General features: G+C 57.6%; 48 protein-coding genes and 2 pseudogenes (2 of these 50 only partly in view). 23 read left to right on the forward strand and 27 right to left on the reverse strand.

Translation table 11 applies throughout. From position 1 onward, the window contains the following. From crcB to nhaA, 4 genes are all read left to right on the forward strand, one after another. A protein-coding gene (crcB, locus tag FXO12_RS20405; RefSeq protein WP_096143183.1) for a fluoride efflux transporter CrcB crosses the window boundary here: on the forward strand, positions 1-139 show its final stretch. The gene continues 245 nt to the left of window position 1, outside the view; 139 of the gene's 384 nt are visible here — the last part of the coding sequence; its start codon lies beyond the left edge, outside the window; its stop codon occupies positions 137-139. A gap of 10 nt (positions 140-149) precedes the next feature. Continuing rightward, complete coding sequence (locus tag FXO12_RS20410) at positions 150-503, forward strand: DUF190 domain-containing protein (protein WP_096143184.1); 354 nt, start codon at positions 150-152, stop codon at positions 501-503. Between the two features lie 2 nt (positions 504-505). Beyond that, entirely contained in the window at positions 506-1,036 is a 531-nt protein-coding gene (ppa, locus tag FXO12_RS20415) for an inorganic diphosphatase (RefSeq protein WP_096143185.1), read from the forward strand. A 310-nt stretch (positions 1,037-1,346) separates the two neighbouring features. Then, complete coding sequence (gene nhaA, locus FXO12_RS20420) at positions 1,347-2,549, forward strand: Na+/H+ antiporter NhaA (RefSeq protein WP_106115699.1); 1,203 nt, start codon at positions 1,347-1,349, stop codon at positions 2,547-2,549. A gap of 112 nt (positions 2,550-2,661) precedes the next feature. On the opposite strand, the gene FXO12_RS20425 is transcribed toward nhaA, so the two are convergent. From FXO12_RS20425 to FXO12_RS20435, 3 genes are all read right to left on the reverse strand, one after another. Next, entirely contained in the window at positions 2,662-3,195 is a 534-nt protein-coding gene (locus FXO12_RS20425; protein ID WP_125970789.1) for an NUDIX hydrolase, read from the reverse strand. Between the two features lie 92 nt (positions 3,196-3,287). After that, positions 3,288-4,139, reverse strand: coding sequence for a universal stress protein (locus FXO12_RS20430; RefSeq protein WP_160049730.1), 852 nt, complete (start codon positions 4,137-4,139; stop codon positions 3,288-3,290). A gap of 11 nt (positions 4,140-4,150) precedes the next feature. Continuing rightward, positions 4,151-5,638, reverse strand: a complete 1,488-nt coding sequence (locus FXO12_RS20435) for a SulP family inorganic anion transporter (RefSeq protein ID WP_125970787.1) — start codon at positions 5,636-5,638, stop codon at positions 4,151-4,153. A 939-nt stretch (positions 5,639-6,577) separates the two neighbouring features. Here FXO12_RS20435 and FXO12_RS20440 point away from each other — a divergent pair. Then, positions 6,578-8,458, forward strand: a complete 1,881-nt coding sequence (locus FXO12_RS20440; protein WP_160049731.1) for a DUF294 nucleotidyltransferase-like domain-containing protein — start codon at positions 6,578-6,580, stop codon at positions 8,456-8,458. Beyond that, entirely contained in the window at positions 8,455-9,174 is a 720-nt protein-coding gene (locus FXO12_RS20445) for a 3'-5' exonuclease (protein ID WP_372241954.1), read from the forward strand. Before FXO12_RS20440 ends, FXO12_RS20445 begins: the two co-directional genes overlap by 4 nt. A 116-nt stretch (positions 9,175-9,290) precedes the next feature. Here the strand turns inward: FXO12_RS20445 and FXO12_RS20450 are convergent, their stop codons facing one another. After that, positions 9,291-10,958 carry a BCCT family transporter gene (locus tag FXO12_RS20450; protein WP_096143190.1) on the reverse strand — a complete coding sequence of 556 codons (1,668 nt, stop codon included), beginning with the start codon at positions 10,956-10,958 and terminating at the stop codon, positions 9,291-9,293. 339 nt (positions 10,959-11,297) lie between these two features. On the opposite strand from FXO12_RS20450, the gene FXO12_RS20455 reads away from it, so the two are divergent. Next, positions 11,298-12,752 (forward strand): TrkH family potassium uptake protein, encoded by a 1,455-nt coding sequence (locus FXO12_RS20455; protein WP_160049732.1) that lies wholly within the window; start codon positions 11,298-11,300, stop codon positions 12,750-12,752. A gap of 135 nt (positions 12,753-12,887) precedes the next feature. Beyond that, the gene (locus tag FXO12_RS20460; RefSeq protein WP_160049733.1) at positions 12,888-14,210 is read left to right on the forward strand and encodes a chloride channel protein; all 1,323 of its coding nucleotides are present in this window, start codon (positions 12,888-12,890) and stop codon (positions 14,208-14,210) included. 2 nt (positions 14,211-14,212) lie between these two features. On the opposite strand, the gene FXO12_RS20465 is transcribed toward FXO12_RS20460, so the two are convergent. The 3 genes and pseudogenes from FXO12_RS20465 to FXO12_RS29450 all read right to left on the reverse strand — a co-directional run. After that, the gene (locus FXO12_RS20465; protein ID WP_160049734.1) at positions 14,213-15,490 is read right to left on the reverse strand and encodes a DUF2254 domain-containing protein; all 1,278 of its coding nucleotides are present in this window, start codon (positions 15,488-15,490) and stop codon (positions 14,213-14,215) included. Positions 15,491-15,770: 280 nt separating this feature from the next. Next, the gene (locus FXO12_RS29445) at positions 15,771-16,634 is read right to left on the reverse strand and encodes a methyl-accepting chemotaxis protein (RefSeq protein WP_372241998.1); all 864 of its coding nucleotides are present in this window, start codon (positions 16,632-16,634) and stop codon (positions 15,771-15,773) included. 42 nt (positions 16,635-16,676) lie between these two features. Next, positions 16,677-17,462, reverse strand: a pseudogene (locus FXO12_RS29450) (MCP four helix bundle domain-containing protein); the annotation flags it as partial. A gap of 738 nt (positions 17,463-18,200) precedes the next feature. On the opposite strand from FXO12_RS29450, the gene FXO12_RS29095 reads away from it, so the two are divergent. Both FXO12_RS29095 and FXO12_RS20475 read left to right on the forward strand, forming a co-directional pair. Beyond that, positions 18,201-18,329, forward strand: coding sequence for a hypothetical protein (locus FXO12_RS29095; RefSeq protein WP_256214295.1), 129 nt, complete (start codon positions 18,201-18,203; stop codon positions 18,327-18,329). 173 nt (positions 18,330-18,502) lie between these two features. Continuing rightward, complete coding sequence (locus tag FXO12_RS20475) at positions 18,503-19,036, forward strand: hypothetical protein (RefSeq protein ID WP_160049736.1); 534 nt, start codon at positions 18,503-18,505, stop codon at positions 19,034-19,036. A gap of 264 nt (positions 19,037-19,300) precedes the next feature. Here the strand turns inward: FXO12_RS20475 and FXO12_RS20480 are convergent, their stop codons facing one another. From FXO12_RS20480 to FXO12_RS20490, 3 genes and pseudogenes are all read right to left on the reverse strand, one after another. Then, complete coding sequence (locus FXO12_RS20480) at positions 19,301-20,743, reverse strand: hypothetical protein (protein ID WP_047338026.1); 1,443 nt, start codon at positions 20,741-20,743, stop codon at positions 19,301-19,303. Beyond that, the gene (locus FXO12_RS20485; RefSeq protein WP_032894897.1) at positions 20,740-21,726 is read right to left on the reverse strand and encodes a nucleoid-associated protein; all 987 of its coding nucleotides are present in this window, start codon (positions 21,724-21,726) and stop codon (positions 20,740-20,742) included. Before FXO12_RS20485 ends, FXO12_RS20480 begins: the two co-directional genes overlap by 4 nt. A 380-nt stretch (positions 21,727-22,106) precedes the next feature. After that, a pseudogene (locus tag FXO12_RS20490) lies at positions 22,107-22,967 on the reverse strand (cation:proton antiporter); the annotation flags it as partial. Between the two features lie 103 nt (positions 22,968-23,070). Between FXO12_RS20490 and FXO12_RS20495 the strand changes: the two are divergent. Together FXO12_RS20495 and FXO12_RS20500 are read left to right on the forward strand one after the other, a co-directional pair. Beyond that, positions 23,071-23,904, forward strand: a complete 834-nt coding sequence (locus FXO12_RS20495) for an EamA family transporter (protein WP_054899037.1) — start codon at positions 23,071-23,073, stop codon at positions 23,902-23,904. Positions 23,905-23,933: 29 nt separating this feature from the next. After that, positions 23,934-24,320 carry an MAPEG family protein gene (locus FXO12_RS20500; RefSeq protein WP_034128911.1) on the forward strand — a complete coding sequence of 129 codons (387 nt, stop codon included), beginning with the start codon at positions 23,934-23,936 and terminating at the stop codon, positions 24,318-24,320. A 124-nt stretch (positions 24,321-24,444) separates the two neighbouring features. Here FXO12_RS20500 and FXO12_RS20505 read toward each other — a convergent pair whose 3' ends face one another. Continuing rightward, positions 24,445-25,638 (reverse strand): murein transglycosylase A, encoded by a 1,194-nt coding sequence (locus tag FXO12_RS20505; protein ID WP_057976500.1) that lies wholly within the window; start codon positions 25,636-25,638, stop codon positions 24,445-24,447. Between the two features lie 128 nt (positions 25,639-25,766). Between FXO12_RS20505 and FXO12_RS20510 the strand changes: the two genes are divergently transcribed. Next, positions 25,767-26,216 carry a cytochrome c gene (locus FXO12_RS20510; protein WP_034128909.1) on the forward strand — a complete coding sequence of 150 codons (450 nt, stop codon included), beginning with the start codon at positions 25,767-25,769 and terminating at the stop codon, positions 26,214-26,216. Between the two features lie 6 nt (positions 26,217-26,222). Here FXO12_RS20510 and FXO12_RS20515 read toward each other — a convergent pair whose 3' ends face one another. From FXO12_RS20515 to FXO12_RS20535, 5 genes are all read right to left on the reverse strand, one after another. Beyond that, positions 26,223-26,618, reverse strand: coding sequence for a DUF1090 domain-containing protein (locus FXO12_RS20515; protein WP_034129072.1), 396 nt, complete (start codon positions 26,616-26,618; stop codon positions 26,223-26,225). 37 nt (positions 26,619-26,655) lie between these two features. Then, complete coding sequence (gene ligB, locus FXO12_RS20520) at positions 26,656-28,320, reverse strand: NAD-dependent DNA ligase LigB (protein WP_057976502.1); 1,665 nt, start codon at positions 28,318-28,320, stop codon at positions 26,656-26,658. Positions 28,321-28,415: 95 nt separating this feature from the next. Next, complete coding sequence (locus FXO12_RS20525) at positions 28,416-28,766, reverse strand: DUF1090 family protein (RefSeq protein ID WP_160049737.1); 351 nt, start codon at positions 28,764-28,766, stop codon at positions 28,416-28,418. Between the two features lie 212 nt (positions 28,767-28,978). After that, entirely contained in the window at positions 28,979-30,169 is a 1,191-nt protein-coding gene (gene metK, locus FXO12_RS20530; protein WP_003194964.1) for a methionine adenosyltransferase, read from the reverse strand. A 19-nt stretch (positions 30,170-30,188) separates the two neighbouring features. Then, positions 30,189-31,184 (reverse strand): metalloregulator ArsR/SmtB family transcription factor, encoded by a 996-nt coding sequence (locus FXO12_RS20535; RefSeq protein ID WP_054899040.1) that lies wholly within the window; start codon positions 31,182-31,184, stop codon positions 30,189-30,191. A 259-nt stretch (positions 31,185-31,443) separates the two neighbouring features. On the opposite strand from FXO12_RS20535, the gene tkt reads away from it, so the two are divergent. The 6 genes from tkt (at position 31,444) to fba (ending at position 37,657) form a co-directional block, all read left to right on the forward strand. Beyond that, positions 31,444-33,441, forward strand: a complete 1,998-nt coding sequence (tkt, locus tag FXO12_RS20540) for a transketolase (RefSeq protein WP_057976506.1) — start codon at positions 31,444-31,446, stop codon at positions 33,439-33,441. Between the two features lie 138 nt (positions 33,442-33,579). Further along, positions 33,580-34,635: an erythrose-4-phosphate dehydrogenase gene (epd, locus tag FXO12_RS20545; protein WP_003194958.1), complete on the forward strand. Its 1,056-nt coding sequence runs from the start codon at positions 33,580-33,582 to the stop codon at positions 34,633-34,635. 17 nt (positions 34,636-34,652) lie between these two features. Next, entirely contained in the window at positions 34,653-35,816 is a 1,164-nt protein-coding gene (locus FXO12_RS20550; protein WP_054898179.1) for a phosphoglycerate kinase, read from the forward strand. 31 nt (positions 35,817-35,847) lie between these two features. Further along, complete coding sequence (locus tag FXO12_RS20555; protein WP_003194953.1) at positions 35,848-36,075, forward strand: hypothetical protein; 228 nt, start codon at positions 35,848-35,850, stop codon at positions 36,073-36,075. Positions 36,076-36,135: 60 nt separating this feature from the next. Then, positions 36,136-36,468, forward strand: a complete 333-nt coding sequence (locus tag FXO12_RS20560; RefSeq protein ID WP_054898180.1) for an MliC family protein — start codon at positions 36,136-36,138, stop codon at positions 36,466-36,468. Positions 36,469-36,592: 124 nt separating this feature from the next. Then, positions 36,593-37,657 carry a class II fructose-bisphosphate aldolase gene (gene fba, locus FXO12_RS20565; RefSeq protein ID WP_003177554.1) on the forward strand — a complete coding sequence of 355 codons (1,065 nt, stop codon included), beginning with the start codon at positions 36,593-36,595 and terminating at the stop codon, positions 37,655-37,657. A 312-nt stretch (positions 37,658-37,969) separates the two neighbouring features. On the opposite strand, the gene FXO12_RS20570 is transcribed toward fba, so the two are convergent. Continuing rightward, positions 37,970-38,635: a polysaccharide lyase family 7 protein gene (locus tag FXO12_RS20570; protein ID WP_003194947.1), complete on the reverse strand. Its 666-nt coding sequence runs from the start codon at positions 38,633-38,635 to the stop codon at positions 37,970-37,972. Between the two features lie 312 nt (positions 38,636-38,947). Between FXO12_RS20570 and FXO12_RS20575 the strand changes: the two genes are divergently transcribed. The 3 genes from FXO12_RS20575 to FXO12_RS20585 are packed head-to-tail and all read left to right on the forward strand — an operon-like array spanning position 38,948 to position 41,910. Then, complete coding sequence (locus FXO12_RS20575) at positions 38,948-41,053, forward strand: bifunctional diguanylate cyclase/phosphodiesterase (protein ID WP_054898181.1); 2,106 nt, start codon at positions 38,948-38,950, stop codon at positions 41,051-41,053. A 42-nt stretch (positions 41,054-41,095) separates the two neighbouring features. Continuing rightward, positions 41,096-41,596, forward strand: a complete 501-nt coding sequence (locus tag FXO12_RS20580) for a M48 family metallopeptidase (protein WP_034128904.1) — start codon at positions 41,096-41,098, stop codon at positions 41,594-41,596. Positions 41,597-41,613: 17 nt separating this feature from the next. Continuing rightward, positions 41,614-41,910, forward strand: a complete 297-nt coding sequence (locus FXO12_RS20585) for a helix-turn-helix domain-containing protein (RefSeq protein ID WP_014720272.1) — start codon at positions 41,614-41,616, stop codon at positions 41,908-41,910. An 88-nt stretch (positions 41,911-41,998) separates the two neighbouring features. On the opposite strand, the gene FXO12_RS20590 is transcribed toward FXO12_RS20585, so the two are convergent. Beyond that, positions 41,999-42,451 carry a GNAT family N-acetyltransferase gene (locus FXO12_RS20590; RefSeq protein WP_054898182.1) on the reverse strand — a complete coding sequence of 151 codons (453 nt, stop codon included), beginning with the start codon at positions 42,449-42,451 and terminating at the stop codon, positions 41,999-42,001. Positions 42,452-42,648: 197 nt separating this feature from the next. On the opposite strand from FXO12_RS20590, the gene FXO12_RS20595 reads away from it, so the two are divergent. Beyond that, positions 42,649-43,386, forward strand: coding sequence for an ABC transporter substrate-binding protein (locus FXO12_RS20595; RefSeq protein WP_057976512.1), 738 nt, complete (start codon positions 42,649-42,651; stop codon positions 43,384-43,386). Positions 43,387-43,492: 106 nt separating this feature from the next. Here FXO12_RS20595 and yccS read toward each other — a convergent pair whose 3' ends face one another. The 9 genes from yccS to betB all read right to left on the reverse strand — a co-directional run. Next, the gene (yccS, locus tag FXO12_RS20600) at positions 43,493-45,676 is read right to left on the reverse strand and encodes a YccS family putative transporter (RefSeq protein ID WP_034128901.1); all 2,184 of its coding nucleotides are present in this window, start codon (positions 45,674-45,676) and stop codon (positions 43,493-43,495) included. A gap of 207 nt (positions 45,677-45,883) precedes the next feature. Further along, positions 45,884-47,062, reverse strand: coding sequence for an NAD(P)/FAD-dependent oxidoreductase (locus tag FXO12_RS20605; protein WP_034129071.1), 1,179 nt, complete (start codon positions 47,060-47,062; stop codon positions 45,884-45,886). Between the two features lie 145 nt (positions 47,063-47,207). After that, the gene (gene dbpA / locus FXO12_RS20610; protein ID WP_229999345.1) at positions 47,208-48,545 is read right to left on the reverse strand and encodes an ATP-dependent RNA helicase DbpA; all 1,338 of its coding nucleotides are present in this window, start codon (positions 48,543-48,545) and stop codon (positions 47,208-47,210) included. Positions 48,546-48,742: 197 nt separating this feature from the next. Then, complete coding sequence (mdtD, locus tag FXO12_RS20615; RefSeq protein WP_034128900.1) at positions 48,743-50,170, reverse strand: multidrug transporter subunit MdtD; 1,428 nt, start codon at positions 50,168-50,170, stop codon at positions 48,743-48,745. 36 nt (positions 50,171-50,206) lie between these two features. Further along, positions 50,207-51,097 carry an alpha/beta fold hydrolase gene (locus FXO12_RS20620; protein ID WP_057976514.1) on the reverse strand — a complete coding sequence of 297 codons (891 nt, stop codon included), beginning with the start codon at positions 51,095-51,097 and terminating at the stop codon, positions 50,207-50,209. 264 nt (positions 51,098-51,361) lie between these two features. Continuing rightward, positions 51,362-52,678: a TldD/PmbA family protein gene (locus tag FXO12_RS20625; protein ID WP_060772770.1), complete on the reverse strand. Its 1,317-nt coding sequence runs from the start codon at positions 52,676-52,678 to the stop codon at positions 51,362-51,364. Then, positions 52,678-54,120: a TldD/PmbA family protein gene (locus tag FXO12_RS20630; protein WP_054922362.1), complete on the reverse strand. Its 1,443-nt coding sequence runs from the start codon at positions 54,118-54,120 to the stop codon at positions 52,678-52,680. The genes FXO12_RS20625 and FXO12_RS20630 overlap by 1 nt, the downstream gene beginning before the upstream one ends. A gap of 219 nt (positions 54,121-54,339) precedes the next feature. After that, entirely contained in the window at positions 54,340-56,043 is a 1,704-nt protein-coding gene (betA, locus tag FXO12_RS20635) for a choline dehydrogenase (protein ID WP_054898187.1), read from the reverse strand. A gap of 194 nt (positions 56,044-56,237) precedes the next feature. After that, on the reverse strand, positions 56,238-57,671 hold the 3' portion of the coding sequence (gene betB, locus FXO12_RS20640) for a betaine-aldehyde dehydrogenase (protein WP_054922365.1). Its footprint extends 39 nt past the window's final position; 1,434 of the gene's 1,473 nt are visible here — the last part of the coding sequence; its start codon lies off the right edge, out of view; it ends in the stop codon at positions 56,238-56,240.

Consider the following 57,671-nt stretch of genomic DNA (forward strand, 5'->3'; position numbering starts at 1 on the left):
ATTTTCAGCCGAAACGGTTGCCTTGATTCAGGAGGGTAGACTGGTTTGGGCGCTCGGCTCAATTTCGTTGCATGTCTTAGGCTCGTTAGCGATGACCGCTGCCGGGCTTCTGTCCTACCAAATGATTGGTACTCGCTGAGGAGATAGAAATGAAAGGCTATATGGTCGTTTTCTTCACCCAACAAAACCGTCGTTATCAGGGAAAGATGCTAGGCGAATGGATCGTCGACGTGGCTAAAGAAATGGGGTTGCGAGGCGCCACGCTCTGCACCGGAATCGAAGGGTTTGGGCACACAGGAAAACTGCATTCATCGCACTTTTTTGAGCTGGCGGATCAACCCACGGAGATTCGCTTGGCCATCACGGAAGATGAGGCAGAACGATTGTTCAAACGATTGGACTCTGAGGAAATATCGGTATTTTTCACGAAGACGCCAGTCGAGATGGGCACCCTTGGAAAAACGCCCTCCAGCTCAACACCCTCCACAACTTCGGAGCTATGAACATGAGCTACGCGGACATCCCAGCTGGCAACGCCATCCCCGATGACTTTTTCACCGTTATCGAGATTCCTGCAAACCACTCGCCGATCAAGTACGAGGTGGACAAGTCGAGCGGACAAATTTTCGTTGACCGCTTCCTCAGTACACCGATGTTCTATCCGGCCAACTACGGGTTTATCCCGAACACGCTGAGCGACGATGGCGATCCGCTGGACGTCCTGGTGGTTTGTCCATATCCCGTCTCACCTGGAGTTGTCATCCGCAGTCGCCCGGTTGGTGTGATGTACATGACTGACGAAGCCGGAGCCGATGCCAAGGTGATCGCAGTGCCTCATGAAAAACTCAGCTCCATGTACATCGACGTAAAGGAGTGCTCAGACCTCCCTGCGTTACTCCTCGCCCAGATCCAGCACTTCTTCGAAAACTACAAAGCATTGGAACCGGGTAAGTGGGTGAAGATGGGCCGCTGGGGCAGCGCCGATGAAGCGCGGGAAGAGATTCGCAAGTCGGTAGCTGCGTATATCCCCAAATAGGCTTACTCCAGATTCAAATGCCACTGTCATAGGATCGCGCTGAGGTGCGTGCATTTATGCTGGGCCTAAGTTGCTCCAATCATCAAATATCCGAGGAGCCACACGCCTGTAAAGAAGGATCGATGCTCGCTCGCCTAGTGAGGCTATGTGCTTGGAGCGCGCTCCTACGTTTCATGAGCGAGCCCGTGCCTGGGAACACACTGAAGGCTGATTAAGGCTCGGTGTAAATCGTTACAGGCTATGTGCCCTGCCGCGCTGGTAAACCTCGGATGTTAAAATAATCGCTTTGGATCAAAGCGCAAGGACACTGATGACTCATAGTAGAGCTCCCGCAGAAACCCCTAGAGCAGCCGCGATTCTGGCTCGCTTCCTATCGTCGGAATCCGCTGGCGGTCTTGTACTGATGGGCGCAGCACTCGCGGCCCTAATCGTGGCGAACTCGCCTCTCTCGCAAGGTTATTTTGCCGCCTTGCACAGTGTCTGGTTGGGCATGTCTGTGGAGCATTGGGTCAATGATGGCCTCATGGCCATCTTCTTCCTGATGGTCGGCCTAGAGATCAAAAGAGAGGTTCTGGCAGGTGGGCTTTCTACTTGGGGCCAGCGCGCCCTGCCGGGGTTTGGTGCTTTAGGTGGCATGGTTGTGCCTGCGCTGATCTACATCGCAATCAACTGGGGTAATTCTGAGACTTTGAAGGGGTGGGCTATCCCAGCCGCTACCGACATCGCATTCGCCTTGGGCGTCTTGTCGTTGCTGGGGAGGCGAGTCCCTACGTCGCTGAAGGTCTTCCTCGCCGCCTTGGCGATCATTGACGACCTGGGTGCTGTAGTCATCATTGCCTTTTTCTACACCTCTGGTCTTTCCATGCCGATGTTGCTGGCATCGCTTGCAACCTTGGCCATTCTGATCGCAATGAATCGATTGGGCGTCAGACGATTGTTCCCGTATCTGCTGGTAGGTGGTGTGCTGTGGTTCTTCGTGCTGCAATCGGGAGTGCACGCCACCCTTGCGGGTGTCGCTGTAGCGCTGTGCGTTCCAATGGGTAAGCCTGAAGAGGAAGCCCGGTCTCCACTGCTGTTCCTAGAAGAAAAGCTGCATATGTGGGTAGCGTTCGCTGTGGTGCCGATTTTTGGCTTCGCCAATGCGGGTGTTTCATTGGCCGGTATTTCGATGGAAAACCTAGTCGATCCGGTTCCGCTGGGTGTTGCGCTCGGCTTGTTGGTGGGCAAGCAGATTGGCATCTTCCTATTGGCTGCTCTGGCCATTCGTATGGGCTTGGCCAAACTGCCGGAAGGCAGCAATTGGGCACAGCTTTACGGCGTTGCGCTCTTGTGTGGCATCGGCTTCACCATGAGCCTGTTCATCGGAAACCTGGCGTTTGCTGGATCAGCTCACCTGATCGATGAGGTAAAAGTCGGCGTGTTGATTGGTTCGACCCTGGCTGCAATCGGTGGAGTCCTGATTTTGCGACGCAGCGCTGCGCCCGCCATTGTCGCCGCCACGGTTTCTAAATAAGCGTAAGCGAGCCGGCCACGGAGTTTCTCCCTGACAGAAATCCTGTGGCCGGAACATCGTCTCGCGAAGCGAGGTCATCGTGCTTTACGCCACAAGTTGCTGAAATATCCCCTCAAAGGCTGATTGGCGGCATCAACTCGGACGCGATTTTTTTCAGCATGAACGTTTCGCGCTGAATGGACTGCCCCATCGATGACTCCTGACGCTGCATCACGGCTTCATTATGCGTTATGGCTTCATGCAGGTTGATCCAGACAGGCCGCATACCATTAGCGATTTCGTGGCTTTCCATTCTCACGGGCGCTAGCTGGGGCGCGACTTCGCATTGATAAAAATGCGAGGTCATGTGCATCAGATCGTACTGTGGCTTCCAATAGGGCCGGTACTCCTCGATGTAACCGTAGTGCTGGAGCACCTGTATTTCACGGGCACCAGTCTCTTCCTCAAGCTCACGCTTCAAGCCTGTGACAATGCTCTCGTCACCATCAAGACCGCCTCCAGGAAAGCTGAAGTCGTTATAGCGCTCGGTGAACAGCAACAGGATCTGTTCATCCCGCATCACGATGCCGCGTGCTGCATGTCGACGGAATACTCTGCCCTGTTTGGATTTCAGCTCGGGGTGAACAATTTCAGTTATGAGTTGCATGTAGTTTCGTTACCGCAAGATCAGTTAGTCATCGTCCAGGGTGGCCACGGCATTTCCGCAATTCTGGAAATACTGTGGCCAGTGGCACTGGCTCAGCGAAGCAGCAATACGGGTAAAGTGGATGTCCGCAGCATCGTCGTGGTCGTGCTGCCTACAAGAAACTGCCTGATGCGTGAGTGCCCGTACGCACCCATGACCAGGAGGTCAATGCCATGCTCTGCCTGATACGCATGCAGTACCGACTCTACTTCGCCTGGGTGGATCTCGGCATGCACTAGCACGCCAGAAGAGGCAAGTGTGGCTCGTGCTTTCTCCAGCTCGTTTTGATTTTCTTCAGAGTCCGTACCAACCATGACGATATGAATTGGCAGGGCTTCGCATAGCGGGCTTGAAGCAAGCATCTGTACGGTCTTGTGGCCTGTAGCGCTGCCGTCAAATGCCACCATGACCGTTTCAGGTTTTCTGAAATGGCTGGTTGTAATCAGGATGGGGCGGTGGATAGTTCGGACTACCGCTTCAATCTGGCTGCCAAGACTTTGGGCACTGCGCGCGCTGTCCTCACCGACTCTTCCAATCACCAGCAATCGAATGTCGTCTTGGAGATCGCTCAGGCTCTCGACGAGATGGCCGTGGCGCTGCTTCAGATCAGGTGACATGGCGCCAGAGATGACTGTTCGCTCGCGAGCTTTTTCAAGCATGTGCTGCCCATGCTCCAAGGCCAGTTTTGCACGCTGCGCATCCAGCGTGGCCAACTCCTCCAGTAGATGTTCTCTGCTACCGAGACCGATATTGCCGCTGAGGTCAGCGGATGCAGGATATTTCTCCTTATCCAGCACATGAAGCAAGGTCAGGGGAGCGCTGAGTCGTTGCGAGGCCCATGCTGCGTAATCGCAGACCGCCAGTGAGGATTGTGAGTTATCAATGCATGCCATTACGTGGGTCATTGTCGTTCTCCTTAGTGGCTCATGAGCTTGTCGATGGCACCGGGTTTGTCATGAACGCCGAAGCGGTCAACGATTGTTGCGCTGGCATCATTGAGACCTAGCACTTCAACCTCAGCCCCTTCACGTCGGAACTTGATCACGACCTTATCTAGGGCTGCGACGGCGGTGATATCCCAGAAATGCGCCTGTGTGAGATCGATGGTGACTTTGTTGAGAGCTTCCTTGAAGTCAAAAACTTCAGTGAACTTGTCCGCAGAGCTAAAGAACACCTGGCCCACGACGTGGTACGTCCGATGCGATTCCGTCTCTTCCAGAGTGCTCTTGATATCCAGGTAGTGCCCAACCTTATTGGCAAAAAACAGCGAAGCCAGCAGCACACCTACCAGTACGCCGTAGGCCAGGTTGTGAGTAGCCACGACGACCACGACGGTCGCCACCATGACAAGGTTGGTCGACAGCGGATGCTCTTTCAGATTACGCAAAGAATCCCAGCTAAAGGTGCCGATGGACACCATGATCATCACAGCCACGAGTGCCGCCATAGGGATTCTGGAGAGCCATTCGCCAAGAAATACCACCATCAGCAGCAGGAAAACGCCGGCACACAATGTCGAGAGACGGGTGCGGCCACCAGATTTCACGTTGATGATCGACTGGCCGATCATGGCGCAACCTGCCATGCCGCCAAGCATGCCGGCAGCGATGTTGGCCACACCCTGGCCTTTGCACTCGCGGTTTTTGTTGCTGGTGGTATCGGTAAGGTCGTCGACGATGGTCGCGGTCATCATTGACTCGAGTAGACCCACTACGGCCAAGGCAGCCGAGTACGGGAAAATGATGCGCAGGGTTTCAAAGTTCAGCGGCACTTCGGGCCAAAGGAAAATCGGCAACGTATCCGGCAGTTGGCCCATGTCACCGACGGTGCGGATATCCAAACCGAGGTAAATGGCGACGGCAGTCAGCGTCAGGATGCACACCAACGGTGACGGAATCAGCTTGCCGATCTTCGGTACGTATGGGAACAGGTAGATGATCCCGAGGCCCGCTGCCGTCATGGCGTAGACGCGCCAGGTGACATTCGTAAGTTCCGGCAACTGCGCCATGAAAATCAGGATCGCCAATGCGTTTACGAAACCGGTGACTACCGACCGTGAAACGAACCGCATCAACGAGCCAAGCTTCAGGTAGCCGGCAAGGATTTGAAGTACGCCACATAGAAGGGTCGCGGCCAGCAAATACTGAAGTCCGTGCTCTTTAACCAACGTAACCATGAGCAGTGCCATGGCGCCGGTAGCCGCCGAGATCATTCCGGGGCGCCCACCGACAAAGGCGATGACAGCACAGATACAGAATGAGGCGTAGAGACCGACTTTGGGGTCTACACCGGCGATGATGGAAAAGGCAATGGCTTCAGGGATAAGCGCGAGTGCGACCACTAACCCCGCGAGCACGTCGCCACGGACATTGGAAAACCACGTTTGTCTAAGTTTTTGCAGCATAGAAAATATCCAAGGCAAAGCATCGCGCACGCCAAGGGAACGGCGAGCGAATCGATACAAATTCAAATTTTGAGGATTTTTTGCTGTGTGCTTAAGGTGTAAAACCAGGCCTACAGCAGTGCGCACCCGCGAGCGAGGCTAGCGGAAGCAGGATGTTGCGAGGGGGCGTAGCGCTAAGGCGGCGTAGGCTGCCAGTAGATCGTTGGGAGTACAGTCATGCTGATGTTCCTGTAGCTCAGGGTGTAAGAAACGTAGACAGCATACAGGGGAACTGGTGTCGATTGCGACCCGCCTCTCCGCTTTTCATATGTTGAGTCTGAAGACAAAGCTCGTCAGAGAGCACGTTTTTGAGTGTCAGCACTGGCTGTCAGCCAACGTCCCCAGGCCTCCTGCCGTCCTCCGATCCAAAAGCGACATTGGATCAGTCGCTGGCGCGCTAAGAAATTCTACCCACGCCTCGTAAGCCAGTTTATGGCGACGGACGGCGAGGAGCCACTCTGAGCCTTCTGACTGACGCGCCGAGACAAGCATCATTAACATAGTTGTAGCTGCATCGAGTTCCAGCAACAGCTTATGGGATTGGAAACGACATTCCTCGGCGTCAGTCATAGATCGGCATGCCCATTAGGTGGTTCGGATTTAACATCGTTATTGATGTCATTGTGACATTATTTTTAGGATTGCATCCGCTCTACCAAGAACACTGAGTGTAGTGCCATATGGTAGAAAGCACAGTGATGTTACTGCTGGATGAGGGGGAGCCCATCGTCGTCAAGATCGTATAAAAGGCATGTTTTGCAACAATTGCTAACTACCCACTCGACTTGAATATCTGAATCTTATAATCCGATAGGAAGCATCTGATAGGCTTTTCGGGCGATTAGCAACTTTCAACGTACGCCTTTTGGCGATCTTTTCCTTCAAGCACACCGAGGTTCCATGCAAGCCGAGATGCAGGAGATCAGCGACCATCTTTATCGATTCGCCCCGTTTGATCAGTTGCCCAGAGAGACGGTAGATGCAATGGCACGGCGAGTTGATGTGCGTTACTTCAAGGCTGGCAGCGACATCCTGGAAGCGGGTGCAGTGATCCAGGATTTGCACTATGTGCGCAGCGGAGCAGTGGAGATTTATCGACGCAACGGTGAACTCTACAACCGGCTTGTCGAAGGCGATATCTTTGGCCAGGCAGGGCTTTTACGCAGCAACAAAGTCCGCTTTCCTGCGAGAGCACTTGAAGACAGCCTGATTTACTACATCCCCGCCGACGTCTTTGCCGATCTATGCGCACAGCATGACGCCTTTGCGGATTTCGTTGAAGCTGAAGGGCACTCCAGGCTCAAGTCTGCCGTCGAGGCACAAGGGCGGTCGAGCGAACTGATCCAGCTCAAATGCCGAGCCTTGCTGTCACGCTCGTTAGTATGGGTTACGTCGGATACCACCGTTCTCGAGGCTGCAAGACTAATGACCGAACAACGCGTTGCTTGTGTCGTGGTCATGTCGCCAGCGGGACTGCAGGCAGGGGACACCCAGGGCATTGTGACCGACAGAGATCTTCGCACGCGGGTCGTCGCTGCCGGAAGGAATGCCGGCGAAACGCCCATCAGCGCCGTTATGACTACAGATCCAGTGACCATAAATGCTGATGATTCAGGTTTTGAGGCCATGCTTGTCATGCTACGCCGCAATATCCATCACCTGCCGGTTCTCAACCAGGGCCGCCCAATTGGCGTAATTAACCTGTCAGATATTATTCGGTACGAGTCCCACAGTAGCTTGTACCTGGTCAACAGAATATCTAACCAGACGTCAGTCGACGGCTTAAAGTCGCTCTTACGAGACCTACGAGGAACGTACATCCGCATGGTGCGAGATGGCGCGACCGCGCACATGATCGGCAGCGCTATCTCTGGAATCGGCAGGGCTTTCACGCAACGCCTGCTGGAGCTTGCGGAAAAAAAACTTGGCCCTCCACCAGTACCTTATTGCTTCATGGTACTGGGCTCCATGGCGCGCGATGAGCAACTGCTGATAAGCGATCAAGATAACGCCTTGGTGCTAGATGATCGATTCGATCCCTCCTCGCATGACGCATATTTCCGCAGCCTTGCATCGTTTGTGTGCGATGGCCTCGCCGCGTGTGGGTACAGCTACTGTAAGGGCGGCGTCATGGCGACGAACGATCAATGGCGCCAGCCTTTGAAGGTTTGGCGCAGCTATTTTGATCAGTGGATCGAGAAGCCAAACCCGACAACCTTACTCAACAGCTGCATCTTTTTCGATCTGGATGGCGTATTTGGCCAGCTCTCGCTGGTGCAAGAACTCAAAGTCCTGTGTGCTCAAAAATCCAGTCTACATCCCGGATTTCTCAACGCCATGGCAAGGATTGCGCTCAACCGGACACCCCCCCTGGGATTTTTTCGTACCTTTGTCGTCGAGACAGATGGGCAACAGAAGAGAATCATCAATCTCAAAGGTCGAGGTACCGCACCGCTCACTGACCTCATTCGCATCCATTCGCTAGCTTGCGGCAGTACCGCGCAGAACTCGTTTGATCGTATCGATGCAATCACTAGCGCTAATATCATGCCGCCCGAAGCACTTAAGCACCTGCGCTATGCGCTGGAGTTCCTCTCCATGGTGCGGATCCGGCATCAGGTAGAGGCGCTCGAGCAGGGAGAAACGCCCAATAATTATGTCGAGCCTGAACGCTTTTCTAATAGCGAGCGACACAATCTCAAAGAGGCCTTCCAGGTCTTGAGTAACGGCCAGAATTTTTTGCGCTTCCGCTACCCGCCAAAGGGCCGTACGTCAAAATGAATGGGTTTAAGGTGGAACCGGATTACCCGCCGAACTGGACAGCCATGTTCCGGACATTGGAGCAGAAGGCGGCTAATTCTTGCTTGAGTACGTTTTATCAGGCCGGCGTCGTCTCACCACACACCCTGATTGAAAGCGTGCAATTTCTTGCGATGGATATGGAGACAACCGGACTCAATGCGCAGGATCACAGTATTGTCAGCATTGGTTTGGTGCCATTCACCTTAAAGCGCATCTATTGCAGCAAGGCCGCGTATTGGGTGCTAAACCCATCATCAGAACTGAGTGAAAAGTCAGTCACCTTCCACCACATTACCCACGCGGAGATTTTGAATGCTCCCTCGCTGCCTGAAGTTCTGGAGCCACTTCTGCAGGCCATGGCTGGCAAAGTGATTGTCGTCCATTACCGCAATATCGAGCGTGAGTTCCTTGATGCAGCACTGCATAGGCACCTCGGAGAAGGCCTGAGTTTTCCAGTTGTGGACACTATGCAATTGGAGGCCAGGATGCATCGGCAAAAGCAAAGTTGGATTGCCAGGCTAATGCGCCGCCCGCAGACATCCATACGTTTGGCCGACAGCCGCGCGCGCTATAACCTTCCAGCCTATCAAGGGCATCATGCGTTAACCGATGCCCTCGCGACCGCTGAGCTGCTACAAGCGCAGATAGCTACCCACTATTCACCTGAGACACCAATTGGTGCGCTATGGGACTGAATGCTCTGCGCTCTGAGCGCGGTCGCTCGACATGCCTCGGATAGGAGGCTCCTCAGGAGCCTCAACAATCTGTCAGAAGATCTCCATGGTTCCAGCAGTCGCTTTCCTCATAGCCGCTAGCGGGGCTCGGACATCAGTCCTTTAACAAGGGATACGCAACCCAGCGCCAATACGAGTGCGAAAGGCAGGCCCGTAGATACCGCCATGGCCTGCAGTGCCACAAGGCCGCCGCCCAACAACAGCGCAATGGCAATCACTCCCTCGATGACAGCCCAAAACACACGTTGCGGAACGGGCGCATCGACCTTGCCCCCTGCTGTAATAGTGTCAATGACCAAGGAACCAGAGTCCGAAGAGGTGATGAAAAACACGATGACGAGAACAATGCCCAAGAACGAAGTAATTTCCTTGAGGGGCAGCTCTCCTAGCATGGCGAACAGCTTCAGCTCCAGCACGGCATCCTTTACGCCAACCAAGTTTTGTACTGTCGCCTGGTCAATGGCAGTACCACCAAAAGTCGTCATCCATAATACCGACACCACAGTAGGTACTAGCAACACCGAGATCAGAAACTCTCTGACCGTTCGGCCACGGCTGACGCGCGCAATGAACATCCCCACGAAGGGAGACCAGCTAATCCACCATGCCCAATAAAATGCAGTCCAGCCTTGAGTGAACTCAGCGTCCGTGCGTCCAAAAGGATTGGAAAGCGCTGGAAGGTACTCAGCATACGTCACCAGATTTTTAAAGAACCCAGTGAAGATCGCCAAGGTGGGCCCAACAACAATGATGAACACTAGCAGTAGCAATGCGAGGCCCATATTGATCTGAGATAGCATCTTGACGCCCTTGTCCAAGCCAGCGAGTACCGACCAGAGCGCAATTAAGGTGATACCAACGATTAGCACTACCTTGCTTAGATTCGTGGACTTAATACCGAAGAGGTATTCAATCCCTGCTGCTGCCTGCTCTGCTCCTATCCCTAAGGAGGTCGCCAGTCCAAATAAGGTGGCAAACACCGCCAAGATATCGATCATGTGCCCTGGCCATCCCCAGACGCGCTCGCCTAGCAATGGATAGAAGATCGACCGTATAGAGAGTGGTAAGCCTTTGTTGTAAGAGAACAGCGCCAGGGATAAAGCAACAATTGCGTATATCGCCCAGGGATGGAGCCCCCAGTGGAAGATAGTGGCAGCCATTGCCAAGTCGGCGGATGCCTTAGCATCGCCCGCTGCTCCCCCTAACGGTGCCCAGTCAGTGCGCGCACCACTTGCATCGAGGGTCACACCGCCCATGGATGCCTGATAATGCGACATGGGTTCGGCCACGCCGTAGAACATCAAGCCGATGCCCATTCCCGCAGCGAAAAGCATGGAGAACCAGCCCACATAGCTATGGTCTGGTTTGGCATCTCTACCTCCCAAGCGAACCTTTCCCAGCGGGGAGAAAATTAGCGCGATGCAGAGCACCACAAATATGTTCGCGATGCTCATGAACAACCAGGCGAGATTGCCAGTTAACCAATTTCGAATAGCGCTAAACAGCGGCTCAACCTCATTCTGAAGTGCGAGCGTCATAATCACGAATAGCAAGATCGTGGCGGATGAGATGATGAAGACTTTGCCGTGAATATCGAGGGAGAACGAAAACTCGCCCTTGATATTGTCTTGCCCGATGACATAGTCGGTGTCGATTAGATTGGCAGCTCCGCTAGGAGCAGGAATGCCATCCTCACTGGTTTGATGAGGTTTTTCCGGTAGATCATCGCCAGGTGATCGGCCCATGAGAGCCTCCTTGGTTGTGGCACGCTATAACGTGCAATGGCCGTTAGCCCCGCTGTTCCTATGGTAAAAACGAGATATAAGAATCCTATCCTAACAAGCTTTCCAAACTTCTGGTGAACGCCGCTTGAATCAGCGCCACGAAAGCAGGGCTCCGTTTTGCCCTGACAATCAAAGGATGCGCATACGGTTATGTTAATAAAAAGCCGATATGCCCTTGTGATTCTGGCGGCATACTGCCGTCCCTTTTCAGTGAGGTCGCGATTTTTTTACGCAAAATTTACACGCATTGAATCTTAGCCATCGGATACTTCGCGGCGGTGATTTTGGCAGGCTAACCTCATGTCCTCCGCTGTACTCAGGCTTGTCGGCTTCATCTTAGGTATCTTTTTAATCACGCTGGCTGTGAGCATGGCTATACCCATGATCACGCTGGTTGCCTATGAGCGTAGCGATGACCTGTCGGCCTTCCTCTGGTCGAGCTTGATTACCTTCATCAGTGGTCTCCTGTTGATAGTGCGAGGCCCCCCAGATCATGCCCTGCTTCGTCCTAGGGATATGTACCTGCTGACGACCGGTAGTTGGGTTGTGGTGTGTACCTTCGCGGCGCTGCCGATGGTGTTCATCAGCAACATCAGTTACACCGACGCTTTTTTTGAAACGATGTCCGGCATTACAACCACGGGCTCAACTGTCTTGAGTGGTTTGGATACCGCTTCACCTGGATTGTTGATCTGGCGCTCGATGCTGCACTGGCTAGGTGGTATCGGCTTCATCGGCATGGCAGTGGCGATCCTTCCACTGCTGCGAGTGGGTGGCATGCGCCTCTTCCAGACAGAGTCTTCAGACTGGTCGGAGAAAGTAACGCCGCGTTCACATGTGGCAGCCAAGTACATTCTCTTTCTTTATTTGGGGCTGACTGGCGCCGGGGCATTAGCACTTTGGATCGCTGGGATGACGGCGTTTGAAGCGGTCAACCACGCCATGTCGTTGATCTCTACTGGTGGATTCTCTACTTCGGACGCCTCGCTTGGGCATTGGACGCAGCCAGCGATTCACTGGATAGCCGTGGTCATCATGATTCTGGGCAGCCTGCCGTTTACCCTCTATGTCGCGACATTGCGCGGCAATCGACGTGCGCTGCTCAAGGATCACCAGGTACGCGGGTTTATTGGTTTCCTGATTGTTACTTGGCTAGCGGTGGGGACATGGCTGTGTTTTCACAGCGACTACGGATGGTGGGATGCCTTTCGTATCGTGGCCGTCAATGTGACCTCGGTCGTCACAACCACAGGAGTTGCTGTAGGCGATTACACCTTGTGGGGCAGCTTCGCGGTCTTGCTTTTTTTCTATCTGACCTTCGTCGGTGGGTGTTCAGGCTCAACAGCTGGAGGCCTTAAAATTTTCCGTTTCCAGGTTGCTGGTGCTCTATTAGTGAGTAGCCTGAAGCAGTTGATCCACCCTCGTGCGGTGATTCGGAAAAAGTACAACGGCCATCCGGTTGACGAAGAGATCTTACGGTCGCTTTTGACCTTCTCATTCTTCTTCACCATCACCATTGCAGTGATCGCCCTAGGACTCTCTCTGATCGGGCTAGATTGGACGACAGCATTGAGCGGCGCTGCTACTGCAGTGTGCAACGTGGGGCCAGGCTTGGGCACAATCATCGGGCCCGCTGGTAACTTCTCATCATTACCTGACGCAGCAAAATGGTTGCTCACCATCGGCATGCTGCTGGGACGGTTGGAGATACTCACGGTGCTGGTACTCATCACGCCGGTTTTTTGGAGGTATTAGTCCTCTCAATGGATAGGTGAATACCCATGGGCGCAAACAAAGCCTGTCGAGCCGCCCCGCCAAAGCTGTTTGGAACAAGCTGCTTATTTGGTTAGTCTTGCGGTCAATACAGCGACTTCAAGGGGAGCCCCTCGGGTGATCAAGCCGATAATGCTGTTACGCCGAGGCTTCGCCTCCATGCGCTGGCGCACCAGGGTAACGCTATGGATTGCAGCAACCATTGCCGGGCTGCTGGTGGTGGCTTTTGCAAGGCTAGCCGATATAGCCCTGGCGCAGTTTGCGCAACAGACCGCTGAGCGAGCATGGCTGCCTTTTATTTACACCCCACTGATCGGCATGCTCGTAGTTTGGCTGACAACGCGCTTTTTCGTGGGTGCGCAAGGCAGCGGGATTCCGCAGGTGATCGCAGCAACGCGCCTTGCCCGTCAAGGTAAGCCCATTAATAAATTGGTTTCACTGCGTATTGCTTTCGCCAAGATAAGCCTTGGCACTCTGGCGCTGACGGGTGGCTTTTCGGTGGGGCGTGAGGGCCCCTCAGTTCAGGTTGCCGCATCCATCATGCACTTCTTTCACCGTTTCCTGCCCAATGCGCGAATCGTACGCAGCGAGGATCTCATTCTGGCGGGAGGTGCAGCGGGTATTGCGGCAGCATTCAATACGCCCCTGGCAGGGATCGCATTCGCTGTAGAAGAACTGGGACGCAAGCTGGAGACCCGCACCAGCGGCGTTCTTCTTAGCACCATAATCCTCTCTGGGATGGTTGCTATCGCCTTGCAGGGAAACTACAACTATTTCGGTCATTTCGGCATTCAGGACATAAGCCTCGACATAGTCGTCCCGGCATTAGTAATAGGAATTGGGTGTGGGCTATTGGGTGGTTTATTCAGCCGAATGTTGTTATGGCCGCAGCGGCATCCACACTTCATCATCTGGCAATGGCGGCGCCTGCACCCAGTGTGGTTTGCCGGCATCTGTGGATTGGTCGTCGCGATCTTAGGTTGGTTGAGCGGCGGAATGTCGTTCGGTAGTGGGTACGGCATTACTTCTCAGGTCATCGCATCCGATGTAGTCCTGCCATGGCACGCCCCCATTACTCGCTTCTTAGCGACCGTAGTGACCTACTTCTCTGGTATTCCAGGAGGTATTTTCGCGCCCTCGCTCGCTGTAGGAGCCGCAGTCGGTGCCAATACCGCAGAGCTATTTCACTTGGCCGCTCAGCCCACTATTGCACTCTGCATGGTTGGTTTTCTGGCTGCCGTTACTCAGTCGCCAATCACCTCCGCAATCATTGTTATGGAGATGATTGATAGCCACAGTATGGTGATCAGTCTCATGGCGGTAGCTTTGATCGCCAAGGCTGTCAGCTCAAGAATGGGGCCTGAGTTGTATCAGCAATTGGCGCGAGGCTTTCTCGAAAACGCAGAAGCGGCCACTAAGCCGAAGAATCCAACTCAATAAGCTTACCGCGTGATCGTTCTAGCCAGTGAGCTCAGTTGATCCTTCTCATGCTGCAGCGCTAAGGTGGTCTCTGCACGAGTGATCAGAAGATCCACGTGCCTGTAGCAGGCATCTTTAAAGATCGCTGGGTTTATTTCAGCGAGACTGATGAGGGCTTTCAACAGACGCACGTTAACTTCCAGCAAAGCTGCGCCGTCCCTACTGATCGGAGCAAAGAAATCATCGAACAGATCATCAACCGTCAACCCTCGGAGAAAGATCTGTTTACAGCCTTGGTCTGTATGCGAGCCCGACACGTTAGGCTTGCTCCAGCAAGTTAAAGTTCTCACTCCCCGGCCAATGACATCAATGGCTGTCCCTGGGTCGTTCACCGCAGGCGATAAGGCGCGAGAAGCGATTTCCGAGAGCACACAAAGTCCGAAGCGTGGATCATTTTCAAAGGTTCGACGGACGCCGAAGGTCAGGGTCGCTAGAACCTTCTCTCTTGTAGTATCGGTATCACCGCCCCTCGTGTTGCCCAAGCTCACAATGTGGAGCAGTGGCATTCCTTCGTGCACAAATGTCCCCGGAAGCACCTCCAGATAAATCTGTATTTGATCGTCCTGCGCGATGGCTCCAAGTGCGCTCACATCAATATGTTGCACATAGCCTGTTAGCTCACTTTTGACCGTGATTGCGCCAGGAGGTAGCGAAAGATCGGTCGGGTAAGCTGAACCGCCTAAGTATGGCCACTGAACTCGTTGAGTGATTGCCGTTATCGCAGCCTTCTCGACGCGGTCGATGGTTTCTCCCACCCGTCCGAGTTTTGACAGGTGGTCGATCCAGCGCAAGAGGGTGTAAACGATCAAGATCACCACAATTATCGTCACTGCGAACAGCAACACCCGACCTTGCGTGCCATAAGCACCCGTGCTCAACGCGATGATCCCCACCAGGCTAAACAGGAATGAGCCTATAAACGTGGCAAGGGCATTTTGGGTCGTCGTGTCTTCCATTACCAAGGTGGTGGCGCGCGGTGTCACTCCGCTGCTCGCGGCCCCATAAGCGGTGACCATTGTGCTCAACGAGAATGTTGTGACGGCCAGCATGCTGGAGGCAATGATCCCCAGAATTTTGTCTACGGCATCTGCGCCGATGCGCGCTGGCAATGACTCCGGAATGAAGTCTTTGAATACAACAGCGAGCAGGGCCGTGGCCACCCCTAGAAGGGAGAATAGGGAGGCTCTGAACCACAGCCGTTTGGTGAGTTGATTCGTTACCCAACGCCAACGAGCAATCATGTGCAATCCTTCAGTGACTACGTCAGTGGACGTCTCGAGCAGGGCAGAAGTTTTATTCGGAAATTTGAAACTGGTTACATCCTGGCTAGAGATGAAGCATCTCACAGGTATGCGTATTGCTGCGATTGCGAGCGTCACCTGCACGTCTCATTGCAGCGAGACGAAGAAGGGGTTTACGTTGCTTGTTCAGGTAATGGCCGTTTCAGAACGCCGGGTTATCCCGTGCGTGCTTAGCGTAAGATGAAAAGTGCGCCAGCAAAAGCGCACTTTTCTGTGGGATCTAAAGCTTAAATTTGGCTACCAACTGGTTGAAGGATACTGCAAGCCTTGAGAGCTCGTGGCTTGATGCATTTGTCTGATGTGCTCCTGTAGCAGTTTGAGCTGACAAGCTTTGAATGTTGACGAGGTTACGATCTACCTCACGAGCAACCTGTGCCTGTTCTTCTGACGCGCTTGCGATTACCAGATTGCGCTCTGTGATTGCAGCTACACCCTCAGTGATCGATTCAAGTGCGACGCCTGCGGCCTGCGCAAGCTGACGTGTGTTATTTGCCTGGAGCTGACTCTTGCTCATGGTTTCCACTACCGAGGTCGCGCTTGTTTGCGCGGTGTTAATCATCCCCTCAATTTCGATAGTAGAGGACTGGGTGCGATGAGCCAAAGCTCTAACCTCGTCAGCCACCACTGCAAAGCCACGACCTTGTTCGCCTGCTCGAGCAGCTTCAATGGCCGCATTCAAAGCCAGGAGGTTGGTTTGATCAGCAATCGACCTAATAACTTCAAGCACCTTGCTGATTTCTTTCGTCTGATGAGCGAGCTCCTGAACTTGCGAGCTCGACGAATTGATTTCGCCAACCATGTCCTCAATTGCCAGAACCGCTTCTCCAACCTTGCTCTTGCCCGAGATCGCGTTCTGATTGGTACGTTGCGATATTTCTGCGGTAGAAACAGCGTTACGAGCCACCTCGTCGACGGCTGCTGTCATTTCGTTTACGGCGGTAGCAGCCTGTTCAATTTCGCTGTTTTGTTGAGTGAGGCCACGTGTGCTTTCGTCGGTGACCACACTCAACTCTTCTGCAGCGGAAGCCAGCTGATCTGAGGCGCTCGATATATTTTGAATAGTATTCCGAAGGCTCGTCTGCATTTCAGCCAACGAAGACAGCAATTGCCCCGTTTCGTCCTGGCTACCCGGCTCAATACGCTGCGTAAGATCTCCACCTGCAACGCGTTCAGCAGCCGAGACGGCATACGCCAGTGGTCGCGTGATAAGGCGCGTGATCAGAAGGCCTAGGCCCATTGCCAGAACGAAAGCAATCACCATACCCAAAAGCAGCGTAATCCTTGAACTCTGAATCAAGCTTTCACTAGCTATCTGCTGATCATCGGCTTGGTCATTATTGGATGCGATGATTCCTAACATTTCTTTCTCAGCAGCACTATATTTTTCGGTTACATCACCCGCCAGGGCCAGCCTTGCTTGAGGCAGGTCGCCAGCTCGTACAAGGTTGATATATTTCTCGCCTGCTTTGATATATGAAGGCCAGTCAATATCGAACTTATCACTCAAAGCCTTCTCGTCTTCGCGTTGTGGAGTGCTGCGATAAGTGGCGAATGACTTTTCGACAGCTGCCTGGCGATCAGATATAGATTTTTGAGTCGCGGCCAATTCACTCTCAGGAGCATTGCCCGCTTTTTGTGAAAGCAAAAGATAAAGATCTCTATTGTGATAAATTATTTGCTGAAGCGCCTCGTTAACTTTATTAATTGAGGTAATGTTGTTGCTAAATACTGACGAAATCATATCGCCCAGCCGGGAGTTGCCATTCATCCCAACCAACCCAATCGCAACAGTTATCAGTGCACATATCAAAAATGAAACCGACAGCTTTGCCGCAAGGCGTAGATTCAGGAACCAAGTCATAGCATTTCCTCTTAAGTGGGGGTAGATCTGGTTAACCTTGAGGCGTGCCATTGATCAGAAGATCTATCGGCAGACAGGCTCTATTATTGAATCTTATTTGTTACAGGTTGCGTCGATTGATAGTCTTGTAAATTTCAACTCGAACTCTATTTGTATTATTTTTAATAATGATTCGCACTTCTGGTTTTTTTGATTTTAGCCAAAGTCGCAACAATGCTTTTAGTTGAGGTTTGATTCATATCACGAAGGTAGCCCGAGTATGGACAATCAAGGTCTGGTAGGAGGTACATTGCGGGCTCTCAATTGTCTGTTGCGACCGGGCTTCAAGTACAGCAAGGAGGTTCTGCTGATGGATCTGCGACAGCTTGGAGAATTCACCGATGACCTATTCGTTCAGTCACAGCATGTGACGGCTGGCAAGGAGATGAATGTTTTGGATGAAGTTAGTGGTCGATGGGGGAAGGGAGTTCTCCGGCGAGCTGGCCTAGCTAGGCGATACGCAAAGACCTGATGAAGCAGAGTTACACGACGCTCAGGGCTGGGTAGCAGCCCGGTGCGCCCTGGCGATGCTCGAATGATTCTGGAGGTACAGTGCTACCTGCAAGATGGCACCAATGAACGTAAAATCAACACGTTACATGCCGTTAGATTTCCAGTAAATGAGTCAAGCCTAATTCAATTTTTCACATAGCTAAAATCAAGCATCTCTTACCTATTGAAAGTATTCTTCAGTACCAATAGGATGATCCTGCAGCAACTAAAATAATATTAACATCAAGGAGAGATTTTATGGCGCTTAAACCAGGCCCAAAACCGATTGCCAAATCAACCGGCGAAGTTGATAAGCGTCGTCGTGACAATAAAGACACGCAAGGAAATAATCCCGACTTGAAACCTAGCAAGTCTTCAAAAAAATAGGTTTTCGCTGACAGAAGCTACTCTAATGGTGGCTTCTGTCATTGGAGCTTTCAAGAGAATGAATACATAGTCTGTGATTTCGATTTTTGACATTTGCTATGCGTTCTATGAGTACATCATTGGAAACCTTACTGAGCTAGCGAGCCTACTCGCTGCCTTGGAAGCATTCGCGGATGACTGAACCCAATTGCAACGTGCCCCTGCAGGCGGCATTGATTCAGGAGGAAATCCTAGAGATTCTGAAAGACGCCAAGGTGCTAGCGCGCAGATTCTATTGCCTAACCGGCAAGCCGCTGGGCGTCACCGGTGAGGTCGCAGAGTACGAAGCTGCTACTAGACTCGGCCTGTTACTACATCCTGCAAGGCAGGCAGGTTACGACGCTACAGAGACGCTGGAAGATGGCGTCGCGAGAATCCAGATCAAGGGGCGATGTATCCTGAACTCGCAAAAGATTACGGGCCGTATGGGTGCAATTGATCTACGACAACCCTTCGATATTGTGCTCTTGGTGCTGCTTGATTCTGAGTTCAACGCATTTGCAATGTACGAAGCTAGCCGTGCCAAGGTTGAGGCAGCTTTGACCTTGCCAGGCTCCAAAGCTAGAAATGAAAGGGGAGCGCTGGCGATTAGGCAATTCATGTCGATAGCTGCGTTGCGCTGGGCTCGCCATGAGGCCAGCGAATCCGAGAGTCAACTACCCTCCTAGAATTGAACGCTGGTGGTACGTTGCTCTGAGATGCATATTTAATGTCCCCAATACGGCACATTAACCATCACTTTTAGGCTTAATGGCCGTATTTGGGTACATTACGCTGAGCAACGGAATGCGGACAATGATGGCTATAGCCCCTACCTCAGCCAGACCGGCTTCTGTTGTGTAAGCAAAGCCCTGATGGTTTTCGGCATAGTTTCTAAATATCTGTGTAGTAACACTGCGCCATAAAGATTCAATGGTAGTTAGACTTATAGTTTATAAAAGAAAGGCGGTGATGTAGTTCCACGCGCAGAAAAAATAATAATCAATGTGGTTCGCCACGAAGCTAGGTGCCGCGAGCGATAGGAAGTAGTGGACAATGGCTGCGTATAGACAGAAGCACACAGTCCAAGCAAGCCAGTAAACGGTGCGTCCGGACGATATAGGTTTTTCAACCAATCGCCTCCAGTCGTCGGATGACATAAAGTTGTAGATCTTCTTCCGCCATCCTTCTCTACTGCTGTCAGCAAGACTGTTAAAACGCAAGGTTGAAAGAGTGTTGATAACTAGGCTCAATATGAGAAGCACAGAAACACCAAGATACAGAATCGTGGTGGCTGTATCGGCTACGCCTGTAGTCGCTATCGGAGTCTTGAGAGCTAAGACAACACCCGCCACCGCGAAATCACGCCAGAGAGCTGATATTAAATCCCTTGTCGCAGTTTGTGTCTTATTAACCTCGTCCTGCAAACCCTTGCGCAGATCTCCCAGGCTTTTGACAGCCTCCTTGCTCTGATCTTGGAGATGAAAGGCGAACGCTTCCTTGGCCCCCGAGAGGCTATTTTTTAAGAGTGGCGTTGAGCCAGAGGGCCACGTCGTCCCACTGTTCCAGTTGATAGCAATGTGGTTGTTGAAAAGTTGGAATTTCGTTTCACACTCCCTAGGGGTGGAGTAGATCCACTGGCAGGTGTCGTGGAGTGTTTCAAAATTGATATCAGCCCAGTTAATAGGCTGGTCTATAGCTATGGGGAGTGAGCGCCCGCCTCGAAATATTACATGAGTCTCATCATCTTCCTTGCGAATCTCGGCAGGCAAGCAAAAGGAAAGCTTTTCCACAGCCACGCGTTTCCAGGCTGTAAAAGATTCGCTTTCAGCAATTGGCTCAGCAGTCAGCAGCCATGGCTCAAGCGACGGAGGGGTAAGGGAGTGGGTAAGATCCCGTACCATTTTCCAAGGTTTTTCAGGATGTTGAGTGGCGGTCGGTAAATTTTTATCTCCACCCATTTCTTTCACTAGAAACTGATGAGTGGAAAATTCAAAGGTTTCACTTGCAACCCACACGCACATTTTTTTCTGTGAGTTCTGTGCTGAAAATTGGTTTGTTCTCAACCAGTTTTCGAAACCTTTTAAAGTTAGGAAATAACACCAACCATCATCCGCTGGCTTCTCCAAGATGACTGTTAGTCTGTCATTTTCCACATCCTCCAAATCGAAATCCTTGATCTCGATGCTGTCGGAAACTTCTCCAAAAAGCTCTATCTTTCCGATGCCCATAGAACAAACACGCTGGGCAAGATCTTTCAATTCTCGAACAAACCCGGAAGATGTAACGCTCACTTCATCAATTCGAAAAATATGCGTAGTTTCAACCTGCGCAGAACCACCCGACGCCGTAAGTCGCTCAAAGAAGTTGCGAAGTTCCAGCGCTATCTGTTTCATGATTCACGCAAGCGACTTGTACGAATAGTAATAACAGTTTCATCCTTTCCATTTTCAATAGTTAAGCTTCCCTTTGCCCGCGCAGGCATATTTATGGTTATGCCTTCACTTGTTACGTATTTCTTTGCCTCATTGGTAGGTAGCTCTTCCTCATCGTAGGAGAACACCTCACCAGTCAAATTTAGGCTTTCCAATTCTTTGTCGAAGGTCGCCCGGATTTCATCTTGGCCATTGATGCCGAAAAAATCTGTGAAGAATTCGTCGACTTCAAAGTCTTTACGCTTTTTCGCAATCTCAACGACTTTCTCAGCGACCTTCGATGTGATAGCCGGCGGCAGATCACCCAGGTGTGTCCTTACAGTTTTTTTGATTGCCTTAACCAAATCTACCGTCATTTCCTTTGAATTTCGGAGGCGCTCTACTCCCAGGAATTCTTTGAAGAAATCACTGATTCCTGAGCGGCTCATTTTATCAATGATCACTACTTCTGAGTCTTTGGAATCCAAATCAATAAGAGCTGATTTCTGGAGCGCTTTTGGTGATTCAGTAAAGTTGTTGGTAACTGCCTGAAGTATTGCCTGGGCGCCCTTAGTTTCAAATGTAACGACTTTTTCAGAGTCATACTTAATTAACGAATAAAACTTTTTAGCACCTGTAACTAAACCAATTACGATCAATACGCCTGACTTCATACGTTTGTCGCCAAGGCGATGGAACTGTCGAGCCAAACTCTTGGAGATATCGACAAAATTCGACTCGCCCTTCTCCCAACTATTCAATTTAGCCTTTACTTGAGATATTTCAGCGAAAGAAAATTTATTGCCCTTGAGGGTTTCTTTGATGCGGTCAATGAAGAACGGCTCGAAGGTGCTTAAGGGGGTGTCGTCAAACAGGATCGGATCATCGGCTCGATGATGCACCACGTGAAAAATGAAATTCTCGATTTTCAGGGCTTCGATTTCTTTATCCGTAAGAGTGGCCAAGTTAAATCCTCATCCTTGCTGGTGGCGACATGACATTAAGCATTGATGTAAGCACCTTTTCAGCGTTATGCCTAGCGTCCCCCCACAGGGCGTAGCATGCGAATTACTGTATGAATATACACATAGAGAAAGCGGTTGGCTGCCGTTTGCCCCATCCAGGATCAATTGTCCGATGGAAGGCTCACTGGTGGGCGTGTTGAATCCTAGACGCGGGTGGTATGCCCACACCTTGATGTCTTGATGATGTGGATTCTGATAAAGGGGAGCGACCAGAATAGATAGCTCGGCAGGAACAGAGGCGCATCTCAGCTTTCAGTGGCGCTGCGTAGCCGCCTTCAATGTGACAAAGATGCAGGCCTTTTTGGCGCCTTTGGGAAAACCCAGAAACCATCCAGGTAGCGACGCGTCATGTCGTTCATCGCCAGTTTGCGCCCCAGGTTGCCGATGATCAGCCCCGCGACCACCATCGCAATCGGTGCGGACACATGCAGCTCCGAGGCCATGGCCGAGCCGCCGATCACCAGGGCGAGGGTCAGCATGACTTCGATCTGGTGCTGTTCGATGCTCTTGATCATCAGGTACACGAGATAGCCGATCAGCCCGCCAAACAGCACGCCGCCAATGGCTTCGTGGGCAAACAGCATGGCCGTGGCGCTCACGGTGGGCGTCTCACCCAACTGCGCGATACCCAGCAGCACGGTAAACACCACCACGGCGGTGCCGTCATTGAACAGCGATTCGCCGACGATGGTGGTTTTCAGCGGTTTGGAGGCATTGGCGGTCCGTAGCACGCCGAGCACCGCAATGGGATCGGTAGGGGATATCAGGGCACCGAACAGCAGGCAGTAAAGGAAACTCACGTGCCAGCCAAACAGGGCGAAGATGTAGTACGCCAGGCTGCCGATGACCACGGTGGCGATCAATACGCCAAAGGTTGCCAGCAGGCCGATGGGCCAGCGGTAGCTGCGCAAGTCGTTCAAGTTGACGTGCAAGGCGCCGGCGAACAGCAGGAACGACAGCATCCAGTTCATCAGCAAATCGCCGAAGTCGATCTGGCCGATCAACTGCTGGATACGTTCTTCCAGGCCTGGGTAGCCGAGCACGCTCAGGCCTTGCAGGATCAGCGAGAACAACAGTGCGGTGACCATCACGCCAATGGTGGGCGGCAGGCCGATGAAGCGGAAGTTCACATAAGTGAGCAGGGTGGTGAGGCAGATGAAGGCGGCGACAAGTTCAAGCATCCGGGGTCCTTGGAGCAGGGAAATATAGGCGCACGGGGTGCGTCGAATCGGTAGTTAGTATAAACAGGTGCTGTTACATGACGTATCAATTAAGGAGGTTCTGGTGGTAGCGACAGCCCTGGTGCTGGTAGCGGCGCTGTTGCATGCGACGTGGAACACCTTGATCAAGTTCAGTGGCGAGCGCCTTTTAGTCATTGCCTGCATGGACAGTGTGGCACTGCTGTTCGTGGTATTCGCGGTGGGCTTCGTGTCCTGGCCGCCGCTGGACATCTGGCCGTGGATCATTGCTTCTGCGTTGTTTGAGTTGCTCTATCGCTATTTGTTGATCCAGGCCTATCGGGTGGGTGACCTGGGCCTGGTGTATCCGTTGATGCGCGGTTTGTCGCCGCTGGTGGTGCTGGTGCTGACCCTGGTGTTTGCCGGCGAAGTATTGAATACCCAGCAGATTCTGGGGATTCTGCTGATTCCGTTCGGCATGGTGTGCCTGCTGTGGCAGGGCGGCGGCGGTGACCGGTTGCCCTGGTCGATGCTACCGGTGGTGGTATTGATTGGTCTGTGCATCGGCTGCTACACCTTTCTGGACGGGCAGGCGCTGCGGCGCTGGTCGCATCCGCTGGATTATCTGGTGTGGCTGACGCTGATCAGCGCCTGGCCGTTTCCGTTGCTGGCGCTGGTGCGCAAGCGTGCGGCCTTCAGCCTGTTCTGGCGCACCCAGTGGCGGTTGGGCTTGAGCGTGGGGCTGTGCGTGTTGTTGAGCTACGCTTTGGTACTTTGGGCCATGCAGTTGGGCTCGATTGCCGAAGCCGCCGCGCTGCGCGAAGTCAGTGTGATTCTGGTGGTGCTGTTCGGCATGCGTTACTTGAAAGAACCTTTTGGCCGTCCACGGCTCATAGCCTGTGGGTTGGTGTTGATTGGCATGTTGGTGATGAAACTCTAACCGTCGGATAAAACTAAAAGGAATCGGTGATGACAGTCGCTTTATGGTGTGTATTGATCGCAATCTTTCTGCCGTACATTTGCACCGGTGTGGCCAAATTCAGCACAGGCAAGTTCGGGCCACGGGATAACCACGACCCGCGTGCCTTCCTCGATAGCCTGGAAGGCGTCGCCAAGCGTGCTCATAGCGCGCAACTCAACAGTTTCGAAGTGACCCCGGCGTTTGCCGCTGCAGTCATCATTGCGCACCTGGCCGGCAACGCCGAACTGGTGACGATCAACGTGCTGGCAGTGCTGTTTATCACCAGCCGCCTGCTGTACATCATTTGCTACCTGGCGGACTGGGCGATCTTGCGTTCGCTGGTGTGGGCCGTGGGTATGGCGTTGATTGCGAGTTTCTTCTTCGTTTCGATGTAAGGGGTGTTGTAGGAACGAGCTTGCTCGCGAAGAACGTCAACGATAACGCGTGCTTCCTGAGTAAGCGCGGCGCCTGTGCGTTTTTCGCGAGCAAGCTCGCTCCTACAAAAAGCGCCAGCGATTGTCAGGTTCCGGCAGGCGCATCCGGCACCTGGGGCAACGCTGCGCCTTTGGGCCACAGCATCCAGATCTGCCCTTGCTGTTTCATATTCCCCGCCAACTCGCCTGCGGCATTGCCTGTGCCCCAGAACAGATCTGCGCGTACTTCTCCGGTGATTGCGCCGCCGGTATCCTGCGCGGCGACAGGGCGTGCCAGTGGCGTGCCGTCTGGTTTGGTGGTCGACAACCACAACAGGCTGCCCAGCGGAATCACCTTGCGATCCACTGCCACACTGTAGCCGGCGGTCAATGGCACGTTCAGCGAACCGCGTGGGCCTTCGTTGCTGTCGGGGCGGGCACTGAAGAATACGTAGCTGGGGTTGCTCGCCAGCAGTTCTGGAATGCGCTGCGGGTGGGCCTTGGCCCAGGCGCTGATGGCGCCCATGGTCACGTCTTCTTTTTTCAGTTCGCCTTGTTCCACCAGCCAACGGCCAATAGGGCGGTACGGGTAGCCGTTCTGGTCGCCGTAACCCACACGCAGTTGACGCCCGCCGGCCAGTTGAATACGCCCCGAGCCCTGGATTTGCAGGAACTGCAGGTCCATCGGGTCGGTCAGCCAGGCGATCGGCTTGGCGGTGGAGCCTTGGCTGTTGAGAGTGCTGGCGTCGTCATACGGCTTGAGCACACGGCCTTCCAGGCGCCCGCGCAGGCGCTTGCCCTTGAGCTCCGGATAGATGCTGTCGAGGTTGACGACAATCAGGTCGTCCGGCACGCCGTATACCGGCACGTGGGCGGTGGCGGTCTTGGTCAGGCTGCCGGGGTACACCGGCTCGTAATAACCCGTGATCAAGCCGTTTGGCGTGTTGTTGGCCGAACGCAGGCCGAAGACATCCAGGTGTTCCTTGAGAAAGCTACGAACCGCTACGGCATCGCCCGGTACGCTGGCCGCTGTCGCGCAGGTCGGGCCCCAGATCGGGTCGGCCTTGAGGCGCTGGCACGCGCTGCGCCAGGATTCAAACCCGGCGAGCAAGTCGCTGTCGGAAACGCTCGGCAGGGCTTCCCACGGTGCGCTCACATAGGTGGCAACGGCGTGAGGTTTGGTTGGCTCCTGGGCAACTTCTTTATCGGTGTCTTTACCGGCATCGCAGCCGGCCAGTAGCGCGAACAATGGCAGAGCCCAAGCCAGGCGGCGGCCCCAGGGTTTGAAGGTGACATTCATGCAAGCAATTCCTGAAACGATTGCCCGCGCTTCACTGCATCCGGGCAACCTTATTATTAATAGGGCTATTGGTCTTTGTGGGCGGTGCGAGGATACTGGCCGCCGTTTCCCGTGACCTTGAAGCCATGATGATGTTAAAAAAACTGACCGTTGTATTGCTGGCCTGCCTGGCTTTGTCTGCCTGTGGCGGTGTTGATCCCAATTCCCCTCTGGGCCAGCGCAAGGCGATCTTCAAGCAGATGCTCAAGACCGGTGAAGACCTGGGCGGCATGCTGCGCGGACGTATCCCATTTGATGGCGCCAAGTTCGCCGAGGGTGCGGTCAAGCTGGACGCGTTGTCCCATGAACCGTGGAAACATTTCCCGAGCGTACGCGAAGAAGACCACACCAGTGCCAAAGATGATGTGTGGCAAAAACAGGCGCAGTTCCAGCAACTGGCCCGCGAACTTGAGGCGGCCACCGGTGAATTGGTGATCGCCAGCCAGGTGCAACCTTATAAAGCCAGTAGCCTTCAACCTGCGGTGCAAAAAGTTGAAGATGCCTGTAGCGCCTGCCATAAACAGTTCCGCGATCATTGATCGGTTTTACTGGTCGAGTTCTTCCACTGCGTCCTGCAGCTCTTTACGCGAGTCGGCCAGTTTCTCCTTACGCTTGTTGATCTTGTCCGGGTCGCCTTTTTTCATGGCTTTGTCGAGGTCGGCCTGACGGCGGCTGACTTCGTGCTTGGCGTCGAGCACCTTGTTTTCACGTTCTTTCTTCAAGCCGGCATCGGTGCAGTGGGCGGTAACTTCGGCCAGGGCTTTTTCCAGGCCAGCCTGTTGCGCGCTGTTGCCGTGGGCCTTGGCTTGTTCGATCTGGCTGCTGATGGCCTGGCGCTTGGCGGCGCAGCCGGTGAGGGGTTGTGCGTCTTCGGCGGCCAACAGCGGCGTGGCCATGAAGCTCGCGAAGGTCAGCAAGGCAAAGGGGGCGAGAAATTTCATATAAGACTCCAGGTTCGCAATCAGGTGGCGGAGGGGATCAAAACCCATCTATCCCGGCTCCGCGTAATGTTTCAGCCAAGGCTTGTACCTGCGGGTCGCGAAAAAAAGCGCTGAGTTGCGCCGCGCGTCCCGGGCCGATGCCATCTGAGGCCAGCCAGGCTTGAGTGTCTTTGGCGACCAGCGTCTGCCAGTCTCCTTCCAGGTTGTTGCGCGCCGCCGGCGGCACGCCCAAGGCCTTGAGCCATAGTGAAAAAGGGCGTTGCCGGGCGCTTTGAATACTGTCGAGCACCCGCGCACGGGTACGCTCGCCTAAGCCCTCAATGGTAGCAAGCTCGGCCGCATCAAGTGTCAACCAATCGAGAAAGCCTGCGATTAGACCGGCCTGGATCAATACGTTCCAGGTTTCGCGCCCCATGTGGGGCAAGGCCAGGCCGTGTTTACCGCTCAGCCAGGTGAGGCGGGCGAGCAGTTGGTCTTCGCAGCCAGGGTCCAGTTGCCAGCAGCTCAAGGCGTGGAAGTCTTGAGCGTTGGGTACCTGCACGTCCACGCGTGTCTCGTTGCGCAGGATCACCTCGTCCAGTCGCGGTATGACCTGGCCCGCCAGGCTGATCGACACGTGATCGCCGGGGCGGATATCCAGGGCTTGCCAGCGTTTCAGAGAGCCGACGCTCACTCGGCTGATCTGCCGATCATCCAGCCGTACGGGCTCCAATTCGAGGATAGGTGTAATACGCCCGGTACGTCCCACCCTGAACTCGACCTTGCGCACCAGGGCCAGTGCCTTGATAGCCGGGTACTTCCAGGCAACCGACCAGTAGGGCGCACTGGCTTGCCAGCGCTCGGCGGGCGCTCGCGCAGCCTGGTGCAGCACCACGCCGTCGCTGGCGAAGGGTAATGGCGCGTTGTACCAATGCGTGCGCCAATGCGCAGCTTCGCTGATGGTGCTGACGGGTTGGCTGTACTGTTGGCTATCGGTGAAGCCCCAGCGCGCCAAGGTGGCAAGGTGTTCGGTGAAGTCCGTCGGGCCGTCTGGCCACGCCCAGACGAACAGGCCGATCCCGGCAGCCTCGGCATCGCTCAACCGACGACGGTTCATCAGGCCAGCCACTTTGCTGCGTGCATTGAGCCCGCCCTTGAGCGATTGCACATGGTGGTTGAGGCGCCAATAGAGTTCGCCTTGCAGCACCACATCAACGGCGTCGGGCAACTGTTGGACAATGCCGGGGATCTTGACGGCGGAGGCTGACCAATCGTGGCCAAGCAGGCCGTCGCCCCGACTGATGAGCTGATGCAAGCGGCCCTGGCGATACACCAGTGTCACCGCAACGCCATCGACCTTGGGTTGGACCCAGACATCCTGTCGAGTGCTGAGCCAGTCACTGACGGCCGGCTCGCTCGGCAGCTTTTGCAGGCCAGTGTGTGCGGCCGGGTGAGGTAAGGTACCGCGCGCACTGGCCAGCGGGTTATCAGGCTTGGGTGTCTGCTCGCGAGTGCATTCTTGCCAATGCGCCAGGCGTCTGCGGGCCTGGTCGTAGAGCTCATCGCTGATCAGGGCTTGGCCCTGTCGATGGTAGCTGTCGTCCCACTGCTGGATTTGCCTGGACAGGGTTTCCAGCTGTGAGTGAACGTCATCGGGGCAGGTTTCGGCCCAGGCCCAGGCGGGTGCGGCGCTTATGAGAACAGCCAGTAATACGTGCATCATGAGCATCCTTGCTCGAAAAGGGGGGCCAGCCTAAGTGATCCGCGCGCCCACAAAAAAGCCCCGACCGAGCGGGGCTTTTTACCGGGTGTTTCTGTTTACTTGAACAGGCCGCCCAAGGCCTTCACAGCATCATTGTTTTCAGCCTTGGCCTGCTGCTTCTGCTGCTTGGCGTCGACTTTTGCCTGGCTGTCGGCGAGTTTGTTGCAAGCTTTGTTGACCTGCTCCAACGCAGTCTCATACGCCCGCACTTTCAGCAGATCGTTCTTGGCATTGGCCGCGTCGATCTTGGCTTGCAGGTCTTTGGGTTGCTGCTGGCAGTCGCCGGCATTGCCGCCACCGAGCTGGGCACTCAGGGCACCGCTCAAAGCGTTCAGGTCAGCGGCCTGGGCCGACAGGGTGAACAGGCTGAGCAGAAGGGCGGCAGGGGTGAGCGTGGAAATGCGCATGAAAACCTCAATGTTCGATTGCCTGCGCGCTTATCCATCCCGGGCGGGCGCAGTGCAATATCCAAATAAGGTGAAGGGCCCGAGAGGGCGCGGATTCTAGTGGGCCATCATTTGGCCTGCAAGCCTTGGATCCAAAAAAGCCCGAAGTGTTCCTGCAGGCAACAAAAAGCCCCGCCAGGCAGACCTGGCGGGGCTCTATTTACCGCGAACGATTACAGGCCGGCGGCGGTACGCAGGTCGTTGGCGCGGTCGGTTTTTTCCCAAGTGAAGGTGCTGAAGGTGTCATCACCCACAGTCTTCTGCGCAGGGGTGCGGCCGAAGTGGCCGTAGGCTGCGGTTTCCTGGTACATCGGGTGCAGCAGGTCGAGCATGGTGGTGATTGCGTAAGGGCGCAGGTCGAAGATCTCACGCACCAGCTTGACGATCTTGTCATCGCTGATCTTGCCGGTGCCGAAGGTGTTCAGCGAGATCGACGTAGGCTGGGCCACGCCAATGGCGTAGGAAACCTGGATTTCGCAGCGCTCGGCCAGGCCGGCAGCCACGATGTTCTTGGCCACATAACGACCGGCGTAAGCCGCAGAGCGGTCAACCTTGGAAGGGTCCTTGCCGGAGAATGCACCACCGCCGTGACGGGCCATGCCGCCGTAGCTGTCGACGATGATCTTGCGGCCGGTCAGGCCGCAGTCGCCCACGGGGCCACCGATGATGAACTGGCCGGTCGGGTTGATGTGGAACTGGGTGTCCTTGGTCAGCAGTTCGGCAGGCAACACATGCTTGACGATCAGCTCCATCACGCCTTCACGCAGGTCGGCGTAGGACACGTCCGGGTTGTGCTGGGTCGACAGTACGACGGCGTCGATGCCCACGACTTTGCCGCCTTCGTAGCGGCAGGTCACCTGGGACTTGGCGTCAGGGCGCAGCCATGGCAGTACGCCGGATTTACGCGCCTCGGCCTGGCGTTGTACCAGCTGGTGCGAGAAGGTAATCGGCGCGGGCATCAGTACGTCGGTTTCGTTGCTGGCGTAGCCGAACATCAGGCCCTGGTCGCCGGCGCCCTGGTCTTCAGGCTTGGCCCGGTCAACGCCCTGGTTGATGTCCGGGGACTGCTTGCCGATGATGTTCATCACACCGCAGGTTGCGCCGTCAAAGCCGACGTCGGAGCTGTTGTAGCCAATGTCGGTGATTACGTCACGCACGATCTGCTCCAGGTCGACCCAGGCAGTGGTGGTAACTTCGCCGGCGATGATCGCCACGCCCGTTTTCACCAGCGTCTCGCACGCCACACGGGCGAACTTGTCTTCAGCGATGATAGCGTCCAGCACCGCGTCAGAAATCTGGTCGGCGATTTTGTCCGGATGCCCTTCAGACACGGACTCGGAGGTGAAAAGGGAGTATTCGCTCATCTCGATGTTTTCCTGATATTTACCGATGGTGAGTGTCGCCAGCCGGTCGCTGAAAATGGCGGACCTGAATCTGGAAACCATTACGTAAACCTACATAGAGGCTTTCCCCGGGAACGAGTCCCGCAGCGGTGGCCCAACGGGCCAGATCGTCCTGTTCAAAACCCAGCCAGAGATCACCGCAGGCCTCCTTGGCCCAATTCTGGTTGTGGCTGCATAAATCCGTAACCAGGAGGCTACCGCCGGGGTGCAGCAACCCGGCCATTTGCTTGAGAGCTTCTGCCGGTGCGGCGAAATGGTGCAAGACCATGTTCAGCACCACGCAATCGGCTCGCAGGCCGGTGTCACTCAGGGCGTCGGCCAACTGCAGGCGCACATTTCCCAAGGCTTCGCGCTCACAGAGTTGGCGCGCCAGTTCAAGCATCGCCGGGCTGTTATCCAGCGCGGTCACCTGCTCGAAGCGGCGCGCCAGTTCGGGCAGGAAACCGCCGTCGCCAGGGCCGACTTCCAAGGCCGTGGCCTCTTCACTGAAGCTCAGCTTGTCCAGCAGCGCCAGTACGCTTTCGCGGTACTGTGCCAAGCCGGCGATCAGATCCTGCTGGGCGCGAAACTTATCGGCCACCCGTGAGAAAAAATCCTGGCTGGCGGCGGCGCGTTGCCCGTGCACCTGGCCGATACGCGATTGCACATCGCCGGGCAGGCACAAGTTATCCACTTCTTCGAGCAGGGCAGCGTGTAATTTGCCGCCAAGCAGTTCGGTATGGGGCAGTGCACGCCGGTAGAAAATCGCATTACCTTCGCGACGGGTGGCCACCAGGTCGGCCTGGGCCAGCACCTTCAAATGGTGGCTCATGCCGGACTGGCCGATGGCGAAGATCTGCGCCAGCTCCAGTACTCCGAAAGAATCGTTGGCCAGTGCGCGCAGTACGTTCAAGCGCAACGGATCGCCAGCGGCCTTGCACAAGGCAGCCAGTTCATCGCCGTCGTCAGGACGCAGGGAGGGCACGGGTAGGTTCATAAGGCCAGCAGTCTAGTGACGGGTGTAGATCCTCGCAAGGCCAATATCAAAAAGTTTTGATATTGAACGATAAGTGGCGGTTATAAGCCGTCGCTATAACCTTAAGACGAACCGGTTAAAGGTTTCTGCAAGGGATTGATGCCCAAAGCACAGGAAAAACGCCCTCAAGTGACTATCTGTCATTGCCCGCAGGCGGTGGCTGAGGGAAAATGCCGGTCCTTTTTTCCGTTTCTTTTCAGCAAACTCCAGGAGATCAGCGATGCCCAGCCGTCGTGAGCGTGCCAACGCCATTCGTGCCCTCAGCATGGATGCCGTGCAAAAAGCCAACAGCGGCCATCCCGGTGCCCCGATGGGCATGGCGGATATCGCCGAGGTACTTTGGCGTGACTACCTGAAACACAACCCGAGCAACCCGTCGTTCGCCGACCGTGACCGCTTCGTGCTGTCCAACGGCCACGGCTCGATGCTGATTTATTCGCTGCTGCACCTGACCGGCTACGATGTCACCATCGACGACCTCAAGAGCTTCCGTCAGCTGCACAGCCGCACCCCGGGCCACCCGGAATTCGGCTACACCCCGGGCGTCGAGACCACCACCGGTCCCCTGGGCCAAGGCCTGGCCAATGCGGTTGGTTTCGCCCTGGCGGAAAAAGTCCTGGGCGCGCAGTTCAACCGCCCCGGCCACGACATCGTTGACCACCACACCTACGTATTCCTGGGTGATGGCTGCATGATGGAAGGCATCTCCCACGAAGTCGCTTCCCTGGCCGGTACCCTGGGCCTGGGCAAGCTGATTGCCTTCTACGATGACAACGGCATCTCCATCGACGGTGAAGTCGAAGGCTGGTTCACCGACGACACGCCAAAGCGTTTCGAAGCCTACAACTGGCAGGTGATCCGCAACGTCGACGGCCACGATCCGGAAGAAATCAAGATCGCCATCGACACCGCTCGCAAGAGCGCGCAGCCAACCCTGATCTGCTGCAAGACCACCATCGGTTTCGGCTCGCCGAACAAGCAAGGTAAAGAAGACTGCCACGGCGCCCCACTGGGTGACGCGGAAATCGCCCTGACCCGCGAAGCGCTGAAGTGGAACCACGGCCCGTTCGAAATCCCGGCCGACATCTACGCCGAATGGGATGCCAAGGAAAAAGGCCTGGCGGCTGAATCCGAGTGGGACCAGCGTTTCGCTGCGTACTCCGCCGAATTCCCTGAATTGGCCAACGAGCTGGTACGCCGCCTGGCCGGTGACCTGCCTGCCGACTTCTCGGAAAAGGCCTCGGCCTACATCGCTGAAGTCGCGGCCAAGGGCGAGACCATCGCCAGCCGTAAAGCCAGCCAGAACACCCTGAACGCCTTTGGCCCGTTGCTGCCTGAGTTCCTCGGCGGTTCGGCTGACCTGGCCGGTTCCAACCTGACCCTGTGGAAGGGGTGCAAAGGTGTCTCGGCCGAAGACGCCAGCGGCAACTACATGTACTACGGCGTGCGCGAGTTCGGCATGAGCGCCATCATGAACGGCGTGTCCCTGCACGGCGGCATGGTGCCTTACGGCGCGACCTTCCTGATGTTCATGGAATACGCACGTAACGCCGTACGTATGGCGGCGCTGATGAAGAAGCGCGTGATCCACGTCTACACCCACGACTCCATCGGCCTGGGCGAAGACGGCCCGACGCACCAGCCGGTCGAGCAACTGACCAGCCTGCGCACCACGCCGAACCTGGATTGCTGGCGCCCAGCCGATGCGGTGGAATCCGCCGTGGCCTGGAAGCACGCCATCGAGCGCAAGGATGGCCCTTCGGCGCTGATCTTCTCGCGTCAGAACCTGCAGCACCAGGTGCGTACCGACGCGCAGATCGCCGACATCAGCCGTGGCGGTTATGTGCTCAAGGACTGCATCGGCGAGCCGGAGCTGATCCTGATCTCCACCGGTTCCGAAGTGGGCCTGACCGTTCAGGCGTACGACAAGCTGACCGAGCAAGGCCGCAACGTTCGCGTTGTGTCCATGCCGTGCACCAGCGTGTTCGAAGCCCAGGACGCCGGCTACAAGCAATCGGTGTTGCCGTTGCAGGTCAGTGCGCGTATCGCCATCGAGGCGGCTCACGCCGACTACTGGTACAAGTACGTGGGCCTGGAAGGCCGTGTGATCGGCATGACCACCTACGGTGAGTCGGCGCCGGCGCCAGCGTTGTTCGAAGAGTTCGGTTTCACCCTGGAAAACATCCTGGGTCAGGCTGAAGAGTTGCTGGAAGACTAAGTCAGTCTGCGTTGTCTGTACTGGCGCCATCGCGGGCAAGCCCGCTCCCACATTTGGATCACGGTCCACTGTGGGAGCGGGCTTGCCCGCGATGGCGCCAGTACATTCATCACTGAACTAACCTTGATCGAGAACCCCATGCCCCAACCGCGTCCCTACAAAGTTGCACTCAACGGCTACGGCCGCATTGGTCGTTGCGTCTTGCGTGCTCTGTTCGAGCGAGGGGCGGCGGCCGGGTTTGAAATTGTCGCGATCAATGATTTGGCCGACATGGCCAGCATCGAATACCTGACACGCTTTGACTCCACCCACGGCCGCTTCCCTGGCGAAGTGCGGGTTGAAGGCGATTGTCTGCATATCAATGGCAACTGCGTGCAAGTGTTGCGCAGTGCCACCCCCGAAGGCATCGACTGGAAAGCACTGGGCGTCGACCTGGTGCTGGAATGCTCCGGTGTCTATCACACCCGTGCCGATGGCCAGCGTTTTCTCGACGCCGGCGCACCGCGTGTGCTGTTTTCCCAGCCGATGGCCAGCGAGGCGGATGTCGACGCCACCATCGTCTACGGCATCAACCAGGATTGCCTGACCGGCGATGAGCTGCTGGTGTCCAACGCGTCGTGTACCACCAACTGCAGCGTGCCGTTGTTACGCCTGCTGGACCAGGCGATCGGCCTGGATTACGTGTCGATCACCACGATTCACTCGGCGATGAACGACCAGCCGGTCATCGACGCCTATCACCACGAAGACCTGCGCCGCACGCGTTCGGCGTTTCAGTCAGTGATTCCGGTGTCCACCGGCCTGGCGCGCGGCATCGAGCGACTGCTGCCGGAACTTGCCGGGCGAATCCAGGCCAAAGCCGTACGGGTGCCGACGGTGAATGTGTCTTGCCTGGATATCACCATGCAAACCGTCAGTGACACTGACGCGGCCGAGGTCAACCGAATCCTGCGCGACGCCGCCACCAGCGGCCCGCTCAAAGGTCTGTTGGCCTACACCGAGTTGCCCCACGCCAGTTGCGATTTCAACCATGACCCGCATTCGGCGATTGTCGATGCCAGCCAGACCCGCGTTTCCGGCCCCAGGCTGGTGAACATCCTGGCCTGGTTCGACAACGAATGGGGCTTTGCCAACCGCATGCTGGATGTTGCCGAACACTATCTGCACATCGCTTCTAAACAACCTCAACAGTAATTCAGGAACTGCGACCCATGACCGTGTTGAAGATGACCGACCTCGATCTGCAAGGTAAGCGCGTACTGATCCGCGAAGACCTCAACGTCCCCGTCAAGGACGGTGTTGTCACCAGCGATGCGCGAATCCTGGCCTCGCTGCCGACCATCAAGCTGGCCCTGGAAAAAGGCGCGGCCGTGATGGTCTGCTCCCACCTGGGTCGCCCGACCGAAGGTGAGTTCTCCGCCGAAAACAGCCTCAAGCCGGTCGCCGAGTACCTGAGCAAGGCCCTGGGCCGTGACGTGCCATTGGTCGCAGACTACCTGGGCGGCGTGGACGTGAAAGCCGGCGATATCGTGTTGTTCGAAAACGTGCGCTTCAACAAGGGCGAGAAAAAGAACAGCGACGAACTGGCCCAGCAATACGCCGCCCTGTGCGACGTGTTTGTGATGGACGCGTTCGGCACCGCCCACCGCGCCGAAGGTTCGACCCACGGCGTGGCCAAGTTCGCCAAGGTCGCCGCGGCGGGCCCGTTGTTGGCTGCGGAGCTGGATGCGCTGGGCAAGGCCCTGGGCGCTCCGGCCCAACCGATGGCGGCCATTGTTGCCGGCTCCAAGGTATCCACCAAACTGGACGTGCTCAACAGCCTGAGCCAGATCTGCAACCAACTGATCGTCGGCGGCGGCATTGCCAATACCTTCCTGGCCGCTGCCGGCCACCCGGTGGGCAAGTCCCTGTACGAGCCAGACCTGCTCGACACCGCCCGCGCCATCGCCGCAAAGGTCAGCGTGCCGTTGCCGGTGGACGTGGTGGTTGCCAAGGAATTCGCGGAAAGCGCCGCGGCGACCGTCAAGCTTATCGCTGACGTGGCCGACGACGACATGATCCTGGACATCGGCCCACAAACGGCGGCCAACTTCGCCGAGCTGCTCAAGGCATCCCAGACTATCCTGTGGAATGGCCCGGTGGGCGTATTCGAGTTCGAGCAATTTGGCAACGGCACCAAAGTGCTGGCTAAAGCGATCGCTGAAAGCTCGGCGTTCTCCATCGCTGGCGGTGGCGATACCCTGGCGGCTATCGATAAATATGGTGTGGCTGATCAGATCTCCTACATTTCTACCGGTGGCGGCGCTTTCCTCGAGTTCGTCGAGGGCAAGGTGTTGCCAGCCGTGGAAGTGCTGGAAACCCGAGCCAAAGGTTAAGGCTCGCGTGATCAGGAAAAGGAGCGTTCCCATGATCAAGTCGTTGGCACTGGTGATCGCAGCGGGCCTGTTGGCCGGCTGCGGCAGCACACCCAGCGCGGCGCCGGAGGCGGATAACGCCAAGGCACCGTTGAGAAAAAGCTGTTACCAGGCTGACTGGCAAGCCGAGACCATGCCGGTGATCAACAAGCGCATCGGCAACGAACGGCTGGAGAAATACGACTCCGCGCCCAACGGTCAGGAACAGGGTTGCCCATGACGGGTCTGATCCACTAACCGATAGCAACGGTGGCCCCAGGTCGCCCTGCGAGGATTGGCAATGAAAGGCGTTTTCGCCCTGGCAGCCCTGGCCCTGTTGGCCGGCTGCAGCAGCATGAACCTGTTCGACAAGGCAGAGCCAGCCGACAAATGGACCACCTGGACCTGCGACAGCAAAGCCGAGGTCAACTGGCGCTTTGCCAACCAGGCCCGCTCCGAAGTGGATGTTCGCCTCGGCGGTTCGGACCAGGTTTACCGTCTCAAGCAAGAGGTAGCCGCTTCGGGCGTGCTGTACAGCGACGGCCAGTTGGCGTTTCACACCAAAGGTGAGGAAGGCCTGGTTTACTGGGTAGCGACGGATGATTTGATTGGGCGCGGCTGCAAAGCCAACTGAACCCAACAGCAATAACGATTCAGCAGCACAAGGCTCAACCCCTTGATCTGCAATAACTTGAATAGCAGCCGCCTCTACGGCAGGCTTGCACGATTAACGACCCTCGACCGGGAGAGACAACACAATGGCACTTATCAGCATGCGTCAAATGCTGGACCACGCAGCCGAGTTCGGCTACGGCGTCCCAGCCTTTAACGTCAACAACCTTGAGCAGATGCGCGCCATCATGGAAGCCGCTGACAAGACCGACTCCCCTGTGATCGTCCAGGCTTCGGCCGGTGCGCGCAAATACGCTGGCGCCCCGTTCCTGCGTCACCTGATCCTCGCCGCCATCGAAGAATTCCCGCACATCCCGGTGTGCATGCACCAGGACCACGGCACCAGCCCTGACGTGTGCCAGCGCTCGATCCAACTGGGCTTCAGCTCGGTGATGATGGACGGTTCCCTCGGCGAAGACGGCAAGACCCCAACCGACTACGAGTACAACGTACGCGTCACCCAACAAACCGTGGCCATGGCGCACGCCTGCGGCGTTTCGGTTGAAGGCGAGCTGGGCTGCCTGGGTTCGCTTGAAACTGGCATGGCCGGCGAAGAAGACGGCATCGGCGCCGAAGGCGTGCTGGACCATAGCCAGATGCTGACCGACCCGGAAGAAGCCGCCGATTTCGTCAAGAAGACCCAGGTCGACGCCCTGGCCATCGCCATCGGCACCAGCCACGGCGCCTACAAGTTCACCAAGCCACCTACCGGCGACGTGTTGGCCATCGACCGCATCAAGGAAATCCACAAGCGCATCCCCAACACCCACCTGGTGATGCACGGTTCTTCCTCGGTACCGCAAGAGTGGCTGGCGATCATCAACCAGTACGGCGGCGACATCAAAGAAACCTACGGCGTACCGGTTGAAGAAATTGTCGAAGGCATCAAGTACGGCGTGCGCAAGGTCAACATCGACACCGACCTGCGCCTGGCATCCACCGGTGCGATGCGTCGCCTGATGGCCACCAACCCGAGCGAGTTCGACCCACGTAAATTCTTCGGCGCCACTGTGACGGCGATGCGTGATGTGTGTATTGCGCGTTATGAAGCCTTTGGTACTGCGGGTAATGCTTCGAAGATCAAGCCGATCTCGTTGGAAGCGATGTACCAGCGGTATTTGAAAGGTGAGTTGAACGCTAAGGTGAACTAAGCCTCAAGTGTTAATAAAAGCCCGCAGCGATGCGGGCTTTTTTATGGACACCATTTAATCAACTTGCAGATGAAGCGCCGAAACCACGGCGTTCTTTGGCTTGTCGCAACGGTGCTGTAGCACCCACACCGGACCTTTAGCCGACGCACGGTCAATGTGGGAGCCGGGCTTGCCCGCGATGGCAGTGTGTCAGGCGCCGAGGATATTGGCTGATACGCCGCCATCGCGGGCAAGCCCGGCTCCCACAGGGTGCAACGGTGTGTTTAAGACTTTGGGTTTATCTGGGAAAAATCCTGTGTCTCACGGGACGATTCACTCGTGATCAATATCCAATTTCGCAAACGTCACCCGCGCACCCTCATTGGTGTCGCCCGTATTGTCCTGCACATACACCCCCGCCTTGAAGTACAACGGCTTGTCGCCCCATGCCGCGCCAATCCGTTCATTCCACTCACTGTCAGCGGCATACACGCTCAGCAGCCCGGCTTTGTTGAGGTTGATCACGTAGGTGAAGCTCTTCTGCAGTGGCACATTGGAGGCGACGATGATCACCTGGCTTTCGGCCTCGTCCGGGCGCATGCGCACTTTGGCGACGATGTTGCCGGTCTGGGTTTTCTCCTTGAATTGGTACTCCAGCTTGATCAGCGGTTTCTGGCTGTCGTAGGCATGGATCTGGCCGATCACGATCTTGCCGGAGGAGGGCACCTGGTTGACGGTGAGGGTGGCGCGCAGGAAGTTGTCGGCCTCGGGGTAGGTCCAGTTACGCAGGCGGCCGTCGGCGTAGGTTTCGCGCAGTTCGCTGCGTGGGTAGATGGCGTTTTCGGTGCGCGAGCCCGTCACAGGTGTCCAGAACTGCACGTCGCTGCCTTCGGCCTGGAAGTATTGATCGTTGAAGCCGCTCAGCAGCCTTGGCGTTTCAATGGTCGTGGGTGGGGAGCCGACCGGAATGCTCAGGTTCCAGGTGGAAAGGTCGATCATGGTGTTGGCCTTTTTACAGAGGGTGTAGGCATTGGCCCAAAGGGCCTTCCAGGTTCTTTATAGGCCGTGCTGGTGAGATTGTTAAACAATTGCTGGCAATTTATTGGCGTCAGCTAAATGTCAAAAAGCCATGTCGCCCGTGAACCGCGGGCTACAGGGCCTTACCGTTAGTCGGCTTCCTGGCCTTTGGCACAATGAGGGCACCCACGTCACTTCTGCTTTTTTGGCCGCGCGGCTAGAGTGAGCCCTCAGTGTTTATCCGGCCTTGGTAGCAAAAGTGACCGGTGCAGCTCCCTAAGGAAGAGACGTAGCATGGATGGCGCTCCACAACACGACGATGCAATTTCGGTTCTGTTGGTGGTCGATGACTACCCGGAAAACCTCGTCAGCATGCGTGCGCTGTTGCAGCGTGACGACTGGCGGGTGATAACCGCCGCGTCTGGCCTGGAAGCCTTGGAGTTACTGCTGGCCCACGAGGTCGACCTGGTGCTGCTGGACGTGCGCATGCCGGGCATGGACGGTTTCGAGGTGGCGCGCCTGATGCGTGGCAGCCAGCGTACGCGCATGACGCCGATTATCTTTCTGACGGCCACCGCCCATTCGCCCGACGCGGTGCTGGAAGGCTACGCCAGTGGTGCGATCGACTACCTGTTCAAGCCCTTTGACCCGCACATCCTCAAGCCCAAGGTGCAGGCCTTGCTCGAGCACCAGCGCAATCGCCGTGCCTTGCAGCGCCTGAGCCATGACCTGGAATTGGCCCGCGCTTTTAATGCCTCGGTGCTGGATAACGCCGCCGAGGGCATTCTGGTGGTGAGCGAAAACAGTGTGATCGAGTATGCCAACCCGGCCATTTCCCGGCTGTTGAATGCAACGATGGCTGAGTTGCAGGGCGAAAGTTTCCTCAGTTTCCTGCAAAAGCCCCATGTGCCAGCCTGGTTGGGCTTTCCCATGTACGAGGCATATCGCCGGGGCGAGACGTGGCGCCAACACGATGCCATTTTGCGCACCGGTCGGGGCCAGCAAGTGCCGGTAGCGTTGTCCTGCGCGCCTTTGCCTGCGGAGCAGAAGGCAATGGTGGTGACGGTGCTGGACATGTCTGAAGTGCGTCACCTGCATCAGCAACTGGAATTCCAGGCCGTGACCGACCCGCTGACCGGGCTGCTGAACCGGCGCGGTTTCCATCAGGCGATGGAGAATACGTTGCTGCGCAGCGAACGTAGCGAGCAGGCGCTGGTATTGCTGTACCTGGACCTGGATGGCTTCAAGCGGGTCAACGATACGTTGGGCCATGACGCCGGGGATCGCGTGCTGCGTTGGGTTTCGGAGCAGATGCAAGCATGCCTGCGTTCCTACGACATTCTCGGGCGCATGGGTGGGGATGAATTCACCGCGTTGCTGGAGCTGGAGTTTCCCGAGCAGGCCGCGAAGATCGCGGAAAAGCTCATCGAGCGGGTATCGGTGTGCCAGCAGGTCGATGGTCTGGAGGTGATGCTTGGGGTCAGTATTGGCATCGCGACGTTCCCGGATTGCGGCTCGGACTTGAGCGGCCTGCTACGGGCCGCGGACATTGCCATGTACGAAGCCAAGCGCGCCGGCCGTCAGCAGTATCGTTACTACGACCAGGAAATGAACGGCCGCGCCCGCTCGCGGTTGATGCTGGAAGACAGTGTACGTACCGCCATCGCCAACAAGGATTTCACCTTGGTGTACCAGCCTCAGGTCTCTCTGGAAGACGGGCGTTTGCGCGGCGTCGAAGCGCTGTTGCGCTGGCAGCATCCCAGCGTCGGCGATGTGCCGCCGGGCCTGTTCTTGCCACTGCTGGAAGAGGCGCGGTTGATCAACCAGTTGAGTGCCTGGATCTACCAGCAAGTCGCCGCCCAGCGCCAGGCCTGGCAAGCCACCTTCGACCCCGAACTGGTGTTGAGCGTGAGCCTGAGCAGCAGCCAGTTCAACATGCCCAACCTGGCCAACCAACTGCAGCAGATGCTGGAGCGACATGGGTTACAGGCGCGACAACTGGAGGTGGAAATCGGCGAAGACTGCTTGATGAGCAATCTCGCCGAGTCCACCAAGCAACTCCAGTTACTGCGCCGGATAGGGGTGCGGATTGCCCTGGACGATTTTGGCTGCGGCCAGTGCTCCCTGGCCCATTTGCGCGACTTGGCGTTCGACACCCTCAAGCTTGACCCTCAACTGGTGGCGCGCCTGCCTGGCTCGGTGCGGGATGCGGCGATGGCGCGCAGCATCATCCAACTGTGTGAGCATTTTGGTGTGCTGGTGATCGCCGAAGGCGTGGAGACCCTTGAGCAAACCCAGTGGCTCAAGGCCAATGGCTGCGCCCATATCCAGGGGCCGTGGGCTGCGCTGCCGTTGATGGCCGAGGACGTTGCCGGCTGGTCGTACCCTCGCGCGCTTTGAATTCGCTACACTGGCGCCCGTCCCAATTGCGTTGCAGAGCCCATGACCGCGTTGAAATACCTCCAGGCATACCCCGCCGCGCTCCAGGAGCAAGTGCGCCAACTGATCGCCAAGGACCAGTTAGGGGCTTACCTGGACCAGCGTTACCCCGAACGCCATGCGGTGCAGAGCGACAAGGCCCTGTACGCCTACGCCCTGGCCTTGAAGCAGGAGCACCTGCGCAACGCGCCGTCTATCGACAAAGTGCTGTTCGACAACCGCCTGGACCTGACCCATCGTGCCTTGGGTTTGCACACCACGATTTCTCGGGTGCAGGGCGGTAATCTCAAGTCCAAGAAAGAGATCCGCATCGCTTCGCTGTTCAAGGAGGCGGCCCCGGAGTTTCTGCGCATGATCGTGGTGCACGAGCTGGCGCACTTCAAGGAATCGGACCACAACAAGGCGTTCTATAAACTCTGCCAATACATGATGCCGGGCTACCATCAGGTGGAATTCGACCTGCGTGTGTACCTCACCTGGCGCGATTTGCAGGGCAAGCCCTAACCCCAAGGCGACTGACCATGGATGTGAGCAAGACCAAAAGCAGCTTCTACCGCCGCCTGTACGTGGCGTACTTGATCGACAGCCAACTGGCCAGCAGCGTCCCGGCGCTGACCGAGGCCACCGGTATGCCTCGGCGTACCGCCCAGGACACCATTGCGGCGTTGGCCGACCTGGATATTGTGTGTGAGTTCGAGCAGGAGGACGGTGCGCGTCACCATGCCGGGCGCTATCGGATTCGGGACTGGGGGGCGATTGATCGGGGGTGGATCGAGGCTAATCTGGCGTCGATCAAGCAGGTGTTGGGCTATCCCTGAAGGTCGGCTTAGGCAGGACTGACGCTATCGCGGGCAAGCCCGGCTCCCACAGTCCAGTGTGGGAGCTGGCTTGCCTGCGATGGCGCCCTCAGATGCGCCGCATACCAATATGTGGAATATCATCTTCCAGGTATTCCTCACCCGCCACCACAAACCCATATCGCCCGTAATACCCCTGCAAATGCGCCTGGGCCGAGAGAAAAATCGGCGTTTGCGGCCAGATATCCTCAATGCGCTCAAGCGCCTCCTCCATCATGTGATGCCCCAGCCCGGTGCCCCGTGCCGCTGGCGAAACGATGACGCGACCAATCACCACATCGCCGCCCTGGGACTCCGGGTCCAGCAGGCGCAGGTAAGCCAATAGCTCATTATCTTGCCAGGCCATCAGGTGATGGGTGTCACCCGCCAGGTCCTGCCCGTCGATGTCCTGATACGCGCATTTCTGCTCGACGACGAATACCTCGCTGCGCAAGCGCAGGACGGCATACAGCTGGTCCTTGCCCAAGTCGTCGTGATGTTTGCAAATCCAATCAACCGTCATGATGTGTGCTCTTGTAAAGACGTGCCTGGATAGTAAGCGCGGCGGGCGCTGCTGTCTAAAATTGGCAAATGTGTGAATGGCGTCAATTTGCCATCATTGAGTACGTGCGCTGCTGGCTGCTTTGTGTAATCTGCAATGCAGGCTCATTGATGAGCTACTGTTATCAGGCCACCGCCTGCCCGCCAAGGACTTTGAGCATGCCGAGATTGACTCGTGCCGTTGCTTTGATCGCAGTGCTGCTGCTGGCCCAGCCGGTGCTGGCACAGCGTCTGCGTCTGGTGGCGGATGGCTGGCCGCCCTTCACCGATGCCACCTTGATCAATGGCGGTTTGGCCACCGATATCGTCAGCACGGCCCTGGCCCGTGCGGGGTACGCCAGTGACTTTGAGCAGGTGCCCTGGGCCCGTGCGCTCAAGGGCGTGGGCGATGGGCGCTACGATGTGCTGATCAACGCCTGGTACGACGAGGCCCGCACGCAGTTTGGCCAGTTTTCTGCTGAGTACCTGCTTAACCGTGTGCGCTTTCTCAAGCGCAGCGACGATGACATTGTTTATCACAGCCTGGCCCGACTGCGCGACGAGACCATCGCCGTGGTACGCGGTTACGCTTACTCGGCGGCGTTCGATCAAGACTCCCAGCTACAGAAAGTACCCGTGCACAACTTCGCCATGGCGGTGCGCATGCTCGCTGCGCGGCGTGTGCGGTTGACGCTGGAGGACGAATACGTAGCGCGTTATTACCTGGCTCGGGAGTCGCCGCGGGTGCGCAATGCGGTGGCGTTTGTGGGCAAGCCGTTGAGCGAGAACAGCCTGCACATTCTGGTCAGTTTGAAGAACCCCGAGCACGCGCAGATTGTCGCCAGCTTTGATCGGGAGATTGTCAGGATGAAGGCTGATGGCAGTTATGCGCGCTTGATGAAGGCGCATGGGATGTAGCGTGCTTGCGGGCCTCATCGCGGGCAAGCCGGGCTCCCACATTTTGCCCGCATTCTTATGTTGGAACTCGGTCAAATGTGGGAACTGGCTTGCCTGCGATAGGGGTCTAAGCCGCACCGGTATCCTTGATCAGATGCGCCGCCAACGTACGCAACGGCCCCAACTGCCGGCAGATCAACGCCAACTGCGTCTGCACCAACCGCTGCGCCTCATCGATCTCATCGGGCATTTGCTCCAGCTCGGCTGCCAACCCCTCCTCGGCATCACTCTGGATCGCAATCGACTGTTTGTTGGCCAGGCCCGTAGCAATCTCATCGATACTCGCCGCCAGGCTGTTGCCCGCGCCTTCGATCAAGTGCTCGCGCACGTCGGCCGGTAACTGAGTATCGCGGTGCGCACCCAACCCCGACAAATAGCTGAGCAAGGTGTGAGACAGCACCAGGAACCGAAAACCCACGTCGGCTTCCTTACGAAAGTGCCCCGGCTCCATCAGCATATTGGCCAGGGTGGTGGACAACGCGGCGTCGGCGTTGTGCGCGTTGCGGCGGGCCAGGCGGTAAGCCAGGTCGTCGCTCTTGCCGGCGGCGTATTGCTGCATGATCTGGCGCAGGTAGATGCTGTTGCAGGTCAGGGTGTTGGCCAGCACTTTGTTCAAGCGCCGGCCTTGCCAGTCCGGCAGGAACAGGAATACCGCCAGGCCAGCGATCAGGCTGCCGAGCAAGGTATCGAACAGGCGTGGCAGGAACAGCCCGTAGCCATCGCCCACCTGGTTGAAGCAGAACAGCACCATCAGCGTGATCGCCGCCGTCGCCAGGGTGTAGCGGGTGGTGCGGTTGATAAAGAACACCAGGCCCGCGGCGATAGCGAACATCGACTGCACCACCGGGTTGGGGAACAGATCGAACAGCGCCCAGGCCACGGTGAGGCCGATGGCGGTGCCGATAATCCGCTGGCCGAGCTTGCGCCGGGTGGCGCCGTAGCTCGGTTGGCAGACGAACAGGGTGGTGAGGATGATCCAGTAACCCTGGGACGCGTGGATAGCGTGCAGGGTGGCGTAGCCGACGGTCAACGCCAGGGACAGGCGCAGGGCATGGCGAAACAGCAGCGAGGTGGGTGTGAGTTGGGTGCGCAGGCGCGTCCACATTTCCTTGAGGTTGCGCGGGGCGCGGTCCAACAGGTTACTGTCGGTGGCGTCCGCCAGGGCATCGGGATTGCTGGCGTCGCCCAGCAGGCGGTCGAGTGTGGACAGGTTGGCCGCCAAGGCGCGCAATGAACGCAGCAGGCCGCGCCAGGCCGGGTTGCTCTGGATGCGCAGATGCTCCAGGGACGCGTTGAGGTCGCCCAGGGCCTGGGCAAAACTGTCGTCATAGATGAACGGTTGGCGCAGTTGGATCGACTCGGCCAGGGTCTGGCAGGCCTTGCCTTGCTGGCGCAGCAAGCGCTGGCAGCGAAACAGCACATCGCTATGGAAGAAGGCTTCAGTGAGGGCGTTGTAGGGGTAGTGGGAGGAACTGGCGCGCTCGTGGATGTCCTGGGCCAGGAAGTACAGTTTCAGGTAGCGGCTGACCTTCGACCCCGGTCGCCCATTGCCGACGCGGTGCAGGATGATTTCCTTCGCGGCATTCAGCGCAGCCACTACCCGGCCATTTTGCTGGGCCAATTCCAGGCGCCGCGCTTCCACGTCCAGCTGCCGGATCGGTTCGAACAACGATGACTTGAGCTTGAGGTAACGCCCCAGCTCGCGGAACAATCGCGCCAGGCTCTGCTGCACCGGCTGGTTGGAAAACAGCGCCTGCCATAGTACGGACAACACACCGTACCAGGCGGCACCGGCCACCAGCAGCAGCGGCTCATGCCAGAAATCCGTGACGGCGCCACCGCGCTGGTCCACGCCGATCATGGTGTAGACCGACAGAATCAAGGTGGCCGAAGCAATCGCGCCATAGCGTTCGCCCAGTGCGCCGAGCATGGTCAGGCCGAAACTGGCCAGGGCCAGGGCGATGGCAAATATCCAGGGGTAAGGGAACAGCAGCTCCACCGACAGCGCGGCAATGCTGAAACACACCAGTGTCACCGCCAGCGCGTTGAGGCGGCCTTGCCAGCTGTCATCCGTCTCGGCCAGGGCGCTGGCGATAATCCCCAGGAAGAGCGGGATCAGCAGCGTCATTTCATCCTGGTACCAACACAACGCCATGCTGCCGGTGAGGGCGATGAACACCCGTACGCTGTAGCTGAATTTATCCAGCGCCCACAGGCGCCGCATGGACTGCTTGAACGAGGTCGATGACATGAAGTCTGGAGTCTTCCGGGACGTTGTCGCTAAATTGAGCCAGTAATGACGCCACGGCAAGCGTAGCGATCACATCTGATAGCAAAATTTTCAGTATCACTGCAAAACCAATGTGGGAGCGGGCATGCCTGCGATGACGATGTGGGATTCACTGCCGCTATCGCAGGCAAGCCAGCTCCCACAGGGGATTGCATCTCAAGGTGCACGTCAGGCGTATTGCGCGGCCGCGTAGCCCGAGGCCCACGCCCACTGGAAGTTGAACCCGCCCAGGTGGCCGGTCACGTCCAGCACTTCGCCGATAAAGTACAGGCCGGGGCTTTTCAGCGATTCCATGGTCTTGGAGGACACTTCCCGCGTATCCACCCCGCCCAATGTTACCTCGGCGGTGCGATAACCCTCGGTGCCGGCCGGTACCAGTTGCCAGCTCCCCAGCTTTTGCGCGATATCGGCAATTTCAGCGTGGGTGTACTGCTTCATAGGCTTGGATTCGAACCAGCTTTGGGCCAGCAGGTTGGCCATCTTCTTGGTGAAGATCTCACCCAACAGAGTTTTCAATTCGCTGTTGGGGTGTTCGGCCTGTTGCTGTTGCAGCCAGGCATGGGCGTCGTGGTCGGGCAGCAGGTTGATTTCTACCGTGTCGCCGGAGTGCCAATACGAGGAAATCTGCAAAATCGCCGGCCCGCTCAGGCCTCGATGGGTGAACAGGATATTCTCGCGAAAGCTCTGGCCGTTGCAGCTCACCAGGCAGTCGACCGAGGTGCCGGACAACTCGCCGCACAACTCCTTGAGCTGGTCGGTGATGGTGAACGGCACCAGCCCGGCGCGGGTCGGCAGCAGTTCATGGCCGAATTGCCTGGCCACTTGGTAGCCGAAACCGGTGGCGCCCAGCGTCGGGATCGACAAGCCGCCAGTGGCGATCACCAGGGATTCACAGCGCAGCTCACCCAGGGTGGTTTGCAGTTGATAGCCGCTTTCGAGCTTGGCGATTGCCTCGATGGAGGTGTCCAGGTGCAGGCTCACGCCGGTCTGGATGCACTCGTCGAGCAGCATGCCGAGGATGTCGCTGGACTTGTTGTCGCAGAACAGCTGGCCGAGTTTCTTCTCGTGGTATGGCACGCCGTGCTTGGCCACCAACCCGATGAAGTCCCACTGGGTATAGCGGGCCAGGGCGGATTTGCAGAAGTGCGCGTTGTGCGAGAGGAAGTTGGCCGGCTCGGTGTACATGTTGGTGAAGTTGCAGCGGCCGCCACCGGACATCAGGATTTTCTTGCCGGCCTTGTTGGCGTGGTCGATCAACATCACCTTGCGCCCACGCCCGGCGGCGGTCAGCGCGCACATCAAGCCTGCGGCGCCGGCGCCAATGATCACAACTTCGGTCGAGCGCACAGCCATGTCCTCACAAAACTATTGATTTGAAATGCAATCAACACTGTGGGAGCTGGCTTGCCTGCGATGGCGGTAGTGGATTCACCGTCGCTATCGCAGGCAAGCCAGCTCCCACAGTGATTCGGTCCTTGCAGTCACTATGTTGTTACAGGATCCGCACGCGCAGCGAACGACCTTTGATCTTGCCGTCATTCAAACGCTGCAAAGCCTGCTTGGCGATGCCGCGTTCCACGGCCACGAAAGCCTGGAAGTCAAAGATCGCGATCTTGCCCACCTGGGCACCCGGAATGCCGGCTTCACCGGTCAATGCACCGAGGATGTCGCCTGGGCGCACCTTGTCTTTACGCCCGGCGGCGATGCACAGGGTGCTCATCTGCGGCAGCAACGGGCCACCGCTTTGCGGTTTGAGGTTGTCCAGTTGGTCCCAGTTCAGCGGCGACTTCTGCAGTTGCTCGATGGCCTGGGCGCGGTGGGCTTCGGACGGCGCTACCAGGCTGATGGCGATGCCGGTCTCACCGGCACGGCCGGTACGGCCTACACGGTGGATGTGAATTTCCGAGTCGCGGGCCAGTTCGACGTTGATCACCATGTCCAGGGCGTCGATGTCCAATCCTCGGGCGGCGACGTCGGTGGCCACCAGCACCGAGGTGCTGCGGTTGGCAAACATCGCCAGTACCTGGTCACGGTCGCGCTGTTCCAGGTCACCATGCAGGCCAACGGCGGAAATGCCTTTGGAGGTCAGGTGGTCGACGGTTTCCTGCACTTGCTGCTTGGTAAAGCAGAACGCCACGCAGGAGGCAGGGCGGAAGTGCGCCAGCACCTTGGTCACGGCGTCCATGCGCTCTTCCGGGGAGATCTCGTAGAAGCGTTGTTCGATCTGGTCGTCGGAGTGGAACGCTTCGGCTTTCACTTGCTGAGGCGCACGCATGAACTTGGAGGCCAGTTGCTTGATGCTCACCGGGTAAGTGGCCGAGAACAGCAGGGTCTGGCGGCGCGGTGGGGTCTTGCTGATGATGTCTTCGATGGCGTCGTAGAAGCCCATGTCGAGCATGCGGTCGGCTTCGTCGAGGATAAGGGTGTTCAAGCCGTCCAGCACCAGTGAACCTTTACGCAGGTGCTGCTGGATGCGGCCCGGGGTGCCGACGATGACGTGGGCGCCGTGCTCCAGGGAGGCAATCTGTGGGCCGAGGGACACGCCGCCGCACAGGGTCAGCACCTTGATGTTGTCTTCGGCACGGGCCAGGCGACGGATTTCCTTGGCGACCTGGTCGGCCAGTTCGCGGGTCGGGCACATCACCAGCGCCTGGCACCCGAAGTAGCGCGGGTTGATCGGGTTCAGCAGGCCGATGCCGAATGCGGCAGTCTTGCCGCTGCCGGTCTTGGCCTGGGCAATGAGGTCCAGCCCTTTGAGGATCACCGGCAAGCTTTGCGCCTGGATCTGCGTCATCTCGACGTAACCCAGCGAGTCGAGGTTAGCCAGCATGGCGGCGGACAGGGGCAAAGTATTAAAAGCGGTGGCGATGGTAGTCACGGGACTGGCTCTGCAAAACAAAATGTCGCGCAGTGTAACAGGCCCCCTTGGGTTTCTTTGTATGTTCTCGACGAGGAGTAGGGGGGCGCGGCAAATTATCAGCTGCAAGCCGCAAGCTTGAGGCTTACAACTTGAAGCTTGCAGCTGCTTCAATGCTCGATATCGTGCTCGCGGCTGACCACCCGTTTGCCGTCCTTGGGCGACAGCTGCAGGAAGATCGCCGCTGCCAGCATCGCCATGAGGCCCACGGTGAGGAAGGTCAGTTGGAAGGCGCCCAGCACGGTATTGACCCCGTCATTGCCGGCTTCGGCGGTAAAGCCGCCGAGCAATGCGCCGGCACAGGCCACGCCCAGGCTCAGGGACAATTGCGCCACCACCGACAGCAAACTGTTGCCACTGCTGGCCTGGGCGTCGTCGAGGTCGATCAGGGTGACAGTGTTCATGGCGGTAAATTGCAGGGAGTTGATGGCCCCCAGTACCGCCAGCATGGCCAACAGCAGCGGGTAGGGCGTTTGTTCGCTGACCAGGCCCATGCTCGCCAGCATCAGGCCCAGGGCCAGGGTGTTGCCGGTCAGGACGATGCGGTAGCCGAGGCGCTCGATAAGCGGGCGTGCGATGGACTTGGCGAACATCGCCGCCGCCGCCAGTGGCAACATGCTCATGCCGGCTTCCGACGGCGAATAGCCCAGCGCCACCTGCAGCAGCAGCGGTACCAGGAACGGCAATGCGCCGCTGCCCAGGCGCGCAAACAGATTGCCCAGAATCCCCACGGCAAAGGTGCGCGTCTTGAACAGCACCGGCGAGAACAGCGGGTTATCGATATGCCCGGCGCGCAGCCAGTACGCCGCCAGGCAGGCAAACCCGCCGAACAGCAGCAATATCACGCGCAGATGCGGCAGGTGCAGTTCGCCCAGGCCTTCCATGGCGATGGTGATCAGCACCATCGCCGCGCCGAACAGCAGAAAGCCCAGGCCGTCGAAGCGCGTGCGCTCGCTGCCGCGCAGGTCGGGGATGAATTTCCACACGGCGTAGCAGCCGATCATGCCCACCGGCAGGTTGATCAGGAAGATCCAGTGCCAGGTCAGGTATTGCACCATCCAGCCGCCCATTGTCGGGCCAAGCAAGGGGCCGAGCAGGCCTGGAATAGTGATGAAGCCCATGATCCGCACAAGCTCGGAGCGTGGATAAGCCCGTAGTACCACTAGGCGCCCGACCGGCAGCATCAGCGCACCGCCCAGGCCCTGGATCACCCGTGCGCCCACCAGCATGCTCAAGCTACTGGACAGCGCACACAGCAGCGACCCGATGCTGAACAGCATGATCGCGCCAAAGAAAATCTTCTTGGTGCCAAAGCGGTCAGCGATCCAGCCCGACGCCGGAATCAGCAAGGCAACGGTGAGCATGTAGGCGATCACCACGCCTTGCATGCGCAGCGGGTTTTCCGCGAGGTCCTGCGCCATGGCCGGTAGCGCGGTGTTGAGAATCGTCCCGTCCAGCGACTGCATGAAGAAGGCAATCGCTACCACCCAGGGGAGCCAGCGGGCGGTCTTGGCATCGAGAGGGGCACGATTCGGCATGGGATCCCTTTTAATTAGCAGGCTATGTGTTGGCGATTATGCGCCATCCGTCGCCGCTTTTCCCACTGGCGGTTCGTCTATATCTGACAATGTCACATGCTCGCCCACCAGGAAATCCAGCAACGCCCGATGCACTGCCAGCGCGGCTTCGCGGGACTCCAGGTCCAGCAGATGGCCGGTGTGTTCGGCCACCGCAAAGCTGCTGCGGCCTACGTAGTGTTTGAACAGCTGGGCTTCGTCGGCCGGCGTGTATTCGTCCAGCGCGCCGTTGAGAAAGTGCACCGGTGTTTCAATCTGCCGCAGCGCCGGCAAGTAGTTGCCATCGCCCAAGCCCAGCACCTGATGGATATGAAAGCGCGCCTGGCGGTATTCGGTGGTGGCCATGGTCGACAGGTGTCGATGGTTATTGCGCTTGAGGCGCGGCGACAGGTATTTGCCAACCGTTTCGTTGAGCAGATGGCCGACCGCCGACTTGTCATCGGCCTCGATCAGCACACGCACGTGCTCGACATATTCCAGCATCGCCTGGTTGAGGTTGGGCGCCAGGGCCATCACCACCGAGCTTTCGATGGAGGGCGGGTTGTGCGCCAGGGTCAACAGCGTGGAGATGCCGCCCCATGAGGCCGAAACCAGATGGTTGACCGCAAAGCGTGCTACCAAGGCACGCAGGATTTGCACCTCGTCGTCCTTGGTGACCAGGTCGAGTTCGGTGTTGTGCTCGCGTGACAAGCCAGAGAATGGCAAGTCGAACAGCAGCACATTGAAGTGCTCGGCCAGGCATTTGCTGGTGCGGGCAAAGGAGCGTGTGGTGGACAACGCGCCATTGACCATCAGTACGGTTTTTCTATGCGGGTCGTTACCCAGTTGCTCTACGTGAACGTTGTAGTGCTTGTACAGTTTTTCTATGACGAAACTTCCATGGTTCATGTCAACGCTCCAGCTTGCCTTTCCCGGGCAAGGTTATGCTCTCGTGGGCAGGGGTGGCGAGAAGCCATTAACCGTTATAACGAGGAATAAGCAGAGCGACAACATGCCGAACGGCCAAAGTAGGCGGGATAGAAGTTTCGTCGCAGCGCAGGTTATTGAACTGTAGGAGCGAGCTTGCTCGCGAAAAACGACAACGATAACGCAGCGCTGACAGCCAGCCCGCGGTGTCTGTACGTTCTTCGCGAGCAAGCTCGCTCCTACAGTTTATAAAGTCAGCGTCAAACGGTTTACCAAAGCGCCTGGCAACAGGTTGGAAGCGGTGTTGCGCTGGTCATAGGTACTGGCCGACAACAGCAGCTCCCGATCAGCGGTCAGCGCTTCCAATTGCGAACCGAGCAACTGATAGACACTGTCATCAAAGCGCATGGTGCTGACCGGCGCCTTGATCTCGCCGTTTTCCACCCAGAAGGTCGCAAAGCGCGTCATGCCGGTCAGGCGCGCTGCTGGCAGGTCGGAGTAGTTCAGGTACCAGAGGTTGCTGATATACAGACCGGTGCCCAACTGCTTGAGAATATCGGCCTGGGCCAGGCTGCCGGCCGCCATTTGCAGGGCGCTGGGCGACTCGTCGCTGCTGGCGCCGTTGGTGCTCAAGCCGTATTCGGCGGCGCTGCGCGAGTTGACCAACTGGCCCTCGGCCTTGCCTGCATTGATCAGGGTGACATCCTTGCGCGGGTAGCCTTCAGTGGAAAACGCCTGGCTCAGGGAGCCGCTGATCTGCTCATCCACCGTCACCAGCGGGCTCAATGACTGATCATCCGCGTACAGGCGTTGCAACGAACTGCCTTTGCTCGCGATGGCCTGGGCCGAAAAACCACCCCAGGTGATGATGCTGATGATTTCTTCCAGCGCTGCCGGCGCCAGGTAGGCGCGGTAATGGCCGGGCGCCAGGGTGTGGAGCGGGCGACCGAGAAACGCCAGTTGCTCACGGGCCTGTTGGAAACGGGCGGCGAACTCGGCGCTGTTCCAGGTGTGCCCGGCGTAGCTGGCTTTTACCGCTTCGCCATTGGCGTGGAACAGGCTGAAGTCGAAATTGAAGCTGTTAGCCCGGTGCCAGCCGAACGCCCCCGATGAGCTGGCGAAACCACGGCTGATCGGGCCGGCGGCGTAGAAGCCAACCAGGTCCACGCCATCGGCGGCCTGGCTGATGTCGTCCAGCACTTGGGCCAGTTCCGGCAGCGGGCGCAGCTGTTCGTTATGGCTGTGCCAGGCGTCGGGGTTCAGCAGCAGGTACGGGTCAGGCGGCAACAGCGGCAAGGTCTCGCGCAGTTGTTGCAGGCCATTCGCCAGGCGCTGGCGATCCAGCTGCGCCTCGCCGGAAAGGGTGATACCCAGGTCGGCGTGGCGCCCATCGTTGATCAGCTTGAGGTTCAGGCTGGCCTGCTGTACCTGGCCCGCCTGGCGTACCTGCGCGTGGTTGAAGCGCACGAACTCGGACGCTTCATCCGCGTAGCCGAGTTGAAAGTGTTCTTGATCGGTGACCGCCTGCTTGAGCCAATCCACCAGAGCCTTGAAGTGGTTCATCAGGCATCTCCCCCAAATACATCGACATTGCTGAATACACAGGCCGGCGACGCATGGCCGACACGGATCACCTGGTTGGGTTCGCCCTTGCCGCAGTTCGGCGTGCCCAAGACTTTGAAGGTGCTGGCGTCGCCTACCGCGCTGAGCTTGCGCCAGAACTGCGCGGAAATCGCCCGGTAGTTGGGGTTCTTCACCACGCCCTTGAGTTCGCCGTTTTCGATCAACTGGCCCCACTCGCAGCCGAACTGGAATTTGTTGCGCGCATCGTCGATGGACCACGAACGGTTGGTCGACATCAGGATGCCGCTCTCAATGCCGCCCACCAATTGCGCGAGGCTTTTATCCCCAGGTTCGATATTCAGATTGGCCATGCGGTCGATGGGCGCACGGTTCCAGCTGCAGGCGCGGCTGTTGGCGACGCCTGGCAGGTTGGCGCGAAATTGCGATAAGGCCCCGCCCAAGGGCTTGAGCAGCAGGCCTTCGCGAATCAGAAATTGCTTGCTGGCAGGCGTGCCGTCGTCGTCATGAGCGTAGCTGGCAAGCTGTTCGGGGATGTCCGGGTCGAAGGTGACGTTGAGCAGCGGTGAGCCATATTGCAGGTGGCCGAAGTCGCTGGCTTTCACAAAACTGGTGCCGGCGTAATTGCGCTCGTCACCAAGGATGCGATCCAGCTCCAGCGGATGGCCGATCGACTCGTGGATCTGCAGGATCATTTGGTCGGGCATCAGCAGCAGGTCACGCGGGCCGTGGGGCGTATTCGGTGCGAGCAGCAATTGCAGGGCTTCGTCGGCCACCTTGCGGGCGGCGCCCACCAGGCCAAAACGCTGGATCACCCCGGCACTGCCTTGCTGGCCGAAGTTGGTACCGCCCAGGGTACGGGTCTGGCTGTCGTTGCCGTCGAAGGCGGTCACACTCAGGCCCGGAAAGACAAAGCGCTGGGCCTGACGCAATTGCGCGCCAGCGCTGTTGAGATAGATCTGTTCAACCCGCGTGGTCCCCAGGCTGACTTCCCAGCTCACCAGACGCTCATCCTTGGGCACGGCGGCGGACTCATCGCCGAGCAATTGGTAGCAGTCGCTCAGGGATGGGAAGGGCTGGTCGAGGTCGGGAGACAGGTAGTCGGCGACGTCGCTGGACACTGGCTGCTGGTGCAGGTCGAGCAGGGCGTGAGGCTTGATCAACCGGGCTTGCTGTTCAGCGCGCTCAAGGGCGGCTTGCAGGCCGGCAAGGGAAATATCGTTGGTCGCGGCGTAGGCTTCCACGCCGTTGAGACGCACGGTAAGCATGGCGCCTTCGTCGTGCCCTAGGTGAGGCGGCTCGGCGACGTTCTTGCGTACTGACAGGTACTGACCGGATTCGCGCACGTAGCGCAGGGAGAAAAATTCGGCGGTGGTGCGCAGGGCACCGAAGTGTTTCTTGAGCGTGGCGTGGTGTTCGAACATGGGGCCTTCCTTGTGGGCGGCTCGGCGCGGGCAGGCGAACAGAGTAGGCCTGGGCGGGGAGCTGATCAAGGGAGGTTTTGTTGTGTGATCGTTCCCACGCTCTGCGTGGGAATGCCACCCTGGACGCTCTGCGTCCGCTCTTGAAGGGCGTGACGCAGAGCATCACAGGATGCGTTCCCACGCGGAGCGTGGGAACGATCAATCACTGGGGTGTTTCGGTTACTGCGCCAATGGCCCTACTTCACGCATAGGCTTGCCACGCACCGGCGCATCGCCTGCTACGTAGTAGTCAGCGGTGCTGCGCGGCAGTGGCTTGCGGCCACGGATCTTGTCGGCGATTTTCTCGGCGATCATGATCGTTGGCGCGTTCAGGTTGCCGGTAGTGATGATCGGCATGATCGAGGCATCGACCACACGCAAGCCCTGCATGCCATGCACGCGGCCTTCGCCATCGACTACGGCCATCTCGTCGGTGCCCATCTTGCACGAGCAGGACGGGTGGAACGCGGTCTCGGCGTGCTCGCGGATGAACTTGTCCAACTGCTCATCGGTTTGCACTTCAATGCCGGGGCTGATTTCGCGGCCACGGTACGGGTCCAGTGCCGGCTGCTGCATGATTTCACGGGTCAGGCGGATGCCATCGCGGAACTCCTGCCAGTCCTGCTCGGTGGCCATGTAGTTGAAGAGGATGCTCGGGTAGTCCCGTGGGTTCTTCGACTTCAGCTGGATACGGCCACGGCTTGGCGAACGCATGGACCCCATGTGCGCCTGGAAACCGTGCTCTTTCACACCGTTGCTGCCGTTGTAGTTAATCGCCACCGGCAGGAAGTGGTACTGGATGTTTGGCCACTCGAACTCTTCACGGGTACGGATAAAACCGCCCGCTTCGAACTGGTTGCTGGCGCCGATGCCGGTGCCGTTGAACAGCCATTCGGCACCAATTGCCGGCTGGTTGTACCAGAGCAGCGAGGGGTACAGCGACACTGGCTGGGTGCACGCGTATTGCAGGTACAGCTCAAGGTGGTCCTGCAGGTTTTCACCCACGCCCGGCAGGTCGTGGACCACCGGGATGTCGAGGCTTTCCAGCAGTTTGGCCGGGCCGACACCGGAGCGTTGCAGCAGTTGCGGCGAAGCGATTGCGCCGCTGCACACCAGTACTTCTTTGCGCGCACGAGCTTCAACGCGCTCTTCGGCGGCGCCGATCAGGTAACGCACGCCCACTGCACGCTTGCCTTCGAACAGCACTTTGTCGGTGAGGGCATGGGTGACGATGGTCAGGGTCGAGCGCTTTTTAGCCGTGTCCAGGTAGCCGCGTGCGGTGCTGGCGCGACGGCCGTTCGGCGTGACGGTACGGTCCATCGGGCCGAAGCCTTCTTGCTGGTAGCCGTTCAAGTCTTCGGTACGTGGGTAACCGGCCTGTACGCCGGCTTCAACCATGGCGTGGAACAGCGGGTTGTTGCCCGCTTTCGGCGTGGTCACGCTGACCGGGCCGTCACCACCGTGCCAATCGTTGGGGCCGATGTCGCGGGTTTCGGCTTTGCGGAAATACGGCAGGCAGTCCAGGTAGGTCCAGTCTTCCAGGCCCGGCAGCTTCGACCAGTTGTCGTAGTCCATGGCGTTGCCGCGGATGTAGCACATGCCGTTGATCAGGGAAGAACCACCCAGGCCCTTGCCGCGCCCGCATTCCATCCGGCGGCCGTCCATGTGTGGCTCTGGATCGGTTTCGTAGGCCCAGTTGTAGCGGCGGCCTTGCAGCGGGAAAGCCAGGGCGGCTGGCATCTGGGTGCGGAAGTCGAGGCGGTAGTCCGGGCCACCGGCTTCCAGCAGCAAAACGGTGACGCCTTCGTCTTCGGTCAGACGGGTCGCCAGGGTGTTACCGGCAGAGCCGGCCCCCACAATGATGTAATCGTATTCTTGGGACATGAATGTACCCTCGTAAAATGGGTTCAGGCTGCTTTTGTGGCGAGGGAGCTTGCTCCCGTTCGACTGCGCAGCAGTCGCAAAATCAGCGCTCGAGTTCTGTCTGAAAGAACTACTGGGTCTGGAATGGGGCTGCTTCGCAGCCCAGCGGGAGCAAGCTCCCTCGCCACAGAGGAGCATTCCAGGCCCATAAGGTGTTAGAACACCGAGGCGTAATCGCCCAACTCAACCTGTACCGATTTGATGCGCGTGAAGTTGTTCAGCGAGCTGATCCCGTTCTCACGGCCCACACCCGACTGCTTGTAGCCGCCAACCGGCATCTTCGCGTCGGACTCGCCCCAGGCGTTGATCCAGCAGATACCGGCTTCCAACTGATGAATCACGCGGTGGGCGCGGTTCAGGTCCTTGGTCACCAGGCCAGCGGCCAGGCCGAAGTCGGTGTCGTTGGCACGGCGGATCACTTCTTCTTCGGTCTCGTAGGTGAGGATGCTCATCACCGGGCCGAAGATTTCTTCACGCACGATCACCATGTCATCGGTGCAGTCGGTGAACACGGTCGGGGCCACGAAGGCGCCTTTGGCGAAGTCACCCTCGGTCAGGCGGTCGCCGCCGCACAGCAGGCGGGCGCCTTGCTCTTTGCCTTTGGCGATGTAGCCCAGCACGCTTTCCATGTGGGCGAAGCTGACCAGCGGGCCGAAGTTGGTGTTTTCGTCTTCCGGGTTGCCGATGCGAATACGCGCCACACGCTCGACGATCTTGGCTTCGAACGCGGCTTGCAGGTGCTTGGGCACGAACACGCGGGTGCCGTTGGTGCAGACCTGACCGGAGCTGTAGAAGTTGGCCATCATGGCGGTGTCGGCGGCGCGGTCGAGGTCGGCGTCGTCGAAAATGATCAGCGGGGACTTGCCGCCCAGCTCCATGGTCACGTCCTTGAGCGAGGAGCTCGACGCGCTGGCCATGACTTTCTTGCCGGTGTCGGTGCCGCCGGTGAAGGAGACTTTCTCAATGCGCGGGTGCTCGGTCAGCCAGGTGCCGACTTCACGGCCGCTGCCGGTCAGTACGTTGAACACGCCCGCTGGAACGCCAGCCTCGGTGTAGATCTCGGCCAGTTTCAGGGTGGTCAGCGAGGTGACTTCGCTTGGCTTGAAGATCATCGCGTTACCGGCAGCCAGGGCCGGTGCGGATTTCCACAGGGCGATCTGGATCGGGTAGTTCCACGCGCCGATACCGGCAACCACGCCCAGCGGCTCGCGGCGGGTGTAGACAAACGAGGTGTCGCGCAGTGGGATCTGCTCGCCTTCGATGGCAGGTACCAGGCCGGCGTAGTATTCCAGCACGTCAGCGCCGGTGACGATGTCGACGTACTTGGTTTCGGAGAAGGCTTTACCGGTGTCCAGGGTTTCCAGGGCGGCCAGTTCATCGTTGCGCTCGCGCAGGATGTCCACGGCACGGCGCAGGATGCGCGAACGTTCCATGGCGGTCATGGCGGCCCAGATTTTCTGGCCTTTTTCAGCGCTGGCCACGGCACGTTCAACGTCGTCTTTGGTGGCGCGTTGCACTTGGGCGAGAACTTCACCGTTAGCCGGGTTGATGGCTTCGAAGGTGGCATCGCTGCCAGCGTCGCTGTAGCC

This window comes from Pseudomonas sp. J380, assembly GCF_009827115.1.
Lineage (GTDB): Bacteria > Pseudomonadota > Gammaproteobacteria > Pseudomonadales > Pseudomonadaceae > Aquipseudomonas > Aquipseudomonas paracarnis.

What these genes read in the sequence shown, in the direction of transcription:
- tkt (WP_057976506.1), top strand. Translation starts at nt 31,444, where the DNA reads ATGCCCAGCCGTCGTGAGCGTGCCAACGCCATTCGTGCCCTCAGCATG.
- FXO12_RS20625 (WP_060772770.1), bottom strand. Translation starts at nt 52,678, where the DNA reads ATGAACCACTTCAAGGCTCTGGTGGATTGGCTCAAGCAGGCGGTCACC.
- ligB (WP_057976502.1), bottom strand. Translation starts at nt 28,320, where the DNA reads ATGATGCACGTATTACTGGCTGTTCTCATAAGCGCCGCACCCGCCTGG.
- FXO12_RS29095 (WP_256214295.1), top strand. Translation starts at nt 18,201, where the DNA reads ATGGCGCTTAAACCAGGCCCAAAACCGATTGCCAAATCAACCGGCGAA.
- dbpA (WP_229999345.1), bottom strand. Translation starts at nt 48,545, where the DNA reads ATGCTGGCTAACCTCGACTCGCTGGGTTACGTCGAGATGACGCAGATC.
- FXO12_RS20450 (WP_096143190.1), bottom strand. Translation starts at nt 10,958, where the DNA reads ATGGGCCGATCACCTGGCGATGATCTACCGGAAAAACCTCATCAAACC.
- metK (WP_003194964.1), bottom strand. Translation starts at nt 30,169, where the DNA reads ATGAGCGAATACTCCCTTTTCACCTCCGAGTCCGTGTCTGAAGGGCAT.
- FXO12_RS20630 (WP_054922362.1), bottom strand. Translation starts at nt 54,120, where the DNA reads ATGTTCGAACACCACGCCACGCTCAAGAAACACTTCGGTGCCCTGCGC.
- FXO12_RS20620 (WP_057976514.1), bottom strand. Translation starts at nt 51,097, where the DNA reads ATGAACCATGGAAGTTTCGTCATAGAAAAACTGTACAAGCACTACAAC.
- mdtD (WP_034128900.1), bottom strand. Translation starts at nt 50,170, where the DNA reads ATGCCGAATCGTGCCCCTCTCGATGCCAAGACCGCCCGCTGGCTCCCC.
- FXO12_RS20515 (WP_034129072.1), bottom strand. Translation starts at nt 26,618, where the DNA reads ATGAAATTTCTCGCCCCCTTTGCCTTGCTGACCTTCGCGAGCTTCATG.
- FXO12_RS20560 (WP_054898180.1), top strand. Translation starts at nt 36,136, where the DNA reads ATGAAAGGCGTTTTCGCCCTGGCAGCCCTGGCCCTGTTGGCCGGCTGC.
- FXO12_RS20555 (WP_003194953.1), top strand. Translation starts at nt 35,848, where the DNA reads ATGATCAAGTCGTTGGCACTGGTGATCGCAGCGGGCCTGTTGGCCGGC.
- FXO12_RS20445 (WP_372241954.1), top strand. Translation starts at nt 8,455, where the DNA reads ATGAATGGGTTTAAGGTGGAACCGGATTACCCGCCGAACTGGACAGCC.
- fba (WP_003177554.1), top strand. Translation starts at nt 36,593, where the DNA reads ATGGCACTTATCAGCATGCGTCAAATGCTGGACCACGCAGCCGAGTTC.
- yccS (WP_034128901.1), bottom strand. Translation starts at nt 45,676, where the DNA reads ATGTCATCGACCTCGTTCAAGCAGTCCATGCGGCGCCTGTGGGCGCTG.
- FXO12_RS20580 (WP_034128904.1), top strand. Translation starts at nt 41,096, where the DNA reads ATGACCGCGTTGAAATACCTCCAGGCATACCCCGCCGCGCTCCAGGAG.
- FXO12_RS20570 (WP_003194947.1), bottom strand. Translation starts at nt 38,635, where the DNA reads ATGATCGACCTTTCCACCTGGAACCTGAGCATTCCGGTCGGCTCCCCA.
- FXO12_RS29445 (WP_372241998.1), bottom strand. Translation starts at nt 16,634, where the DNA reads ATGCAGACGAGCCTTCGGAATACTATTCAAAATATATCGAGCGCCTCA.
- nhaA (WP_106115699.1), top strand. Translation starts at nt 1,347, where the DNA reads ATGACTCATAGTAGAGCTCCCGCAGAAACCCCTAGAGCAGCCGCGATT.
- betA (WP_054898187.1), bottom strand. Translation starts at nt 56,043, where the DNA reads ATGTCCCAAGAATACGATTACATCATTGTGGGGGCCGGCTCTGCCGGT.
- FXO12_RS20510 (WP_034128909.1), top strand. Translation starts at nt 25,767, where the DNA reads ATGATGTTAAAAAAACTGACCGTTGTATTGCTGGCCTGCCTGGCTTTG.
- FXO12_RS20455 (WP_160049732.1), top strand. Translation starts at nt 11,298, where the DNA reads ATGTCCTCCGCTGTACTCAGGCTTGTCGGCTTCATCTTAGGTATCTTT.
- FXO12_RS20440 (WP_160049731.1), top strand. Translation starts at nt 6,578, where the DNA reads ATGCAAGCCGAGATGCAGGAGATCAGCGACCATCTTTATCGATTCGCC.
- FXO12_RS20500 (WP_034128911.1), top strand. Translation starts at nt 23,934, where the DNA reads ATGACAGTCGCTTTATGGTGTGTATTGATCGCAATCTTTCTGCCGTAC.
- FXO12_RS20585 (WP_014720272.1), top strand. Translation starts at nt 41,614, where the DNA reads ATGGATGTGAGCAAGACCAAAAGCAGCTTCTACCGCCGCCTGTACGTG.
- FXO12_RS20590 (WP_054898182.1), bottom strand. Translation starts at nt 42,451, where the DNA reads ATGACGGTTGATTGGATTTGCAAACATCACGACGACTTGGGCAAGGAC.
- FXO12_RS20505 (WP_057976500.1), bottom strand. Translation starts at nt 25,638, where the DNA reads ATGAATGTCACCTTCAAACCCTGGGGCCGCCGCCTGGCTTGGGCTCTG.
- FXO12_RS20525 (WP_160049737.1), bottom strand. Translation starts at nt 28,766, where the DNA reads ATGCGCATTTCCACGCTCACCCCTGCCGCCCTTCTGCTCAGCCTGTTC.
- epd (WP_003194958.1), top strand. Translation starts at nt 33,580, where the DNA reads ATGCCCCAACCGCGTCCCTACAAAGTTGCACTCAACGGCTACGGCCGC.
- FXO12_RS20425 (WP_125970789.1), bottom strand. Translation starts at nt 3,195, where the DNA reads ATGCAACTCATAACTGAAATTGTTCACCCCGAGCTGAAATCCAAACAG.
- FXO12_RS20435 (WP_125970787.1), bottom strand. Translation starts at nt 5,638, where the DNA reads ATGCTGCAAAAACTTAGACAAACGTGGTTTTCCAATGTCCGTGGCGAC.
- FXO12_RS20410 (WP_096143184.1), top strand. Translation starts at nt 150, where the DNA reads ATGAAAGGCTATATGGTCGTTTTCTTCACCCAACAAAACCGTCGTTAT.
- FXO12_RS20430 (WP_160049730.1), bottom strand. Translation starts at nt 4,139, where the DNA reads ATGACCCACGTAATGGCATGCATTGATAACTCACAATCCTCACTGGCG.
- FXO12_RS20550 (WP_054898179.1), top strand. Translation starts at nt 34,653, where the DNA reads ATGACCGTGTTGAAGATGACCGACCTCGATCTGCAAGGTAAGCGCGTA.
- FXO12_RS20595 (WP_057976512.1), top strand. Translation starts at nt 42,649, where the DNA reads ATGCCGAGATTGACTCGTGCCGTTGCTTTGATCGCAGTGCTGCTGCTG.
- ppa (WP_096143185.1), top strand. Translation starts at nt 506, where the DNA reads ATGAGCTACGCGGACATCCCAGCTGGCAACGCCATCCCCGATGACTTT.
- FXO12_RS20535 (WP_054899040.1), bottom strand. Translation starts at nt 31,184, where the DNA reads ATGAACCTACCCGTGCCCTCCCTGCGTCCTGACGACGGCGATGAACTG.
- FXO12_RS20475 (WP_160049736.1), top strand. Translation starts at nt 18,503, where the DNA reads ATGACTGAACCCAATTGCAACGTGCCCCTGCAGGCGGCATTGATTCAG.
- FXO12_RS20480 (WP_047338026.1), bottom strand. Translation starts at nt 20,743, where the DNA reads ATGAAACAGATAGCGCTGGAACTTCGCAACTTCTTTGAGCGACTTACG.
- FXO12_RS20575 (WP_054898181.1), top strand. Translation starts at nt 38,948, where the DNA reads ATGGATGGCGCTCCACAACACGACGATGCAATTTCGGTTCTGTTGGTG.
- FXO12_RS20465 (WP_160049734.1), bottom strand. Translation starts at nt 15,490, where the DNA reads ATGATTGCTCGTTGGCGTTGGGTAACGAATCAACTCACCAAACGGCTG.